This is a genomic window from Chelatococcus sambhunathii, from assembly GCF_001418005.1.
GTDB classification, from domain to species: domain Bacteria; phylum Pseudomonadota; class Alphaproteobacteria; order Rhizobiales; family Beijerinckiaceae; genus Chelatococcus_A; species Chelatococcus_A sambhunathii.
This window is the reverse complement of the sequence record NZ_LIOL01000003.1, coordinates 452,458-509,225: the sequence shown is the minus strand read 5'-3', so window position 1 is coordinate 509,225 and position 56,768 is coordinate 452,458. Positions and strand designations below refer to the sequence as shown.

The 56,768-nt window shown below is 68.2% G+C and carries 48 protein-coding genes and 1 pseudogene (1 of these 49 running past the window's edge); 24 read left to right on the top strand and 25 right to left on the bottom strand.

Annotated elements, in window-relative coordinates:
- Positions 1-16 precede the first annotated feature (16 nt).
- From ASC46_RS21605 to ASC46_RS08885, 4 genes are all read left to right on the top strand, one after another.
- A complete protein-coding gene (locus ASC46_RS21605) occupies positions 17-205 on the top strand; it encodes a hypothetical protein (protein ID WP_186438074.1) in 189 nt (62 codons plus the stop codon).
- Between the two features lie 235 nt (positions 206-440).
- On the top strand, positions 441-845 hold the full coding sequence (locus ASC46_RS08895) for a VOC family protein (RefSeq protein WP_055458919.1): 405 nt from the start codon (positions 441-443) through the stop codon (positions 843-845).
- Positions 846-855: 10 nt separating this feature from the next.
- Positions 856-1,782 (top strand): VOC family protein, encoded by a 927-nt coding sequence (locus ASC46_RS08890; protein ID WP_055458918.1) that lies wholly within the window; start codon positions 856-858, stop codon positions 1,780-1,782.
- A gap of 19 nt (positions 1,783-1,801) precedes the next feature.
- Positions 1,802-2,248, top strand: a complete 447-nt coding sequence (locus ASC46_RS08885) for a hypothetical protein (RefSeq protein WP_055458917.1) — start codon at positions 1,802-1,804, stop codon at positions 2,246-2,248.
- Positions 2,249-2,299: 51 nt separating this feature from the next.
- On the opposite strand, the gene ASC46_RS08880 is transcribed toward ASC46_RS08885, so the two are convergent.
- Positions 2,300-3,277 (bottom strand): omptin family outer membrane protease, encoded by a 978-nt coding sequence (locus ASC46_RS08880; RefSeq protein WP_157672325.1) that lies wholly within the window; start codon positions 3,275-3,277, stop codon positions 2,300-2,302.
- Positions 3,278-3,581: 304 nt separating this feature from the next.
- On the opposite strand from ASC46_RS08880, the gene ASC46_RS08875 reads away from it, so the two are divergent.
- The 5 genes and pseudogenes from ASC46_RS08875 to ASC46_RS20805 all read left to right on the top strand — a co-directional run.
- A complete protein-coding gene (locus ASC46_RS08875) occupies positions 3,582-4,694 on the top strand; it encodes an S-(hydroxymethyl)glutathione dehydrogenase/class III alcohol dehydrogenase (protein ID WP_055458988.1) in 1,113 nt (370 codons plus the stop codon).
- A gap of 10 nt (positions 4,695-4,704) precedes the next feature.
- A complete protein-coding gene (fghA, locus tag ASC46_RS08870) occupies positions 4,705-5,550 on the top strand; it encodes an S-formylglutathione hydrolase (protein ID WP_055458915.1) in 846 nt (281 codons plus the stop codon).
- A gap of 154 nt (positions 5,551-5,704) precedes the next feature.
- A complete protein-coding gene (locus tag ASC46_RS08865) occupies positions 5,705-6,427 on the top strand; it encodes a DUF899 domain-containing protein (RefSeq protein WP_055458914.1) in 723 nt (240 codons plus the stop codon).
- Between the two features lie 37 nt (positions 6,428-6,464).
- Entirely contained in the window at positions 6,465-6,950 is a 486-nt protein-coding gene (locus ASC46_RS08860) for a DUF1579 domain-containing protein (RefSeq protein WP_055458913.1), read from the top strand.
- A 347-nt stretch (positions 6,951-7,297) separates the two neighbouring features.
- A pseudogene (locus ASC46_RS20805) lies at positions 7,298-7,897 on the top strand (biliverdin-producing heme oxygenase); the annotation flags it as partial.
- Positions 7,898-7,921: 24 nt separating this feature from the next.
- On the opposite strand, the gene ASC46_RS08850 reads toward ASC46_RS20805, so the two are convergent.
- Positions 7,922-9,064, bottom strand: a complete 1,143-nt coding sequence (locus ASC46_RS08850; RefSeq protein WP_055458911.1) for an ATP-grasp domain-containing protein — start codon at positions 9,062-9,064, stop codon at positions 7,922-7,924.
- Between the two features lie 135 nt (positions 9,065-9,199).
- Between ASC46_RS08850 and ASC46_RS08845 the strand changes: the two genes are divergently transcribed.
- Both ASC46_RS08845 and fhuF read left to right on the top strand, forming a co-directional pair.
- Complete coding sequence (locus ASC46_RS08845) at positions 9,200-9,424, top strand: WGR domain-containing protein (RefSeq protein ID WP_055458910.1); 225 nt, start codon at positions 9,200-9,202, stop codon at positions 9,422-9,424.
- Positions 9,425-9,560: 136 nt separating this feature from the next.
- Positions 9,561-10,328, top strand: coding sequence for a siderophore-iron reductase FhuF (gene fhuF, locus ASC46_RS08840; protein WP_055458909.1), 768 nt, complete (start codon positions 9,561-9,563; stop codon positions 10,326-10,328).
- Positions 10,329-10,337: 9 nt separating this feature from the next.
- On the opposite strand, the gene ASC46_RS08835 is transcribed toward fhuF, so the two are convergent.
- The 6 genes from ASC46_RS08835 to ASC46_RS08810 all read right to left on the bottom strand — a co-directional run bounded on the left by ASC46_RS08835 (position 10,338) and on the right by ASC46_RS08810 (position 17,982).
- Entirely contained in the window at positions 10,338-12,827 is a 2,490-nt protein-coding gene (locus tag ASC46_RS08835; protein ID WP_055458908.1) for a cation:proton antiporter, read from the bottom strand.
- Positions 12,828-12,948: 121 nt separating this feature from the next.
- Positions 12,949-13,626, bottom strand: a complete 678-nt coding sequence (locus ASC46_RS08830; RefSeq protein WP_055458907.1) for a GntR family transcriptional regulator — start codon at positions 13,624-13,626, stop codon at positions 12,949-12,951.
- Between the two features lie 107 nt (positions 13,627-13,733).
- Positions 13,734-14,753, bottom strand: coding sequence for a TRAP transporter substrate-binding protein (locus ASC46_RS08825; RefSeq protein ID WP_055458906.1), 1,020 nt, complete (start codon positions 14,751-14,753; stop codon positions 13,734-13,736).
- 21 nt (positions 14,754-14,774) lie between these two features.
- Positions 14,775-16,052: a TRAP transporter large permease gene (locus ASC46_RS08820; RefSeq protein WP_055458905.1), complete on the bottom strand. Its 1,278-nt coding sequence runs from the start codon at positions 16,050-16,052 to the stop codon at positions 14,775-14,777.
- Positions 16,049-16,570 (bottom strand): TRAP transporter small permease, encoded by a 522-nt coding sequence (locus tag ASC46_RS08815; RefSeq protein ID WP_019402652.1) that lies wholly within the window; start codon positions 16,568-16,570, stop codon positions 16,049-16,051. The genes ASC46_RS08820 and ASC46_RS08815 overlap by 4 nt, the downstream gene beginning before the upstream one ends.
- Positions 16,570-17,982 (bottom strand): FAD-binding oxidoreductase, encoded by a 1,413-nt coding sequence (locus tag ASC46_RS08810; RefSeq protein WP_055458904.1) that lies wholly within the window; start codon positions 17,980-17,982, stop codon positions 16,570-16,572. Before ASC46_RS08810 ends, ASC46_RS08815 begins: the two co-directional genes overlap by 1 nt.
- 186 nt (positions 17,983-18,168) lie before the next feature.
- Here ASC46_RS08810 and ASC46_RS21600 point away from each other — a divergent pair, with 186 nt between their 5' ends.
- From ASC46_RS21600 to ASC46_RS08800, 3 genes are all read left to right on the top strand, one after another.
- The gene (locus ASC46_RS21600) at positions 18,169-18,336 is read left to right on the top strand and encodes a glutathione S-transferase family protein (protein ID WP_210165982.1); all 168 of its coding nucleotides are present in this window, start codon (positions 18,169-18,171) and stop codon (positions 18,334-18,336) included.
- Positions 18,337-18,471: 135 nt separating this feature from the next.
- The gene (gene hmgA, locus ASC46_RS08805; protein WP_055458903.1) at positions 18,472-19,845 is read left to right on the top strand and encodes a homogentisate 1,2-dioxygenase; all 1,374 of its coding nucleotides are present in this window, start codon (positions 18,472-18,474) and stop codon (positions 19,843-19,845) included.
- Positions 19,846-19,981: 136 nt separating this feature from the next.
- Entirely contained in the window at positions 19,982-20,215 is a 234-nt protein-coding gene (locus ASC46_RS08800) for a glutathione S-transferase C-terminal domain-containing protein (RefSeq protein ID WP_342585598.1), read from the top strand.
- An 85-nt stretch (positions 20,216-20,300) separates the two neighbouring features.
- Here the strand turns inward: ASC46_RS08800 and ASC46_RS08795 are convergent, their stop codons facing one another.
- From ASC46_RS08795 to ASC46_RS08780, 4 genes are all read right to left on the bottom strand, one after another.
- Complete coding sequence (locus ASC46_RS08795; protein WP_055458901.1) at positions 20,301-22,517, bottom strand: TRAP transporter permease; 2,217 nt, start codon at positions 22,515-22,517, stop codon at positions 20,301-20,303.
- A 237-nt stretch (positions 22,518-22,754) separates the two neighbouring features.
- Complete coding sequence (locus ASC46_RS08790; RefSeq protein ID WP_055458900.1) at positions 22,755-23,729, bottom strand: TAXI family TRAP transporter solute-binding subunit; 975 nt, start codon at positions 23,727-23,729, stop codon at positions 22,755-22,757.
- A 206-nt stretch (positions 23,730-23,935) separates the two neighbouring features.
- Positions 23,936-25,282, bottom strand: coding sequence for a sigma-54-dependent transcriptional regulator (locus tag ASC46_RS08785; RefSeq protein WP_055458899.1), 1,347 nt, complete (start codon positions 25,280-25,282; stop codon positions 23,936-23,938).
- Positions 25,279-27,120: a sensor histidine kinase gene (locus ASC46_RS08780; protein WP_055458898.1), complete on the bottom strand. Its 1,842-nt coding sequence runs from the start codon at positions 27,118-27,120 to the stop codon at positions 25,279-25,281. Before ASC46_RS08780 ends, ASC46_RS08785 begins: the two co-directional genes overlap by 4 nt.
- A 435-nt stretch (positions 27,121-27,555) precedes the next feature.
- On the opposite strand from ASC46_RS08780, the gene ASC46_RS08775 reads away from it, so the two are divergent.
- From ASC46_RS08775 to ASC46_RS08765, 3 genes are all read left to right on the top strand, one after another.
- Positions 27,556-28,770, top strand: a complete 1,215-nt coding sequence (locus ASC46_RS08775; RefSeq protein ID WP_055458897.1) for an acyl-CoA dehydrogenase family protein — start codon at positions 27,556-27,558, stop codon at positions 28,768-28,770.
- 86 nt (positions 28,771-28,856) lie between these two features.
- Entirely contained in the window at positions 28,857-30,461 is a 1,605-nt protein-coding gene (locus ASC46_RS08770) for an AMP-binding protein (RefSeq protein WP_055458896.1), read from the top strand.
- Positions 30,462-30,479: 18 nt separating this feature from the next.
- Positions 30,480-31,526, top strand: a complete 1,047-nt coding sequence (locus ASC46_RS08765) for a phosphotransferase family protein (protein ID WP_055458895.1) — start codon at positions 30,480-30,482, stop codon at positions 31,524-31,526.
- Between the two features lie 12 nt (positions 31,527-31,538).
- Here the strand turns inward: ASC46_RS08765 and ASC46_RS08760 are convergent, their stop codons facing one another.
- From ASC46_RS08760 to ASC46_RS08735, 6 genes are all read right to left on the bottom strand, one after another.
- Positions 31,539-32,378, bottom strand: a complete 840-nt coding sequence (locus tag ASC46_RS08760) for a GNAT family N-acetyltransferase (protein WP_055458987.1) — start codon at positions 32,376-32,378, stop codon at positions 31,539-31,541.
- Positions 32,378-33,124, bottom strand: a complete 747-nt coding sequence (locus ASC46_RS08755) for an aspartate/glutamate racemase family protein (protein WP_055458894.1) — start codon at positions 33,122-33,124, stop codon at positions 32,378-32,380. Before ASC46_RS08755 ends, ASC46_RS08760 begins: the two co-directional genes overlap by 1 nt.
- A gap of 27 nt (positions 33,125-33,151) precedes the next feature.
- Positions 33,152-33,970 (bottom strand): ABC transporter permease, encoded by an 819-nt coding sequence (locus tag ASC46_RS08750; RefSeq protein ID WP_055458893.1) that lies wholly within the window; start codon positions 33,968-33,970, stop codon positions 33,152-33,154.
- 1 nt (position 33,971) lies between these two features.
- Positions 33,972-34,886: an ABC transporter permease gene (locus ASC46_RS08745; RefSeq protein ID WP_055458892.1), complete on the bottom strand. Its 915-nt coding sequence runs from the start codon at positions 34,884-34,886 to the stop codon at positions 33,972-33,974.
- Between the two features lie 92 nt (positions 34,887-34,978).
- Positions 34,979-36,280: an ABC transporter substrate-binding protein gene (locus ASC46_RS08740; RefSeq protein ID WP_055458891.1), complete on the bottom strand. Its 1,302-nt coding sequence runs from the start codon at positions 36,278-36,280 to the stop codon at positions 34,979-34,981.
- A gap of 46 nt (positions 36,281-36,326) precedes the next feature.
- Positions 36,327-37,412, bottom strand: coding sequence for an ABC transporter ATP-binding protein (locus ASC46_RS08735; protein WP_055458890.1), 1,086 nt, complete (start codon positions 37,410-37,412; stop codon positions 36,327-36,329).
- A gap of 257 nt (positions 37,413-37,669) precedes the next feature.
- Here ASC46_RS08735 and ASC46_RS08730 point away from each other — a divergent pair, with 257 nt between their 5' ends.
- Positions 37,670-38,383, top strand: coding sequence for a GntR family transcriptional regulator (locus tag ASC46_RS08730; protein WP_055458889.1), 714 nt, complete (start codon positions 37,670-37,672; stop codon positions 38,381-38,383).
- A gap of 18 nt (positions 38,384-38,401) precedes the next feature.
- Here the strand turns inward: ASC46_RS08730 and ASC46_RS08725 are convergent, their stop codons facing one another.
- Entirely contained in the window at positions 38,402-41,269 is a 2,868-nt protein-coding gene (locus ASC46_RS08725) for an MbtH family protein (protein WP_055458888.1), read from the bottom strand.
- 156 nt (positions 41,270-41,425) lie between these two features.
- Here ASC46_RS08725 and ASC46_RS08720 point away from each other — a divergent pair, with 156 nt between their 5' ends.
- From ASC46_RS08720 to ASC46_RS08705, 4 genes are all read left to right on the top strand, one after another.
- On the top strand, positions 41,426-42,544 hold the full coding sequence (locus ASC46_RS08720) for a GNAT family N-acetyltransferase (protein WP_055458887.1): 1,119 nt from the start codon (positions 41,426-41,428) through the stop codon (positions 42,542-42,544).
- Between the two features lie 5 nt (positions 42,545-42,549).
- Positions 42,550-43,890, top strand: a complete 1,341-nt coding sequence (locus tag ASC46_RS08715; RefSeq protein WP_055458886.1) for a lysine N(6)-hydroxylase/L-ornithine N(5)-oxygenase family protein — start codon at positions 42,550-42,552, stop codon at positions 43,888-43,890.
- On the top strand, positions 43,887-44,687 hold the full coding sequence (locus ASC46_RS08710; protein WP_055458885.1) for a GNAT family N-acetyltransferase: 801 nt from the start codon (positions 43,887-43,889) through the stop codon (positions 44,685-44,687). The genes ASC46_RS08715 and ASC46_RS08710 overlap by 4 nt, the downstream gene beginning before the upstream one ends.
- Positions 44,688-44,903: 216 nt before the next feature.
- Positions 44,904-46,310, top strand: a complete 1,407-nt coding sequence (locus ASC46_RS08705; protein ID WP_245280505.1) for an MATE family efflux transporter — start codon at positions 44,904-44,906, stop codon at positions 46,308-46,310.
- Here the strand turns inward: ASC46_RS08705 and fhuB are convergent.
- The 5 genes from fhuB to ASC46_RS08680 form a co-directional block, all read right to left on the bottom strand.
- Positions 46,285-48,222, bottom strand: a complete 1,938-nt coding sequence (gene fhuB, locus ASC46_RS08700; RefSeq protein WP_055458883.1) for a Fe(3+)-hydroxamate ABC transporter permease FhuB — start codon at positions 48,220-48,222, stop codon at positions 46,285-46,287. The two genes, ASC46_RS08705 and fhuB, sit on opposite strands and share 26 nt — an antisense overlap.
- A 289-nt stretch (positions 48,223-48,511) precedes the next feature.
- Positions 48,512-49,384, bottom strand: coding sequence for an ABC transporter substrate-binding protein (locus ASC46_RS08695; protein WP_055458882.1), 873 nt, complete (start codon positions 49,382-49,384; stop codon positions 48,512-48,514).
- Positions 49,381-51,855 (bottom strand): TonB-dependent siderophore receptor, encoded by a 2,475-nt coding sequence (locus tag ASC46_RS08690; RefSeq protein WP_072249461.1) that lies wholly within the window; start codon positions 51,853-51,855, stop codon positions 49,381-49,383. The genes ASC46_RS08695 and ASC46_RS08690 overlap by 4 nt, the downstream gene beginning before the upstream one ends.
- Positions 51,856-51,976: 121 nt before the next feature.
- Entirely contained in the window at positions 51,977-52,990 is a 1,014-nt protein-coding gene (locus tag ASC46_RS08685; protein WP_055458880.1) for a FecR family protein, read from the bottom strand.
- A gap of 99 nt (positions 52,991-53,089) precedes the next feature.
- The gene (locus ASC46_RS08680) at positions 53,090-53,587 is read right to left on the bottom strand and encodes a sigma-70 family RNA polymerase sigma factor (RefSeq protein ID WP_055458879.1); all 498 of its coding nucleotides are present in this window, start codon (positions 53,585-53,587) and stop codon (positions 53,090-53,092) included.
- A gap of 469 nt (positions 53,588-54,056) precedes the next feature.
- Here ASC46_RS08680 and ASC46_RS08675 point away from each other — a divergent pair, with 469 nt between their 5' ends.
- Positions 54,057-55,079, top strand: coding sequence for a M23 family metallopeptidase (locus ASC46_RS08675; protein ID WP_082464774.1), 1,023 nt, complete (start codon positions 54,057-54,059; stop codon positions 55,077-55,079).
- 36 nt (positions 55,080-55,115) lie between these two features.
- Here the strand turns inward: ASC46_RS08675 and ASC46_RS08670 are convergent, their stop codons facing one another.
- Complete coding sequence (locus tag ASC46_RS08670; RefSeq protein WP_055458878.1) at positions 55,116-55,790, bottom strand: TetR/AcrR family transcriptional regulator; 675 nt, start codon at positions 55,788-55,790, stop codon at positions 55,116-55,118.
- A gap of 149 nt (positions 55,791-55,939) precedes the next feature.
- Here ASC46_RS08670 and ASC46_RS08665 point away from each other — a divergent pair, with 149 nt between their 5' ends.
- Positions 55,940-56,768: the 5' portion of a shikimate dehydrogenase gene (locus tag ASC46_RS08665; protein WP_055458877.1), read on the top strand. Its footprint extends 80 nt past the window's final position; only the first 829 of its 909 coding nucleotides appear in the window; its start codon is at positions 55,940-55,942; its stop codon lies off the right edge, out of view.

The following is a 56,768-nucleotide window of genomic DNA, read 5'->3' as shown; positions in this document are numbered from 1 at the left end:
CTTCCGGAGGCAAATCTTGCGTCGAACGTGTACCGTCGTCGCTTTTGAAGTGCCCTATGACGACCGTGGGCACATGGCGGCCTTCTGTCGCTCCGCCTTCAACTGGCACACCGCGATGCTCGATCCGGAAACGGGCTATGAGGTCCTCGCAACGACGACCGAGACGGAGGAGGACATGCGCGCCAGTCAAGTCGGGCGTGATTAACGGCAGCTTCCACGGGCGCAATCCGCAATGGCCGGCGCAATATCCGTATCACCGTGGAGTATATGCGGTCGTCAAGGTGTCCTGCGAGCCGATGAACATTCTCGGGATAGGCGAGTGCGTCGCCCTCTGTGATACGGAAGGAAACCGCATCGGCATGCGCCAGCCCGCGCCCCCCTCCCGGCCAGCAGACCTGAGCCGTTTCGTGAATTCCCTTCAAACGTTATCGGAGCCACCCATGGCCAAGGCGATCTTCGTCAATATGGCGGTCTCGGACCTGAAGCGCTCGATGCGCTTCTTCGAGGCCCTCGGCTATTCCTTCGATCAGCGCTTCACGAACGACGAGGCGGCCGCGCTCGTCATCTCCGACACCATCTTCGCCATGCTGCACACGCCGGGCAGCCTGCGCCGCTTCACCAGGAAGGACATCGCGGATGTGAGCCGCACGACCGAGGTGCTGCTGGCGCTGCAGCTCGACAGCAAGGAGGCCGTCAACGCCATGATGGACAAGGTGCTCGCGGCCGGCGGCAAAGAAGCGCGCGAGCCGGGCGACCACGGCTTCATGTTCGAGCGCAGCTTCGAGGACCCCGACGGACACATCTGGGAGCTGTTCTGGATGGACCCGTCGGCGATGCCCGCGTGAGGAGAAGGACATGACCAACCATCCACCGATCATTCCCTGCCTGTGGTTCGATCATGAAGGCGAGGAGGCGGCAGCCTTCTATACGTCGCTCCTGCCTGGTTCCGCCACGGGCACGGTCACACGCTACGGCAAGGCCGGCCAGGAAGTACACGGTCGGCCGGAGGGCTCCGTGATGACCGTGGAGTTCAGCCTCTCCGGGCGCAGCTTCCTCGCGCTCAACGGCGGCCCGCATTTCAGATTCACGCCGGCCGCGTCGCTCTTTGTCCACTGCGGCTCGGAAGCCGACGTGGACAGGTTGTGGCATCGGCTCGTCGAGGGTGGCAACGTGCTGATGCCGCTCGACCGCTACGACTGGAGCGACAGGTATGGCTGGCTGAGCGACCGCTACGGCCTGTCGTGGCAGATCATGCTCGACCGCGCGCCGCGCGCCAATATCGAGATCACGCCGTCGCTCCTGTTCACGGGGGATGTAGCCGGGAAGGCCGAGGAGGCGATGCGCACCTATACAAGCCTCTTTCCCGCCGCCGCGATCGCGGACCTGCACCGCTACGGGCCGGATGAGAACGACCGCGAGGGCAACGTGAAATACGCGCGCTTCGCGCTGGCCGGCCAGAGTTTCAGCGCGATGGACAGCAGCATGCCGCACGGCTTCGCCTTCAACGAGGCCTTCTCCTTCCAGGTGCTCTGCGACAGCCAGTACGAGGTCGACCATTACTGGGAGGGGCTCGGCGCAGGCGGTGACGCGACGGCACAGCAGTGCGGCTGGCTGAAGGACCGCTTCGGCCTTTCCTGGCAGATTGTGCCGGCCGTGTTGCCCAAACTGCTCTCCGGCCCGGACCGGGAAGGCGCCGAGAGGGTGATGGACGCCCTCTTGAAAATGAAGAAGTTCGACATCGCGGCGCTCGAAGCCGCCCACGCGGGCCGGGCCTCGTCCTGACAGAGGAAAGGAAAAAGAGATGGTTCCGATCTCTGCGACCGGCCGGCCACCGTCCTGGTATTGGCTCGTCTCCGGCCTCGCCCTCCTGTGGATGCTCTTCGGCGCCATGGCCTGGACCGTCGACCTGATGACCGATGAGGCCACCGTTGCCGGGATGCGCGAGGCGCAGCGCCAGCTCTATGCCGCGCGACCGCAGTGGCTCTTTGCCGTCTATGGCCTTGCCATCCTCAGCGGGCTTGCCGGCGCGCTCGGGCTCGTCCTGCGCAAGGGGTGGGCGATGCCGGCTTTCGCCGTGTCACTCGCCGCCATCGTCCTGCAGTTCGGCTACACCTTCCTCGTCATGGACGCGATCGGCCTCCTCGGCTTCATGGCCGTTCCGTTTCCCCTGTTCATCTTCGCCATCGGCGTCTTCCTCCCATGGTTCGCCGCGCAGGCGAGGAAGCGCGGCTGGATCGCACACCGATAAGTCAAGGCCGGCTCCATCCGGGCCGGCCCTGTGGTGTAGCGGAGGCTTCCGTCAGAGGGACGCTTTCAGGCCTACCGAGAGAATTAAGGTGTCCATGCCGGCGCCGGCGCCTGGCTTCGGGATCTTCGTGACGACGCCATCGTCGCCGTCGATCATGAGGGTACTGCCCTTGGCCTCGAAATAGTTCTGGTATTCGGCGCGTCCGGTCAGGGCGAGCATATCTGTGACCGCATATTCGATGCCGAGCGTCGCGCCGACCATCCAGCTCGGACTGAACGTCTCCTTGAAGACGATGTCGCGCATGTTGTGATGGTCCTTGTCGCGGCCCATGACGAGCGGGCTGGTGATGAACTCGGCGATGATCTTGACGGGCCCGCTGGTGTAGCTGCCGCCGAGGCCGATGTAAGGCGTATGCCACCACTGCTGGTAGGCAATGCCCAGTCCGTCGGGAAAGACGCCGGCCTGGTTGCGGAAGCCGTTTTCCGAATAGATGTAGTGACCGCCGCGGTCGTTCATCTTGAAGGTCATGAAGCGGTAGCCGGCGAGGGCATTGATCTCCAGCGGCCCCTCCGCATGGATCCTCACCGCACCGCCGAGGTCGAGCTGGTAGGCGAGCGCGAGGCTGGTGCGCGATGAATGGGACCAGTGCGTCCAGCTGTCGAAGCCCTGGTAGCCGGCCAACCAGTCGAAATCGTCCATGGCGTTGTCCGACGCGACGGCCGACCAGCCGCTCGCGCGCAAGGTGAGCCAGTCCCGCGGCTGAAAGGCGATGCGTGCGCCGACGATTGCCGCATTGTCGATCTGCCAATTGAGCTGGCTGATCTTCCCGCCATCGCCCGGCACGTTATAGACGTACTCGCCGGCCGTCCCCGTCAGGTAACCCCCGAAGACTTCCGCCGAAATACCGCTGCCGGGCCCGCCAGCGGCTACAGGCGCCGCTCGCGTCGCGACATCGGCCGCCAGCCCCGTAGACGGCGCCAGCAATACGCAAAAGGCCACCGTTCCGGCAACGGCAGCGCTCCGGTTCACTCTCGAATGATTCAACGTCTGCCCCCGATATCCCCAGTCCATTCAGGCAGACGCCGCATGATCGGAAATGGCGGCCAAGCCCGAAGGGCCTCCTTATGGCTGATTCGGGCATGCCGCGTTAGTTGTCAGCCTGTCGGCGCCGCCGGTCGCGAGCGCTCGGCCGACGGCCTGCCATGCCTTCGCAGGTGAAATCCGCGTCCGAGATCGCTCCTGCTGTCCCCGACTCGCCATCATCGTGCATAGTGTCTGAGAACCCCCCGGCAGTTCCGGCTGCCGGCTTGGCGAGACTGGAGGACAGGGCATGATCGAGACGCGCGCCGCAGTAGCCTGGGAGGCCGGCAAGCCGCTCACCATCGAGACGGTCAGGCTCGAGGGGCCGAAGGCGGGCGAGGTGCTGGTCGAGGTGATGGCGACGGGGGTCTGCCACACGGACGCCTATACGCTGTCGGGGCTCGATTCCGAGGGCAAGTTCCCGGCCATTCTCGGTCACGAGGGGGCGGGCATCGTGCGCGAGGTCGGTGCCGGCGTCACGGCGCTCAAGCCCGGCGACCATGTCATCCCGCTCTACACGCCCGAGTGCCGCAACTGCAAATCCTGCCTCTCGCGGCGCACGAACCTGTGCACGGCGATCCGCGCCACGCAGGGCCAGGGCGTGATGCCGGACGGCACCAGCCGCTTCCGCTGCGACGGCGAGACCGTTTTCCACTACATGGGCTGTTCGACCTTCGCGAATTTCACGGTGCTGCCGGAGATCGCGCTCGCCAAGGTGCGCGAAGACGCGCCCTTCGACAAGATCTGCTACATCGGCTGCGGCGTCACCACCGGTATCGGCGCTGTCATCTACACCGCCAAGGTGTGGCCGGGGGCCAATGTCGTCGTCTTCGGCCTCGGCGGCATCGGCCTCAATGTCATCCAGGGCGCGCGCATGGTGGGGGCCGACAGGATCATCGGCGTCGACATCAACCCCTCCAAGGCGGCGATGGCGCGCAAGTTCGGCATGACCGACTTCATCAACCCGAAGGAGATCGGTACCGACAAGGTGGTGCAGGCGATCGTCGACCTTACCGACGGCGGGGCGGACTTCTCCTTCGATGCCACCGGCAATGTCGACGTGATGCGCCAGGCGTTGGAGTGCTGCCATCGCGGCTGGGGCGAGTCGATCATCATCGGCGTCGCCGAGGCTGGAAAGGAGATCGCGACGCGCCCCTTCCAGCTCGTCACCGGCCGCGTCTGGAAGGGCACGGCCTTCGGCGGCGCGCGCGGGCGCACGGATGTGCCGACGATCGTAGACTGGTACATGGAGGGCAAGATCAACATCGACGACCTCATCACCCACACCATGCCGCTCGACGAGATCAACACGGCCTTCGACCTGATGCACGAGGGCAAGTCGATCCGCTCCGTCGTCATCTACTGACGAGGCGCCGATGTGCTTCGAGATCCTCAGCCGTGCCCGCGCCTTCGGCGGCACCCAGCTCGTTTGCCGGCATGCCTCGCGCGAGACCGGCACCGCGATGCGCTTTGCCGCCTTCGTGCCGCCGCAGGCCGAGGGTGGGTGCAAGGTGCCCATCGTGTGGTTCCTCTCCGGCCTCACCTGCACGGAGGAGAACTTCACGGTGAAGGCCGGCGCCCAGCGCATCGCCGCCGAACTCGGTCTCATGCTGGTCGCGCCGGACACAAGCCCGCGCGGGCAGGGCGTGCCGGACGATCCCGAAGGCGCCTACGACTTCGGCCTCGGGGCCGGCTTCTATGTCGATGCGACCGAGACGCCATGGGCGCGCCATTACCGGATGAAGAGCTATGTCGAGGTGGAACTGCCCGCGCTCGTCGCGCGGGAACTGCCGGCGGACATGGATCGGCAGGGCATCACGGGCCATTCCATGGGCGGGCACGGGGCGCTTACCATCGCCCTGCGCGCGCCGGAGCGCTTCCGGGCCGTGTCGGCCTTTGCGCCCATCGTCTCGCCCATGAACTGTCCGTGGGGCGAGAAGGCGCTCGCGGGCTATCTCGGACCGGATCGCGTGTCATGGCGCAGCTATGACGCCTGTGCGCTGATCGAGGACGGGGCACGGCTGCCGGAGATCCTCGTCGATCAGGGCACGGCCGACACCTTCCTCACGCGCGAGCTGAAGCCGGAGCTGCTGGAAGAGGCCTGCCGCAAGGCCGGTATCGCGCTGACCCTGCGCCTCCAGGAGGGCTACGACCACTCCTATTTCTTCATCGCCACCTTCATCGAGGACCACCTGCGCTGGCACGCCGCGCGGCTCGGCTGAGCCAGACGTGCGCGCCACGCCGTGACGGCGAATGGCAAGCAGGGGAACCATATGCTTCCCGCTTTGACTCCACTCTATAATGTTGATATCAACCTACCTGACCGGGGGGCCAGCCAAGCGGTGATCGGTTCGCCGCACACCAGCGGAGGATATCATGCAGCACCCGGTTGTCTCGCGGGAGGAGTGGCTCGAGGCACGCCGCGCGCTCCTCGCCAAGGAGAAGGAATTCACGCATCTGCGCGACAAGGTGAACGCCGCCCGTCTCGCGCTGCCGTGGGTGCGGGTCGACAAGCCCTATGTCTTCGACACGCCTCACGGACGCAAGACGCTGGCGGAGCTGTTCGCCGGCCGCAGCCAGCTCGTCGTCTATCATTTCATGCTCGGGCCGGACTGGGAGGCGGGCTGCACCGGTTGTTCTTTCCTCGCCGACCATCTCGATGGCGCGCTGCCGCATCTCGAGAACCACGACGTGACCCTGCTTGCTGTCTCGCGTGCGCCGCTTGATCGGATCGAGGCCTACAAGCGCAGAATGGGCTGGCGCTTCCCGTGGGTGTCGTCGCATGGCAGCGACTTCAACTACGACTTCCACGTCTCCTTCACGCCGGAGGCTCTGGCCAAGGGCAGCGTCTACTACAATTACGAGATGATCCCACGCGCGCAGGCCCATGATGAACTGCCGGGACTCAGCGCCTTCTACAGGGACGAGAAGGGCGAGGTGTTCCACACCTATTCCAGCTATGCCCGCGGCGGCGAGGAACTCATCGGCACCCTCATGATCCTCGATCGGGCGCCGCTCGGTCGCAACGAGCACACGACCATGGACTGGGTGCGCCGTCACGACGAATACGAGGCCGCGGGTCGCGCCTGCTGCGCCTGAAGTCTCCCGTTGCCCCAACCACCACGAAAGCCCGGAGATGACCATGCAGAAAGCAGAACCGACGCAGGAGCACCGCTGGCTCGAACAGCTCGTCGGCGAGTGGGCCGTGCGGAATGAGGTCCCCACGCCCGGCCAGGAGGAGACGGCGGAATGGACGGAGACCGTGCGCGCGCTCGACGGCATCTGGTTCGTCAGCGAAGGCCGTGGCGACATGCCCGGCTGCGGCCCCGTGACGACGCTGCTGACGCTCGGCTATGATCCGCATAAGAAGCGCTACGTCGGCACGTGGATCGGCTCGATGATGACCCACCTGTGGGTCTATGAGGGCACGCTCGACGAGACCGGCAAGGTGCTGACCCTCGACTGCACCGGTCCTGACTTCGAGCGGCCGGGCGAGACGGCGCGCTATCAGGACATCGTGACGATCATCGACAGGGACAATCGCAGGTTCACGGGTCGGGTGCAGAAGCCCGATGGGTCGTGGAGCGACATGATGACCGCCCATTACCGTCGCAGGGTCTGAGCCTGCACGCCCCGCCGACCGCGTCCTTCGAGGCGCCCCGCCATGCGGGGCGCCTTTTCCTTATGGCCAGCGCGACCGTGACGATGCCCAGTGCAATTTTGTATATCCTCACGAGATTATTCATGAGAAGGGCGCCACGACGATCGAAAAGCGCTCCTATGCATAGTTTGAAAAATTATAAACTGCCGATAACAGCTATTTTCCATCTGTCTGGATCACGAATATTCGGATATTCACGTAAAAGGCGCAAACATAACGCGATGCCGTTTGCCGACGACATGTCCGCCATCGGCGGCAAGGCGGACATCCTGATGGGTGTGGACAGCAACGGGGATTTGACCGTGAACATGATGGAACGGCCGGCCGCGGAGGTCATGGCGATGAGCGGACGGGCGAAACGTCTCAAGGCCTGCACGCTCGCGACGCACGAGGCACTGGACAAGCGCATCATGGCCGGTGCGCCCTTTGCCGACCGCGTCAATTACGGTCGCTTCCTTGCGGTGCAACATGCCTTCCACCGCGACATCGACGCGCTCTATTCGAACCCGGCGCTCGATGCCCTTCTGCCCGATCTCGCCGGCCGGCGACGCCTGGCACAGATCGAGCAGGACATCATCGATCTCGGCGGGACAGTGCCAGAGATCGCGGCGGCGCCGGCCTTCGGCGCGAGCGCGGACCTGCCGACGGCGCTCGGCTGGCTCTATATCGCCGAAGGCTCCAACCTCGGTGCCGCCTTCCTCCTCCAGGCGGCGGCGGGGATCGGCCTGTCGGAGACGTTCGGCGCGCGCCATCTCGCCGGCCATCCCGACGGCCGCGGCCTGCACTGGCGCACCTTCACGGCCGCGCTCGACGGCATCGCGCTGACGGAAGCCGAGGAAGGCCGCGTGATCGCAGGGGCGGAAGCCGCCTTCAAGCGCGTGCACGGCCTCGTCGAGGTGCATTTCGGCCGAACGGGCCTCGCGCCAGACGGCTCAGCAGCCGCCCGTAACTCCAAGACGCTCGACGAGGCCGTCCCTCTCGCGCCAGGCACCGGCGAGCATCGCGCCGAGAAGGTCGGCATAGGTCCAGCCGGCCGCCTGCGCCGCGATGGTGCACAGGCTGTCCTGGTCCTCGCGCCCGGGCCTGCCGGCGCCGGTGAGGTTCGGCTTCATGTTGAGGTCGAAGAGCCGGTAGCGGCCGTCGGCTCCCGCCCGGCAGTCGATGCGGATGATGGTGCGCGCCTCGACCACCGCGGCCGCGGCCGCACAGGCGGCCATGACGGCCGCAACGGCGGGCTCCGCGGCCTCGTGCGCCGTCAGCGCGACGCTGTTGCGGGTGACGGCGACGAGGCCATTGTAGGGCGCCACGTCGTCGTGGTGGTCGAACCGGCGTACCGGCGGCGGGCACCAGGCCTCCTGCGCAAGGCGGCCGTCGGGGCCGGGCAGGCCGGCGGGAAGGACGGCGACGGTCAGCTCCTCGCCCGGCAGGAATTCCTCGATCATGACGATGTCGCCGAAGGTCGCCGCGGCGAGGAGGTCGCGGGCGGCGGCGTGCAGCGCGGCGAGGCTGCGCACCACCGTCACGCCCTGGCTGCCACGCCCGCGCACCGGCTTGATGACGAGCGGCAGCGCGAGGCCGGCCCTGGCGAGAAGGGCCGCGTCGATCTCCGCGACGGCCGCGATGCCGTCGCGGGCTTCGTGCGCGGCGAGCATTGATCGCGCGACCGGCAGGCCGGCCTCGCGCAGCCGCAGGTTGGTGAGGAACTTGTCGTCGGCGCGCTGTACGGCGTCGGGGCGATGGCCGACGACGAAGCGTTCGCCCAAGACGAGCTCCAGCGGATGGCCCTCGAACAGAACGGTATTGGCCCACAGCACGGCCGCGCCGCTGCCGGTCGCTTCGGCGATACCCTGCGGCGTGTCGGGAAAGACCCAGTCGAGGTTCCGCGCCGGATCGGGATTGCGGACCGGGGTCACGACCGGCACCCCGACCCCTGCGAGGGCGAAGCCGATATCGGCGCCGCTGTCGGAATAGCCGCCCGGCTTGGCGACCTTGCGCAGGCCACCGATCACCGGCGGCGGCAGCGCCTGGTAGAGAATGGCGACCGGCGCTCCGGCGAGGGCGGCTTGATCGATCATCGGGCAGGAACCTCCGGCTGGACCTCATCAATGGCGTGAATCGCTCGGACCGGATCGATTCATAACTCTCGTTGGACGCCGGATTCCACGCGTGTTTCCTCGGAAAGGGTCGCAAGAACCCGTCCGGGAGCCGTGATGATCGTTCTCCATCGCATCGATCCCCGCCGCAACATGGCGCGTTTCTATGCTTTGTCCGTCGAGCGAAACCTCCTCGGCGAATGGTCGCTCGTCCGCAACTACGGGCGTATCGGTCGCCGTGGGGTCTTCCGGCTCGACATCTGCGGCAGCCGTGCCGATGCCTATGCCGCCGCCCGGCGTCTTGCGCAGCGCAAGGCGCTGAAGGGCTATGTGCCGGCCTGATGCGCCTGAAGACCCGCCGGATGTCCCCTTGCGACGGGATCATAAAACCGGTGATTGTCCTCGCCGGCTTGATCCTGCGCCTTCGGGACGCTATCCGGGCGGCTCCTCGGTCTTCCTGCCGCTGAAAGGGTGACGGATGAGCACAGCGCAGGCCGTCCTCGCGCATCCTGCCCCGCACGACTGGCACGGCGTTCTCGACGGCGACCTCGTCCTCCTGCGCGAGCGCGTCGCGCGGCCGGACGACGAACGGGACTTCCTGCCGGCGGCCGAGCTTATCGCGCCGGACCGCCTCGGACCGCGGCTCGACCGCTATGCCGCCCGCTTCGACCCGGGGCTGCGCGCCGCGGCCGTCTCCTACTGGAGCCTCTACCATCTCTCCGGCGCTATCCTGCCAATCGCCGCCTTGGCGATGCTCTCGGACCGGATGCCCGCGGCGGCATTGTCCGAGGTCTCCTTCACCTTTTCGGCGGAGGGGGAAAGCCGGGCCGCGCGCATCGCGCCGGACGAGACCCTCGGACCTTGCGACGCGATCGCCGTGCTGGAGGCGCTGATCACGGATCACCTGCAGCCGACCGTCGCGGCGCTGGTCGCGGTCAGCGGGCTCGCACCGCGACTCTTCTGGAACAATGCGGCGAGCTATTTCGACTGGGTTGTGCGCGCCGCCGCCACCCATCCGCGCGTGCCGGGCGAGCGCGCAGCAGCGGCGCTCCGTCTCGTCGAGGCGGCCATACTGCCGTGCGGCGCGCCCAATCCCATGCACGGGTCGATCAGGCCGATTGTCGAGGACGGTATCGAGGCGCGCCGTCGCAAGGTCTGCTGCCTGCGCTACAAGCTGCCCGGCGTTCCCGGCTGCGGCGGCCTGTGCCCGCTGCCGGCCGTGCGGCAGGCCGGGACGGAGCACTAGACTCCGAACCTACGCGACCGCTTCCGCGTTCGCGGCCGCGCGTTCGGCCGCCACCTGCTCGATGTTGCGCCTGATGCCGGGGTGCTGGGCGAGGAATCCCTGGAAGGCCCGCACATCGAGTCGCAGGAGGAAGCAATAGCTGATGGCGTGCACGTCCGACTGGCGCGGCCGGCCATGGAGCAGAGCCATCTCTCCCACGACATCGCCGCGCCCGAGGCGGACCTTGCGGCCCGGCAGGCTTACCTCGAGAGCGCCGGAGGCGATGAAATAGACGGCATCGCCCGGCGTCCCCCGGCGGATGACCTGCTCTCCCGGGATGACAAACAGAGGTTGCAACAGCTTCGTCACTTCCGTCAGCTGTTCGCCAGTCAGATCAGCGAACATCGGCAGTTCGCCGACAAGTTCGCGCGCGTTGAGGGCAAGGTCGAGCCGCCGCTGGCGGTCCGCCTCCTTGCGGTCGGCATCGACGGAGCGGCGCAGGTTGTCGTAGAGCTCCGGGCCGATGAGACCGTCCTCGAAGAGGACCATGTATTCGAGCTCCTCCTGCCTCAGCGCGATCTTGCGCAGCAACCGGCGCTCCAGCGATTCCGCATAGAGCGGATATTGCAGCCGGAGAGCATCGAGGCCGGCGGCGACGGCCTCCTGCCGCCGCTCGACAATCTCGTGCAGCACTTCGCCAACGCGCAGCCCGAGGATGGGCACGATCTTGCTGTCAATGAAGGAGCTCAGTTCCTCAAGCACCGTTCGTGTCACGAAGAGCATCTCGAAGCGCCGCGCCAGCAACCGCTCAAGCGGTCCGCTGGCATGGAGGCGGCGATGGAGAAACTGGGCGAAGCCGAACTTCCAGTCGAAGGCAAGCGTCTGCTTGGCGGCACGCTGGTAGTCCGACCAGCCACCCGTACGGGCGCGGTCGAGCAGCGTCTCGGCTTGGGCAAGCAGCGAGGGCAGCAGCGCGGCGGAAACGGTTCGCGCCCTCATGCGCTCGATGATGATGTCACGCTCGCGTCCGGCGAGCGTCAGCAGCCCGAGGGACAGGCGCTCCTTGTCCGTCAGCTCCCGTCCCTGGCCGGCGCTCGCCGCCTCGTCGATCCGCTCGGCGTAGCGGCGGGCCTCCGCAAGCGCTGTGCCGGAGGCGACCTTGTAGGCCTCGGCCGCCCGGGCAACGGCCTCGCGCACGTTCTCAAGCGCGACGGCGAGCACCTGGCCGCGCATGGCAGCATCACGAGGCGACAGGAGATTGAGGCCGAGCGAGGAGATGACCCAGCGCATGGTGGTTCCCTGGATGAGCAGGGTGAAAAGCACGAAGCCGGTGGCAAGGATGGCGACGAAGCGCTGGATGTCGTCGGGGACGATGTCGTTCTCCGTCACGGCGAGCGCCAGCGCCAGCGTGACGGCGCCGCGCAGACCGCCCCAGAGAATGACGACCCGGTAGGGGATGCTGACCGGCGGCGAGAGCTTGAGCAGGCTCAAGAGCGGCAGCAGGGCGAAGAGGATGACGGCACGGGCGGCGAGCGCCGCGGCTGCGACGACGAGAATCAGGAAGAGATCAAACAGCGACAGGCTGGCGAGCAGGCGTGGCACCAGGATGGCGGCGAGCACGAAGACGAGCGAGCTCGCCCAGAATGCAATCTGATCCCAGATGCCGGTGAGGTAGCTCCATCCGTCCGGCGAGGCGCGCGATGGGCCGAGGAGGCTCAGTGTCATGCCCGCGACGACGACGGCGATGACGCCGGACACGCCGAGCAACTGCTCGCAGGCGATGAAGACGAGATAGGCGAGGGCGAAGCTGATCGAGACGGCGGCGGAGCGCTGCTCGGGCAGCCTGCCGATGAGCCAGGCCGCCGCACGCGCGGCCAGATGCCCGACAAGCGCGCCGCCACACAGCGTCCACAGGAAGGAGAGGGCCGCATCAGCGAAACCCGGCGTCTCGCCCGCGACGAGGATGGCGAGGAACGCCGCGAACAGCGTGATCGCGGCGGCGTCGTTGAGCAGGCTCTCGCCCTCGACAAGTCGCCCGAGGCGCGCCGGTGCACCGATGTCGCGGAAGATGCCGACGACGGCGACGGGATCCGTCGTCGCCACGATGGCGCCGAGAAGGAGGCAGACGAGCAGCGGCTGGCCGGCAAGCGGCAGGAGGGCGAGGCCGATGACCGCGGTTGCCACGACGACGGCGAGGACGGCGAGGACGAAAATCGGCACCCAGTCGGGCATCATCTGGCGCACGTCGAGCGTCAGGGCCGTCTGGAAGATGAGAGTCGGCAGGAAGACGTAGAGGAAGACTGTCGAGCCGATGGGAAAATCGAGGATGGCCCGGGCCGGCTCGTTGAAGGCGTCGGTCAGCTCCGTATGCAGCAGAAAGGAGGCTGCCGCCGCGATGAGCATGCCGATGGCAGCGAGCACGACGCTGAACGGCATCCTGAGCGCCCCCGCCAGGGGCTGGACAAGGCTGATGATGAGGAGCAGGACGCCGATGACCGCCAGGATGACCGGTAATGCCAAGATCGTTCCAGCCCCATATTGCTTGCTGCATCAGGCCTTTCTAAGCAGACGGAGCGACGCGGTCGAGGGCCCGCGCCGCAGAAAGTGCATTACGCGAGGAAGACCGGCATCGCGCGCCGCATCACGGCCGCCCGGCGCGCTCCTCGAGCACCTTGACATAGGTGCGGCCGGAGGCGGTGACATGGGCCACCATCAGGCGCTCGAAGGCCGCGAAATCCCCCGCCTCGAAGAACCGCAGGAAGCTGCGGTGCTCCTCGTAGGATGTCGGGTTCTGGACGTCGATGGGCGAGCTGAGATTCGTGCGCAGCGCCGCGATCTTGCCCGCCGCGAGGCGATAGGATTCCTCGATGTAGGAATTTCCGCAATGGGTGAACAGCGCCTCGTGCAGCGCGGTGTCGGCGCGACCATAGGCGACATTGTCCCGCTTCTCGAGGGCCTTTTCCATGTCGGCGATGGCGGCGGCCATGGCCGCAATCGTGCCGTCCCTGTCGTGGCGGAAGGCGAGTTCGGCGGCGCGCGGCTCGATGACGGAGCGGAACTCGCACAGCTCCGCGATGTCCTCCGGGCTCGGCCGGAAGACGAAGCTGCCGACCTGGGGGCGGATGGTGACGAGGCCCTGCAACTGAAGCTGGTTCAAGGCCTCGCGCACCGGCGTACGGCTGACGCCGAAGGATTGCGCCAGCGTCTCCTCGGCGATGATGGCGCCGAGCGCCAGTTCCCCCTCGATGATGGCTTGGCGCAGGCGCAGCATGACCTTGGCGGAGAGCGACTTGGGAGGATCGAGCCTGAACGATTTCATCAGGGGCTGTCTGATTCCGGAGACGGACATTCATTCCGGAATTGCTCCGGCCGTCAATGACGCCAGACCGGCACGGGCCGCCGAGGCCCATGCCGGCCACCTGCCGGTCAGTTGCCACGGACGCGCTTGAGCTCCTCGAAGACGAGGGTCAGCGCCTCGTCGCCAATGGCCTTGCCGTGGCGCTCGTAGATGACCTGCGCCTTCTCGCGGATGCGCGCCATCTCCTCCGGCGTGATCTCGTTCACCTCCATGCCCTGTGCCTTGAGGTTGGCGAGGCTGATCTCGGATTTCTCGCGGTTGACCTTGCGCTGCTCCTTCTGGCCCACGGCCGCGCAGTCCTTCAGCACCGCCTGCTCCTCGGGTGACAGCGTGTCCCAGATCTTCTTCGAGAAGAGCACGAGCGTCGGGCTGTAGGCGTGCTTGGTCAGGGTGAGGTATTTCTGCACCTCGTAGAACTTCATGTTCTCGATGTTGTTGAAGGGGTTCTCCTGCCCATCGACGGTCTTCGTCTCAAGGGCCGAATAGACTTCCGAGAAAGCGAGCGGCACGGCATTGCTGCCGAGCTCCTTGAACGTGTCGATGAAGATGTTGTTCTGCATCACGCGCATCTTCACGCCCTCGAAATCCTCGGCCTTGGTGATCGGGCGGCGCGAATTGGTGGTGTGGCGGAAGCCGTTCTCCCACCAGGCGAGGTTGATGACGCCGGCAGCGGGCAGCTTGGCGGCGAACCACTCGCCCGCCTTGCCGTCGAGCACATGGTCGGCCTCCTGCTCGTTATTGAACAGGAAGGGCAGGTCGAAGACGCCGAGCTCGGGGACGATGGAGGTGAGCGGCGCGGTCGAGGTCAGCACCATCTCGAGCGAGCCGGTGCGCACGCTCTGGGTGGCGGTGAGGTCGTTGCCGAGCGCGCCGTCCCAATAGGCCTGGATCTTCATCTTGCCGCCGGTCTTCTCCAGCGTGCAGGCGCCCATGGCGGCAAGGCCGTTGCCCATGGGATGCTCCTTGCTGACGCCGTTGGAGACGCGGAAGGTGCGCTCCTTGAACTCGGCCTGCGCCGATGCCCCGGTGAACAGCACGGCGGCGGCGAGGCCGGCGCCGGCGAGCTTGTAGCAGAACCTGGTCTTCATCTTCGTTTCCTCCTCCGGTTGTTATGAGAGCCATTTCAGCGGGATGAGCACGAGGTCCGGGAACAGGACGAGCAGGAACAGGACGGCGATCTCCGCCCACAGGAAGGGCCACAGGCCCTTCATCAGGTCGCTCATGGGGATCTTGGCGACGCCGCAGATGACGTTGAGCACGATGCCGACCGGCGGCGTGATGAGGCCGATGGCGTTGTTCATGATGAACAGCACGCCGAAATAGACCGGATCGATGCCGGCCTGCTTGATCACCGGCATCAGCACCGGCGTCAGGATCATCAGCGTCGGCGCGAAATCGAGCGCGGTGCCGACGATGACGACGATCGCCATGATGACGAACATCAGGAGGATCTTGTTGCCCATGAAGGGCTCGAGCATCGCCGAAACCTGGCCCGGCACGTCGGAGAGCGTGATCAGCCAGGCGGAGACGAGTGCCGCCGCGATCAGGAAGACGACCACCGCCGTGCTACGCGCTGCCGACACAAGGAGCGGATAGAGTTGTCTGAGCGGCAGTTCGCGGTAGACGAAGGCGCCGACGACGAAGGCATAGACGCAGGCGGCGACGCCGGCCTCGGTCGGCGTGAAGATGCCGAATTTGAGCCCGCCGATGATGCCGAGCGGCATGACGAGCGCCCAGATGCCGTCGATGCCCGCCTTGAGGCGCAGGCCCCAGCCCTGCTTCGGCAGGATCGCGACCTTGTCCTTGCGCGCCACCCACAGCCAGGTGAGCACGAGCGCGGTGCCCATCATCAGGCCGGGGAAGATGCCGGCGAGGAAGAGCTTGCCGATGGAGACATTGGCGATGACGCCGAAGACGATGAGGCCGATCGACGGCGGGATGACCGGCGCGATGACGCCGCCGGCGGCGATGAGCCCGGCCGAGCGCGGCACGTTGTAGCCGGCCTGGCGCATCATGGGGATGAGCAATGTGCCGATGGCCGCGGCATCGGCCGCGGCGCTGCCCGAGATCGCCGCCATGACCACCGCGGCGAAGATCGCAACGAGCCCGAGCCCGCCGCGGACATGGCCGACCCAGGTGAGGGCGAAGGCGACGATGCGCTTGGAGATGCCGCCGGCGTTCATCAGTTCGCCGGCCAGCATGAAGAAGGGGATGGCGAGCAGGGGGAAGCTGTCGGCGCCCTCGATGAGCTTCTGGGACAGGATGGTGGCGTCGATCTGGCCCTGCATCACCATCAGCGCGACGGCGCAGACGAGGAGCGCGAAGGCGATCGGCATGCCGAGCGCCATGGCGCCGAGGAGCGAGATGGTGAAGACGGCGACGGTCATGGCCGCACCTCGCGGGGCACGGTCTCTTCGCTCTCGTGCACCTCGATCAGTTCGTCGTCGCGGATGCGGCCGGTGGCGATGCGCCAGAGCTTGTGCACCGCATGGGCGCCGATGCCGACCGCCGTGACGTAGGCGATGCCGAAGATCCAGATCATGGAGAGCCCGGTGACGGGCGCCCCCGTCGTCGCGTTGACCTCGTGCTGCTGCCATGCGCCCCAGAACAGCATGACGCAGCAGGCGAGGATGAGGGCCTGGCTGAGCGCGAGGCAGACGATGCGGCCGCGGCGCGGCAGCATCAGGAGGACCGTCTCCATGCCGAGGTGCGAGCCGTCGCGCATGGCGACGACGGCGCCGATGAAGGTCAGCCAGACGAAGAAGAAGCGGGAGAGCTCCTCGGAGACGACGATGCCGGAGTTGAAGACGTAGCGCAGCACGACATTGCCGAAGACCATCACCACCATGCCGAGCAGCAGCACCGCGAGCAGGGCGTCGACCAGCTTGAAGGCGCGCTCGATCATCACACCACCTTGCCGGGATTGAGCAGGCCGGAGGGGTCGAGCGCCGCCTTCAGCGTGCGCATCAGCGCGATCTCCGCCTCGCTGCGGGCATGGCCGAGCCACTGCTTCTTCAGGGTGCCGATGCCGTGCTCGGCCGAGATGCTGCCGCCGAGTTCCTTCACGAGCCCGTAGATGATCGCGTCCATGGCCGGTTTCGGCTGGGCGGCGGCGGCGAGGCCCGGCACCCAGGTGACGAGATGCAGGTTGCCGTCGCCGATATGGCCGTAATAGACGCTGTCGCAGCCGGGGATCGCCGCCTCGAGCGCGGCCTTGCAGCGGCGCGCGAAGTCGTCCATCCGCCCGACGGCGAGGCCGATGTCGTAGGAGATGTGTGGCCCGAGCACGGCCGGGAATTCGGCGCAGGCATCACGCGGGGCCCAGAAGGCATCGATGTCGGCCAGCGATTGCGCCACGGCCGCATCGACGAGCAATTCCTGCTCCATGAGGCCCTCGAGCCAGCTCTCGAAACGGGGCCGGTCGATGGCCTCGTCGGTGCCCTGCGCCTCGACGAGGACGTGGAGTCCGTCGCCGGGCGCAACCGGGCTGCGCACGCCGGCGCGCTCCGTCACCACCTGCCAATAGTCCGGCCACATCACCTCGAAAGCCGACAGCAGCGGCCCGAGGCCGCGGCGGGCGGCAGCGAGCAGGGCGACCACCCGGTCGTAGTCGGCGAGCTTGCACAGGGCCGCCATCGTGCACTGCGGCTTCGGAAACAGGCGCAGCACGACGCGGGTGACGATGCCGAGCGTGCCTTCCGAGCCGATGAAGAGGTGCTTCAGGTCGTAGCCGGCGTTGTTCTTCAGGAGCTTGTTGAGATTGGTGATGATGGTGCCGTCGGGCAGCACCACCTCGAGGCCGAGCACCAGCTCGCGCATCATGCCGTAGCGAATGACGCGATTGCCGCCGGCATTGGTGGAGAGATTGCCGCCGATGGCGCAGGAGCCGCGCGAGCCGAGGTCGAGCGGGAAGAGGAAGCCGGCGGCGTCGGCCGCATCCTGCACACGCTCCAGCGGCGTGCCGGCCTTCACCGTCATGGTGGCGCTCGCGGCGTCGACCTCCTCGATGCCGCTCATCCGCTCCAGCGACAAGGCAACCCAGCCCTCCTCCGGCGTGGCGCCGCCGCACAGGCCAGTAAGGCCGCCTTGCGGAACGACGGGAAAACCGACGGAACGGCAGACCTTCAGGGTCATGGCGACGCCGGCAGCGTCGAGCGGTCGTACCACCGCGAGCGGCCGGCGCGGCGCCTGCGGGCTCCAGTCGTTGCAATTGCGCGCGGGGACGTCGTCGCCGACGAGAACGGCACCGGGGCCGAGCTGCCGGCGCAAATCATCGAGAACCTGCTGCCGCAGCGCAGGCGTGGTGATGACGTTCATGATCCTCCCCGACGATATCTTATATGTAAGGTACTAGAATATATGGCGCGACGAGGCCGTCAATGGCGGACTTGCCGGCCTCTCTCTATGTACGCGAGGTGCTCGTCAGCGCTCACGAGAAGGGCGTCGCCAACGCGATCGCGCTGCTGCCTCCGTGGCCGGGCCGGCGAAGCGTGAGGCCAGATCGTGGCGCGCAACCTCTCCGGCAAGGTGCCGACGGCTCTCCTCGACGGCTCCGCGCTCTACGACTTCCGCTTCGCCGACAAGGACTGGCATCGCCCGCATCCCACGCTTGCCAGATGGTATGCGACCTTCGCCGAGCGCCCTTCGATGCAGGCGTCTCGGCCGCACTGACGAGCGGGTGGGGCACGATCTCGCGACCGGCCTTCCGGCGAGGGGCGGTCGGGCTCAGAATCGGCCCCATCAGCGTCCGCCCTGCGGCCGCCGGAGACGACGGCCGCGGACGTGACCAGACAGGAGGTTCCGCTCATGAATGACCAGCATTCATCCCCTGATGCCGGCCGTGCGGGGCGGCCCGAGAGTGCCATCCAGCGGGGCTACATGTCGGGCTTCGGCAACGGCTTCGAGACCGAGGCGCTGCCCGGGGCGCTGCCGCTCGGCCGCAACTCGCCGCAGAAATGCGCCTATGGCCTCTATGCCGAGCAGCTCAGCGGCTCTCCCTTCACGGCGCCACGCACGACGAACGAGCGATCCTGGCTCTACCGCATCCGCCCGACGGTGGCCCATTGGGGCGAGTTTCGGCAAGTGGACATCGGGCTGTGGCGCACGGCGCCGGCGGTAGAGGCCGAGGTGCCGATCGCGCCGATGCGTTGGGATCCGCTTCCGATCCCGGATAAAGAGATGTCCTTTGTCGAAGGAATCCACACCATCACAACGGCGGGCGATGCCGGTGCGCAGGCCGGCATGGGCGCGCATGTCTATCTCGTCACCCGCTCGATGGCGGACGAGTATTTCTACAACGCCGATGGCGAGATGCTGTTCGTGCCGCAGCAAGGCAACCTGCGCCTGTGGACCGAGTTCGGCATCATCGACATCGGACCGGGCGAGATCGCCGTCATCCCGCGCGGCGTGAAGATCCGCGTCGAGTTGCGGGGCGGGCCGGCGCGCGGCTATCTGTGCGAGAACTACGGCGGGGCCTTCACCCTGCCCGAGCGTGGACCGATCGGCGCCAACTGCCTCGCCAATCCACGCGACTTCCTGACGCCGGTCGCCGCCTATGAGGACCGCGAGGCGGCCTCGACGATGTATGTAAAATGGGGTGGCTCCCTCTGGGCGGCGGACATCGACCGCTCGCCGCTCGATGTCGTGGCCTGGCACGGCAATTACGCGCCCTACAAATATGACCTGCGCCGCTATTCGCCGGTGGGACCAGTCCTCTACGATCATGCCGACCCGTCGATCTTCACCGTGCTGACCTCTCCATCGGAGACGCCGGGTACGGCCAATGTCGACTTCGTCATCTTCCCGGATCGCTGGCTCGTCGCCGAGAACACCTTCCGCCCGCCCTGGTACCACATGAACGTGATGAGCGAGTTCATGGGGCTCGTCTACGGCGTCTATGACGCCAAGACCGGCGGCGGCTTCGTGCCCGGCGGCATCTCGCTGCACAACACGATGCTGCCGCACGGGCCCGACGTGGACGCCTTCGAGAGGGCGAGCAACGTCGAGCTGAAGCCGCACAGGCTCGAGGGCACGCTCGCCTTCATGTTCGAGACGCGCTTCCCGCAGAAGGTGAGCGCCTTCGCCGCCGGGACCGAGGCGCTGCAGAAAGACTACCGGGCCTACGGACGCAAGCTGAAGATCCATTTCGATCCACAGAGGCCATGCGCGGCGCCATCATGAGTGGCGCCATGACGGGGGTTCGGCGAGCCCCTTGTTGGAAAGCCGGGAGACCGCGGCCGGTGGCCTCCCGGTCGGCAATAGCTTCGGCGCGTGCCGTGCCACAATCCCGCCCACGCTGGACTGTTCGGAAATGCAGGTGAGTAACTCGATCGCGACATGGATGGGCAATGGGCACGCGGCGGTCGAGGCTCCCATCGGGGACGACGGCTTCTGCTTCGGGTCCGAGCCGTCGCTCGCCGACGTCTGCCTCATTCCCCAGCTCTACGCCGCCCGGCGATTCGAGGTACCGCTCGATGCCTGCCCGCGCATCCTGCATGTCGAGGAACGCGGCCTGCCGGACGTCGCCCGGCAAGAACCACTCCGGGACTGATATCGCGGCCTCGTCGCGCGTCCGGCGGTGCAGGCGACGGCCTGGACCGCCGGACGCACGAGCAAGGCGGCCGGGGCGAGCGGCCTCAGTCGAGCCCGTGCGCGAGGTCGCGCGGGCTCACCACTTTCTTCTGGTAGAGGAGAACGCCGGCCCCGATCGCGAGGCCGACGAGGTCCGAGATAAGGCCGCCCTTGATCATGGCGAGTGCGCCGATGAGCAGGACGACCCGCACGAGTGGATTCAGCAGCCCGAAGAACCAGCCCTGCACGGCGGCAGCCAGCAGAAAGATTCCGACGGACGCCGTGACGAAGACATGCGCGATCTCGAGCCAGTCGCCCTGCATGAGCAGCGCTTGAGAATAGAAGAACATGAATGGCACCACGAAGGCGGCCAGGCCGATCTTGAAACTCTCCACCGAGGTGCGCATGGGGTCCGCGCCCGACAGTGCCGCACCCGCATAGGCGGCGAGCGCGACCGGCGGCGTGATGGCTGACATGACGGCGAAATAGAAGACGAAGAAATGCGCCGTCAGGACCGGAATGCCCAGGCTGATGAGACCCGGCGCCACCACCGCCGCCGCCACGGCATAGGCGGCCGTCGTCGGCATGCCCATGCCGAGCACGATGGCGATGCACATGGCGAAGAACAGGGCGAGCAGCTGGTTCTGCGCCGCGAGCGCCAAGAGCAGGGCAGAGAAGCGGGCGCCGACGCCGGTAAGGGCGATGACGCCGACGATGATGCCGGCACAGGCACAGACCGCCACGAGCTGGATCGACATCTTCGCTGCCAGCTCGAAGGCGCGCAGCACGGCCGCGACCCCCATGCGGTAAGGCGTCAGCCAGCTGACCACGGCCGCCGCCACCATGGCGAGGGTGCCGGCGCGAATGACCGAATAACCCGAGAACAGCGCGTAGATGAGGATGATGACCGGGATGAACAGGTAGACCTGCCTCACCAGCTTGGCGAAGACCGGCAACTCCTCGCGCGGCAGGCCCTTCATGCCGAGCTTCAACGCCTGCAGGTCGACCATGAAGTAGACCGAGGCGAAGTAGAGCACGGAGGGGATGATCGCCGCGACGACGATCTCGGTATAGGGAATGCCGGTGACCTCGGCCATGATGAAGGCGCCGGCGCCCATGATGGGCGGCATGATCTGCCCGCCCGAGGACGCGGCCGCCTCGATGGCGCCCGACGACCGCGCCGGATAGCCGACCCGTTTCATGAGCGGGATGGTGAGCGAGCCGGTGGCGACGACGTTGCCGGCCGACGTGCCGTTGATCATGCCCATGAGGCCGGAGGCGAAGACGGCGACCTTGGCCGGGCCGCCACGGGCGTGGCCGGCGGCGGCGAAGGCGAAGTTGACGAAATAGTCGCCGACCTTCGAGGCCTGCAGGAAGGCCGCAAAGGTGATGAACAGGATGATGTAGGTCGAGGAGACGGCCGTCGTATCGCCGAGGATGCCCTGGTCCGTGTAGATGTAGGTGAAGAAGCGCGTGGGCGTGTAGCCACGATGCGCGAGAAAGCCCGGCAGATAGGGCCCCGCGAAGGAATAGAGGATGAAGATGGCGGCGATGACGACGAGAGCGAGGCCGGCAAGGCGCCGTGTAGCCTCCAGGATGAGGATGACGCCGACGAGCGCGGCATAGAAGTCCGCCGTCTGGGCAAGGGCCGTGCCGGCGCGCAGTCGCAGCGCCCCGACATTGAACAGGATGTAGCCGAGCACCGTGACGGCCGCCACGGCGAGCAGCAGATCGGCCCAGTGCACGCGCCCCCGCGCCCGCTCTGGAAAGAGCCAGGCGCCGGCAAGCGCCGCCACCATGCCGGCGGTGAGGGGCACGCCGTAGGTCTCGAAGACGAAGGCCGGCGGGCGCGCCGCGCCGGTCAGCCACCAGGCGCCCCAGGCGAAAGCGATCATGGCCGCGGCATAGCCGATGCCAGCGGCCGCGGCGATGAGGAGTGGCCATTCCAGGGGCGCCACGCGCAGTGGCCGGCCGGCATCGGCGGGCGCAGCCGAGATGCTGGCCGCCGAGAACAGAAGAAAGCCGAGGACGAGGCCACCCGCGACGTGGATCAGGCGATAGGTCCACGTTTCCAGCGGGTAGAAATTCATCACCCCGATATGGAATGCGGTGTAGAGGATGCACAGCACGATCATCAGCCCGGCGCCTAGGCCGCCTGTGAAATCGCGCTGGTTGCCGGCAAGCGGCTCTTCGTCGACGCCCTGTGCCAGGACGGGACCTTGTCGAGACGTGTCAGCCGGAGAAGTCGTTGCGGAAAGGGGCGTCTGTGGGGTGCCGGTCATAGCAGGCCCTCACCTCGAACATGCGTTGGGTCATCGTCCGGCCGCCGGGCGGCCGGCATATGGTAGCGGAGCCGGCCTGCCATTGCAGGCGGTTCGTCACGTTTTGCCTTGGTGCGCTGTGTGCAGCGGCGGAGCGGCCGGCGGACAGTATCGGGCCGCTTGTAACACACGTCTGCGGTCAGCCGGTGCGCGGCCGGCTAGGGCGGGGGCGGGGCGTACCGCCCCCGCGCGTCCGGCTCAGCCCTTGAGGTTGTCCGGGATCGTGATGCCCTTTTCCTCGAAATAGCGCACGGCGCCAGGATGATAGGGCAGGAAGCTGTTGCGGTCGACGTGGCCCGGCACGGTCTCGGACGCCGTCGAGTGGATCTGCTTCATGCGATCGTTGTTCTCCATCACGAGCTTCACGATCTCATAGGCGAGGCTCTCGGGCATGTCCTTGTGGGCCACGGCAAAGTTCCACAGGCTCACCGTGTCCTGCGGGTCGGGAAAGCCCTGGTAGAGGCCGCCGGGGATCTGGAACTCGGCGAGTTCGGGCATCTTGTCGAGGATGGCCTTCTGCTGCTCCTTGGTGAAGGCGAAGATGTTGACCGGGTTCTCCGCCGCGATCTGGGCGAAGGCCGAGATCGGCACGCCAGCGGCGAAGGCGAAGGCGTCGATCAGTCCGTCCTTGACCTGGCTCGTGGCGTCGTTGGCGCCAGCATAGCTGATGACCGGCTTGACCTCGAGAACCTCGAAGAAGCGCGGCCAGTAGGTGGCGGCGGTGCCGCCGGCCGGACCAACAGCCACACGCTTGCCGGCGAGATCCTTGACGTCCTTAATACCCGACGACTTCAGCGCCACGACCTGAAACGGCGTCTGGTACATGGGGAAGAGGGCGCGCAAGTCCTTGTGTTCGACGCCTGGGGCAAGCTCGCTTTTGCCAGTCCAGGCCTCGTAGGCCGGGCCCATGGTGACGAGACCGATCTGGTGATCGCCCGTCTGCACGAGCGTTGCGTTCTGCACCGGGCCGCCGGTCACCTCGGCCGAGGCGTTGACTCCCAGCTTCTCGCTGATGAAGTTGGCGAGACCGTTGCCGTAGATGAAATAGGTGCCGCCCTGGCTGGCGGTGCCGATGGTCAGGCTCTGCGGCCAGCCGGTCTTGTCCTGCGCCACAGCCGGAGCTGCCAGGAAAAGCGCGGCGGCGCCGAGCGCCGCAAGCGTGATCTTGCGCATCGTTTCCTCCCTTGCTTAGCGAATGCGGGTTGCCGGTGCGGGTTCCCATCCACACTTCGGCTCCGGCCGCATCAACGCGCAGCCACGCCCGTGAGACAATCATTCAAGGGTGGCAAATGCATCTTTTTGCGCCAAGACGCCGACGATGGGTGGAAACCGTAACATTTGGCCGATGCCCGTGGGTGGATTTCCACCCGAAACCGGCATTACTCCAGCTCTGCGGCGGTCCGACGGGTGAGCCCATACTTCTGCATCTTCTCGTAGAGAGTCTTCCGCGAGATGCCGAAGCCCTCGTAGACGGGCTTGAGCGCGCCGCCGCTCGCCGCGAGCGCCGAGGCGATGAGCCGCTTTTCGTAATCCGCGACACGGCTGGCGAGGCTCGCCGGTTCGCCAGACTCATCGGCGCCCTCCTCGTCGGCACAGCCGAGGCCGAGGACAAAACGGTCGGCCGCGTTGCGCAGTTCACGCACGTTTCCGGGCCATGCCCTCTGGCTGACGGCGGCGATGACGTGGGCCGGGACCTCGATGTCATCCCGGCGGTAGCGTGCCCGGGCTTCCGCCACGAGTTGCAGGAACAGCAGCGGTATGTCCTCCGGCCGGGCGGCGAGGGCAGGCATGCGCAGGCTGACGACGTTGAGGCAGTAGTAGAGGTCGGCCCGGAAGCGCCCGGCCGCCACCTCCTTGTCGAGATCCGACTTGCTAAGTGCGATGAAGCGCACGTCGAGCGGCACGGGTTCGTTGGAGCCGAGGCGGGTGATGACCCGCTCCTGGATGACGCGCAGCAGCTTGGCCTGCAATTCGAGCGGCATCGAGCCGATCTCGTCGAGCAGGATGGTGCCGCCGCGCGCGTGCTCGAACTTGCCATAGCGCGGCCGCAAGGCGCCGGGGAAAGCGCCCGCCTCGTGGCCGAAGAGCTCGCTCTCCATCAGCGCCGCCGGCATCGCGGCGCAGTTGATGGCGACGACCGGCCGCCCCGCGCGGGCGCTGATGTCGTGCAGGGCACGGGCGGCAACCTCCTTGCCCGTGCCGGTGTCGCCGACGATCAGCACGTCGGCGTCGGTCGCGGCGATGGCCCGCAACCGGTAGCGAAGATCGACCATCAGCGCGCTGCGGCCGGGCAAGCGCGTCTCGATGTCGTCCCGTTTACCCGCCAGCGCCCGAAGGCGGCGGTTCTCGAGAACGAGGGCGCGCCGGTCGAGCGCGCGCCGGGCGATGTCGCCGAGGTTCTGCACGGTAAAGGGCTTCTCGACGAAATCGTAGGCGCCCTCGCGCATGGCGCGGACAGCGAGTTGCACATCCGCATGGCCGGTGAGCAGGACGACGGGAATGTCCGGGTCGATCTCGTGGATGCGGTTCATCAGCGACATGCCGTCCATGCCGGGCATGCGGATGTCCGTCATCACGAGGCCGTCGAAGTCGTAGCCGACGCGACTCAACACCTCCTCGGCGCTGGCGAAGCCGCGCACGGCAAAGCCGGCGAGTTCCAGCCCCTGCACCGAAGCGATGCGCAGGTCGTCTTCGTCGTCGGCAAGCAGGATCTGCGCCCCGCTCATTCGGCCGCCTCCCGGGGCGCGCCGAGGTCCAGCGCCGCGAGTTGGATGGTGAAGACAGCGCCGCCCTCCGGCGCATTGGCGACGAGCAGATTGCCGCCGAAATCCTGGATGATGTTGTAGGAGATCGACAGGCCGAGGCCGAGGCCCTTGCCGACACCCTTGGTCGTGAAGAAGGGATCGAAGATCCGTCCGGCGATGGCGTCCGGCACGCCGGGGCCCGGGTCGCTCACGCTGATGAGCACTTGGCCGCCCTGTCGCGACGCCCGCAGGGTGATCGTGCGCTCGGGCCGCCCCTCCACGGCATCGGCGGCATTGGTAATGAGATTGACGAGCACCTGCTGCAGGCGCACAGCGCCGCCGCGCACCATGAGCGGGCCTTCGCCAATGTCGGTCACGAGTTCGGCCTGAGCAGCCCTGAGCCGCCAGGCGACGATCTCGAGCGTGTCGCGCACCACGTCGCGCACGTCGACGGGGCCCAGCTTCTGGTTGGGCTTGCGGGCGAAGTTGCGCAGGTGGCGGCTGATGGAGGCCAGCCGGTCCGTAAGAGCGGCGATGCGCCTGATATTCTCGCGCGCATCCGCGATGCGGTCATGGTCGATGAGCACGGCCGCGTTGTCGGCATAGGTGCGCAGCGCCGCGAGCGGCTGGTTGAACTCGTGTGACAGCGCCGCAGACATCTGGCCGAGAGCGGCGAGCTTGCCGGCCTGGATGAGGTCGTCCTGCGTCTGGCGCAGACGCTGCTCCGTGGCGCGGCGCTCGGCCACCTCCGTCTCGAGCCGGCTGTTCACCGCGGCGAGGTCGCGCGTGCGCTCGGCGACCCGCCGCTCCAGCGTCTCGCGGGCCTCCTGCTGCAGTGCCATGCGCTCGGCCATGCGCGCCCGCCGCTGCAGGACGACCGCGGCGACCATGCCGGCAAGCGCAAGGCACAGGAAGATGGCGACGAGCGCGGTGAAAGCCTGGGCTCTGGCCGAAGCTGTGTCGAGCAGCACTTTCACCGTCCAGCCGGCCTCCGGCATCGGCTCGCTCAGGACGAGATATTCGCGCGGCTCGCCATTGGCCTCGCCGATCGTCATCAAGGCGTGTCCGGCCTCGCTGCCATGGCTCTCGATGGGCAGCGGATACAACCGGGCATCGGCATAGCGGCGCGAGGCGTGGGTGCGCGCCAACCGTTCCGGTGTCAGCGGCTCGAGCCCGGCATAGCGCCACTCGTCGCGGCCGGTAAGGAAGACAATGCCCTCCGGATCGGTGACGATGATGACATGGTCGCTGCCGCGCCAGGACAATTCGATGACGTCGACATCGACCTTGAAGACGACGACGCCGCGGATCGCCTCGCCGTCGCGGATGGGCGCCGAATAATAGTAGCCGCGCTTCAGCGAAGTGGTACCGAGCGCGAAGAAGCGACCGCGCTCGCCTTTCATGGCATCCTGGAAATAGGGCCGGTAGCTGAAGTTCTCGCCGACGAAGCTCAGCGGCTCGTCGTAGTTGCTGGCCGCTATGGTGACGCCATCGGGGGCCATGACGTAGATATCGGACGATTCGAGCAGGCCGTTGATTTCCTTGAGATAACGGTTGGCCGTGGCCCTGAGGCCCGGATTCTCCGGCCGCCGCGCCAGCTCGCGGATGTCGTCATGATCGGCGATGAGCGAAGGCAGCGGCTCGTAGCGGCGCATGTGGCCATGGAGGGCAGCGACGGCAAGGCGCAGCGTCGTCTGCCCGCGCGCAGCCGTCTCGGCGAGGTAGATGCGCGTCGCCGCCGTGCCGCCCCAGATGGCAGCGGCACATGCAAGAACGACGAGCACCCCGAGGCGGGCCCATGTGAGCCAGATTTTCCGCAAGTCGCCGCCTGTCGCAGCCCTTTTTCGAGCGCAGCTCCGCGCTCCTTCCTGTCCCCCACATCTACCACAGGCCAGACGGCGATGGCCACCGCCAGGCTGAGTAAGTGCGCAAGCTCAGGTCCACAGATCAGACGAGACGACCCGTAAATGGCGCCCGGCAACGTCCTGACTGATGGTGACTCGGTGGCCCTCATCAAGGACATCAAGACAATATCGAGGCGATCGACTGCCGCCACCACGACTCAAGGGCCTCGTCCTGCGCACCGAATTCGTCCGCAAGCGCGGCTGAGCGCAAGCGGGCGCTGCACGATCGCCCGCCCCACCTTCGCAAAATCCCGATTGGCCCCGGCATAAGCCTTGAATACCGTGGGCGGAGCCCGCTGCTCTGCCCGGCAGCCGGCGGCAGCGATCTGGTTTCGGCGTCGTGGGGCTGGCATGAACTTCGAAATTTCCCCAAGAATCGAGGACTATCGCGCGCGTATCGCCGATTTCGTGGCGCGCGAGATCCTGCCGTTGGAGGCCGACCCCCGGTCCTTCGACGACCATGGCAACATCACGCTCGATCTGCTCGGGCCCTTGCGCGAAAAGGCGAGGGCCGCCGGGCTCTGGTGCCTGCAGCTCAAGGAGGAGACGGGGGGCGCCGGGCTCGGCAAGGTCGGCATGGCGGTCTGCTACGAGGAGATGAACCGCTCCATCTTCGGCCCCGTCGTCTTCAACGCGGCGGCGCCGGACGACGGCAACATGATGCTGCTGGAGGCGGTGGGAACGCCGCAGCAGCAGGAGCGGTGGCTTGCCCCGATCGTCGCGGGCAAGGTCCGCTCCGCCTTCGCCATGACCGAGCCCCATCCGGGCGGCGGCTCCGACCCGTCGATGATGCTCACGCGCGCCGAAAAACGCGGCGACACCTATGTCGTCACCGGCCGCAAATGGTTCATCACCGGGGCCGGGGAGGCGAGCCATTTCATCCTCGTCGCGCGCACGTCCGACGATCCCCGCCACGGCCTTACCGCCTTTCTCTTCCACAAGGACCAGCCGGGATGGCGCATCGAGCGGCGCATTCCCATCATGGGGCCGGAGGAGCACGGCGGGCATTGCGAGCTCGTGTTCGACGGCCTCGAGATCCCGGCAAGTGACATTCTTCTCGATGAGGGGCGGGGCATGAAGGTGACGCAGGTGCGGCTCGGCCCCGCGCGCCTCACCCATTGCATGCGCTGGCTCGGCCTCGCCAAGCGCTCGGTCGAGATCGCGCGGGCCTATGCGGGCGAGCGCCACGGCTTCGGCCAACGGCTGGCGGACCGGGAGAGCATCCAGCTCATGCTGGGCGGGCTCGCCATGCGCATCGAGATCGGCCGGCTCCTCGTCATGCGCGCGGCGTGGGAGCTCGACCGCGGCGGCTTCGCCCGGAAGGAAGTCTCGATGGCCAAGATCCACGTGGCGAACCTCCTGCACGAGGCCGCCGACGTCGCCATCCAGATCAACGGCGCGCGCGGCTATTCCAAGGATACGGTGCTGGAGTGGATCTACCGCTACGCCCGGCAGGCGCGGCTGGTCGACGGCGCCGACGAGGTCCACAAGATGGTTCTGAACCGGTTCCTGAACGAGGAGGGAACGGGTTTCTGGCGCTGGGACGTCGCAGCCCCGCCGATGTGAGGTGAACGCCCGAGACGATCAGGCAGCAAGGGGCCCATCCAAGAAAGCCTCGGCCAGGAAAACGAACGGAGGGAGGACAGCAATTCATGCGTCTTGATGCCCATCTCGCGCCACGGCCGGCCAACCACGTTCCCCTGACGCCGCTCGACCTGCTCGACCGCACGGTCGAGGCCCATCCCGAGCGCCCGGCCGTGATCTGGCGGGAGCGGACGCTGACCTATCGCGCCTTCGGGCGGATGGTCGCGCGCTTCGCGGCCTTCCTCCTCGGCCGGGGCATCGAACCCGGCGACGTGGTCTCCCTCATCGCCCCGAACCGGCCGGAGATGCTCGCAGCCCATTATGCCGTGCCGATGATCGGCGCGGTGCTCAACACCATCAACACGCGGCTGGAGCCGGACACGGTCAGCTACATCCTCGACCATGCGCAGTCGCGCCTCCTGGTCACGGACCCCTCCTGTCTCGGCATCGCGCAGGCAGCGGCAACAGCGGCGCACACGCCTGTCGTCGTCCTCGGCACCGATGGAGAGCATATGGGTCCCGATGCCCTCGACCTCTTCGGCGGTGGCAATGGGTCCAGCGATATCGATTACCGGCACTTCGTGAGGGACGAGTGGCAGCCGATCTGCCTCAACTACACCTCGGGCACGACAGGACGGCCGAAGGGCGTCGTCTATCACCACCGCGGCGCCTATCTCAATGCGCTCGGCAACGTGCTGGCGCTCGGGCTCGACCGGCGCAGCGTCTATCTCTGGACCCTGCCGATGTTCCACTGCAACGGCTGGTGCCACACTTGGGCCGTGACGGCGGCGGGTGGCCTCCACGTCTGCCTCGATCGCGTCGATCCGGCCCTCATCTTCGCGGCCATCGAGCAGCACGGCGTCACGCATCTCAGCTGCGCGCCGGTGGTGCTCTACATGCTGCTGAACCATCCGGACCGGGAGAAGAAGGACGTCTCCCGCATGGTGCGGGTCGCAACGGGCGGCGCGGCGCCGACGAGCGCGCTCATCGCGCAGATGGAGGCACTCGGCTTCGACCTGATCCATCTCTACGGACTGACGGAATCCTACGGGCCCGCCACCTTGTGCGAGCTCGACGAGGCGGCGGACCTCGCTGTGGAGGCGAAGGCGCAGCTCCTGGCGCGGCAGGGTTTTCGGCACGTCACCGGCAGCAGGGTGCGCGTCGTGGACGGTGGGGGAGGGGATGTCGCCCGCGACGGCACGACGACGGGCGAGATCGTGCTCGCCGGCAACACGCTGATGGCCGGCTATTACCGCGACGAGGCGGCGACCGCGAGCGCCTTTGCGGGCGACGTCTTCCACACGGGCGACCTCGCAGTCGTACACGGCGACGGCCGCATCGAGATCAGGGACCGCGCCAAGGACGTCATCATCTCGGGCGGCGAGAATATCTCGAGCCTCGAGGTCGAGAACGTGCTGCACCAGCACCCCGCCGTCCTTATCGCCGCCGTGGTGGCGGCCCCCGATCCCAAGTGGGGCGAGGTGCCCTGCGCCTTCATCGAGCTCAAGGGTACAGGCACGGCGACGGCCGAAGAGCTCACGGCCTTCTGCCGGGAGCGGCTCGCAGGCTTCAAGGTGCCGAAGCGCTTCGTCTTCGGCGAAGTCCCGAAGACGGCGACGGGCAAGATCCAGAAGTTCCGGCTCCGCGCCGCGGCGGCGGTCGGCGCCGCCTGACACCGGGAGGTCTCGGCAATGACCACGACGGGTCCGGCCCGCACGCCCGATATCGATTTCGATCCCGCCGCCCTCCAGCGCTTCCTTGCGCAGCGCTTCGGCGGAAGCGCCGATCCCTTCCGCATGAGCAGGATCGGCGGCGGGCAGTCGAACCCGACCTATTTCGTCGATTTCGGCGACCGCCGCATGGTCCTGCGCAAGCAGCCGAACGGAGAGATTCTGCGCGGGGCGCATGCGATCGACCGGGAATACCGGGTGCTTGAGGCGCTCATCGCGACCGACGTGCCGGTGCCGCGCCCGATCCTCTACCATGCCGATGCGGACCTCCTCGGCACGCCCTTCTACCTGATGGAGCGGCTCGAAGGCCGCGTCTTCCACGATTGCGCGCTGCCGGAACTCGCACCCGCAGAAAGGCGCGGCATCTATCTCGGCATGGTCGAGGCGCTGGCGAAGCTGCACGCCATCCGCCCGCAGGATGTCGGCCTTGCCGACTTCGGCCGACCCGGCAGCTATTTCGAGCGGCAGATCGCGCGCTGGTCGAAACAGCTCGCCGCCTCACCGGGCGATCCCGTTCCTGCCCTCGCCCGCGTCGAAGCCTGGCTCAGGGAGAACCTGCCTGCGGATGACGGGATGGTCGCGATCGCGCACGGGGATTTCCGCCTCGGCAACCTGCTCTTCCACCCTGAGGAACCGCTCGTCATCGGCATTCTCGACTGGGAGCTGTCGACCCTCGGCCATCCCCTTGCCGATCTCGGCTTCTGCTGCATGCCGTGGCACACGGCGCCGGACGAATACGGCGGCATTCTCGGCCTCGACCATGCCGGGCTCGGCATCCCCTCCCGGCGCGAGTTCGTCGCCCATTATCAGGCCCATGCAGTGCCGACCGCTCCGCTCGCGCGGTTCCATGTCGCCTTCGCGCTCTTCCGCTTCGCGGTCATCTTCGTCGGCATCGCCGACCGGGCACGGGCAGGCAATGCCGCATCGGCCGATGCGGCAAGGCTCGGGCCCCTCGCGGGCCGCTTCGCCGGGAGAGCGCTCGAGGTCATCGAGACGACGGACTGGTGAGGGCGCGGATGTTCAGCCCAGCTCCAGCGTCGTGATGCCGAAGACGCCGCCAAGGTCGATCGCCGGCGCGGCGCCGCGGTACATGCGCGCGGTCTCGAAGCCCGGCGACAGCCCCGCCGCGGCGAGGAAGGCCGGGAAGCTCCCGGCCGTCTCCGGCACGTCGATATGGACGGGGCCGCCGCAGACGCCGGCGAGGGCCGAGAGCAGGACCTCGGCGGTTCCGCCGTCCCGTGCGAAGAGCGGGCCGATCTTGAAACCCTCGCGACAGGGCCGGGCGACGCCGTAGCCGGCGATGCCGTCCTGCCCCATCGCCACGAGGGCGACATGCGGCGGGCGCAGCCATTGCTTCAGGAAAGCCCGGCGCGGTGCCGGGAAGAAGCCGCCATCGAAGGCGGCGACGGCCTCGACGAAATCGGACGTCACCGGCCGGACCGCGCCGGACGAGGCGGCCGCCGGCGCGAAGCGACCGCTGTAGCGGATGGTGCGATAGGCCGGGACGAAGCCCATGCTGCGGTAGTTGGCCTGCTGTGCGGGCACGCCGTCGAGACCGATGGTACGGCCCGCGAGCCGCGCCATGCCGGCATCCCACACGGCCTTCCCGTGGCCCCTGCCGCGCCGATCCGGCCGGCAGATGTAGAGCCCGATGAAGCCGAACGTCTCCCCGTAGGCGACGGCCGAGATGCCGGCGACCATCTCGCCATCCATGAAGGCGCCGAGGAAGCCGCCCGAATCCGCGGCATGGAAGGCGGCAGCATCGGCGAGGCCGGGATTCCAGCCTTCGCCCGCCGCCCAGTCGACCAGCGTCTCGATCTCAGCGAGCGTCAGCGGGCGTATCGTCGGCGCTTGCGGCATCATGCGACGGCCTTGTCCTCGATCCCGAAGCCGGCGAGGAGGCCGGTGTAGGGCTTCGGGGCAGGCCGAGCATAGGCCCCGCGCTTGCCGGTGGACAAGCCGAGCGTCACGAGCGCCTCGGCCTGCTTGACCGCCGCCCCCACGCCATCGACGACGGGAATGCCGAACTCGCCTTGCAGCGCGGCGGCAAGGTCCGCCATGCCGGCGCAGCCGAGCACGATCGCTTCGGCATGGTCCTCCTTGAGGGCGCGGGTAATCTCGCCGCGCAGCGCGGCAACGGCATCGGATGACCGGTCTTCAAGATCGAGCACGGGAACGCCGAGCGCCCGCACGCGGGCGCGCGGCTCCATGCCGTAGCGGCGGACGAGCTCGGTGATCGGCACGAGCGAACGCTCCGACATCGTCACCACGCTGAAGCGTCGGGCGAGGAAAGAGGCGAGGCTCAGCGCAGCCTCGCAGATGCCGATCACCGGGATGGCCGCCATGGCGCGGGCCGCGTCGAGCCCTGTGTCGTCGAAACAGGCGATGACCGCCGCCGCGGCGCCCGCGCGCTCGCCCCGCGCGATCTCGGCGAGGAGGCCCGGCACCGCCAGCGCCTCGTCGTAATAGCCCTCGATGGAGGCGGGGCCCATGGCGGAGGTCACGGCCTCGATGACGGTCGAGGGATCGGCGGCCGCGCGCGCGGCTGCCGCGATCGTCTTGGTCATCGAGGCGGTGGTGTTGGGATTGACGACGAGGATATGCATGGGGACGTTCCGTGCGCGGGCCTTCGGTCAGCCCCGCGCCCTGCGCCGGCCGAGCCAGACGATGATGCCGAGCGTGAGCGAGATGACGAGGAAGGAGAAGAGCGTCGTCACCGTGCCGAGCGCGTAGAGCACCGGCGTGGTGACATTGGTCGTCATGCCGTAAATCTCCAGCGGCAGGGTGTTGTAGGTGCCGGCCGTCATCAGCGAGCGGGCGAATTCGTCATAGGACAGCGTGAAGCCGAAGAGGCCGACGCCGACCAGCATCGGCGCGATCATCGGCAGGAGGACGTGGCGGAAGGTCTGCCACGGCGAGGCGCCGAGATCGCGCGCCGCCTCCTCGTAGGCCGGCGAGAAGCGGTTGAAGACGGCGAACATGATGAGTACGCCGAAGGGCAGCGTCCAGGTGAGGTGCGCGCCGAAGGCCGAGCCGTACCAGGACGGGCGGATGCCGACCTGCTGGAACATCACGCCGATGCCGAGCGAGATGATGATCGACGGCACCACGAGGCTGGCGACAGCGAGGTAGAACAGCGGCGTCGCCCCGACGAACCGGCGCCGGAAGGCGAGGCCGGCGAGCAGCGAAACGACGACGGTCACCACCATCACCATGAGGCCGAGCGTGAAGGAGCGGCGGAAGGAGCCGCCGAAATCGCCCACCGCCTGCTGCTCGGTGAGGTTGCGGAACCAGTGCAGCGAGACCCCGTTGAGCGGGAAGGTGAGGCCGCCGCTCGGCCCCTGGAACGACAGGATCAGGATGGCCGACAGCGGCCCGTAGAGGAAGACGAGGAACAGGCCGAAGAAGACCGCGAGGATCCAGAAGGTGACGGAGCGTCTTTCGCCGGCCATGTCAGAGCTCCTTGCGGATGTCGACGACGCGCAGGATGCCCGCCACCATCAGGAGGACAAGGACAAGGAGCACGACCGCATTGGCGGCCGCCGCCGGATATTGCAGCAGCGACATCTGGTTGCGCATCATCAGCGCGACCGACGCGCTCTGGCCTCCGGACATGACCTGCACGGTGATGAAATCGGCCATCACCAGCGTAACAACGAAGATGGTGCCGATCGCCATCCCCGGCTTGGCGAGCGGCAGGACGACGTTCCACAGCACTTGACAGCCGTTCGCCCCCGCGTCGCGCGCCGCTTCGATGAGCGCGCGGTCGATGCGCATCAGCGTGTTGAAGATCGGCGTCACCATGAACAGCGTGTAGAGATGCACCATGGCGAGCACGACCGCGAAGTCGGAATAAAGCAGCCATTCGACCGGCGCCGAGACGAGCCCCATCTCGATAAGCGTGGCGTTGACGAGCCCGTTCCGCCCCAGCACCGGGATCCAGGAGATCATGCGGATGATGTTGGAGGTCAGGAAAGGCACCGTGCAGACGAGGAACAGCACCGTCTGCATGGTCGCGGTGCGGACGTGGAAGGCAATGAAATAGGCGACCCAGAAGCCGATGAAGAGCGTCAGCGCCCAGACGATGGCGGCATATTTCAGCGTGTTGAGATAGGTGCGCCACGTCACCCATGAGCCAAGCGTCTCGGCATAGTTGGTAAGGACGAAATCGGGGTAGAGCCGCGCGAAGTCGTAGTCCCAGAAGCTGACCGCCACGATCATGAGGATCGGCGCGAGCAGGAAGACGCCGAGGATGAGCGCGAGCGGCGCCGCCTGCAGATAGGCGGCGAGGCGACCGAGCACCGAGACAAGGCGCGCGCCGGCCGGGCGGGCCGGGGAAGCGGCAGGTTGTTCGACGGCGATGGCCATGCGGCCTTTCCTCGGGTGAAACACTTCTCTGACGAAGCCCCGCGTGGCGGACCGCCCCCTCCCGGCGAGGGAGAGGGCGGAAAGGCGTAGGCTCAGGCGGCGATGAACTCGTTCCAACGGCGGACCATGTAGCGGTCCTCGTCCATCACCGAGTTCCAGCAGGCGACCTTGCCCATGCGCTCCTCGAAGGAGCCGCCATCGCGCACGGCGCCCGCCTTCTCCATCACCTTGCCGTCGGGCGCGAGGATGTCGCCCTTGGCCGGCTTGCCTTCGACCCAGAAGCCCCATTCGTCGTCGGACATGTGCTTCTTCGCCGTCTCCATGGCAGCGGAATAATAGCCCTGGCGGTTGAGATAGGCGCCGACCCAGCCCGACAGGTACCAGTTGATATATTCGTAGGCCGCGTCGAGCTTGGCGCCGCTGAGGTGCTTGGCGAGGCCGATGCCGCCGCCCCAGGCGCGATAGCCTTCCTTGAGGGGCTGGTAGACGCAGGGGATGCCGCGCGAGCGCACGGCCGCCACGGCGGGCGACCACATGGACTGGATGATGACCTCGCCCGAGGCCATGAGGTTGACGCTCTCGTCGAAGGACTTCCAGAAGGCGCGGAACTGGCCGGCGCGCTTGGCGGCGATGAGGAAATCGATGGTCTTGTCGATCTCGGCCCGCGTCATGTTGCCCTTGTCGGCATAGGTGAGCTCGCCCGAGGCCTCCATGATCATGGCCGCGTCCATGATGCCGATGGAGGGGATGTTGAGGATCGAGGTCTTGCCGCGGAAGGCCGGGTCCATGATGTCGGCCCAGGTGGTGATCGGGCGGCCGACGAGATCGGGCCGGATGCCAAGGGTGTCGGCGTTGTAGATGGTCGGCACCATCGTCAGCCAGCCGGTCGGCGCCTTGGCGAAGGTGGTCGAATCCGGTCCCTCGACGAAGCCGACCGTGTGCGGCGCGGTGCCCTGGGCGATGACGCTGTCCGGCGTCAGCTTGCCGGTGATGAAGAGCGGCACGATCTTGTCGAAATAGGTGAGCCGCGACACGTCCATCGGCTGCAGGACGCCGGCCGGGAAGACCTTCTTGGCGATCCAGTATTCGATATCGGCGATATCGTAGGAATCGGGCTGGGTGACGGCGCGCTGCGCGGCAGCGTCCGAATCCGTCGCCGTCATCTCCAGGGTGATGCCGAGGTCCTCCTTGCACTTCTCGGCGATGGCGTTGAGGTTCGACACGCCGGTGCCGAACTGGCGCAGGGTGATCGGGTTCTGCGCCCAGATGGTCGGAAAGCCCGTGATCGCGCCCGAGCCGGCGGCAAGGCCGGCGGCCGCAGCGCCGGTCTTGAGGAGCGAGCGGCGCGAGATGCCGCCCGATATGCCGCGCTTGTCCTTCGTTGTCCTGGTCATGGCCTCATCCCCTCTTGTGATTGTTGCTGCTTGATCGTCGCTCGGCTCAGGAACCGAGCCGGCCGAGTACAATCGCGTCCTCAGCACGCCAGGCGAACGGAACCGCCTCGCCCACCGTGACCGGCCTGGCGAAGAAAGGGCCATCGCCGACGATTGCCGTGAAATCCTCGATGCCGGCGCCGCTCGCCGTCAGCTTCACCGATGCGCCGCGATATTCGACATTGGTGACGATGCCGGTGAAGCCGAGCCCGGGCACCGGCGCCTCGCCGAGGCGCACGCGGTCGGTGCGCACGGCGATGTCCGCCTGCCCGCCCTCGGGTGGCCGGCCGAGCGCATCGAAGCGTCCGCCACCGGCGACCTCGACCGTGACGGCGCCGTCGCGCACATCGGCCACCCGGCCGGAGATGACGTTATGGTCGCCCATGAAGCGGGCGACGAAAGCGGTGGCCGGCCGCTCGAAGATCGTGCGCGGATGGGCCGCCTGCTCGATGCGACCTTCGTTCATCACCACGATGAGGTCGGCGAGCGCCATCGCCTCCTCCTGGCTGTGGGTGACGTGGACGAAGGTGATACCGAGCTCGTTCTGCAGCTTCTTGAGCTCCGCCCGCACCCTCACCTTGAGGAAGGGATCGAGCGCGGAGAGTGGCTCGTCGAGCAGCAGCGCTTCCGGATCCGTGATCAGTGCGCGCGCCAGCGCCACCCGCTGCTGCTGGCCGCCGGAGAGCTGCGCCGGCCGGCGGTCGGCATAGGTGTCCATCTGCACCAGCTTCAGTAGATCGAGCGCCCGCGCACGGCGCTCCTCCTTCGCCACGCCTTTCATCTTCAGGCTGAAGGCGACGTTGTCGACGACGTCGAGATGGGGAAAGAGCGCGTAGGACTGGAACATCATCGCCGTGCCGCGCCGTGCCGGCGGCAGGTCGGTGACGACGGTGTTGCCGAGCCGGATGTCGCCCGAGGAGATACGTTCATGGCCGGCGATCATCCTGAGCGTCGTCGACTTGCCGCAGCCCGACGGTCCGAGCAAGCAGCAATAGCTGCCCGCCGGGATCTTGAGACTGATGGCGTGGACGGCGGTCATCGTCCCGTAGATCTTGGATACGGCGGCGATGTCGATCGCGGCGGCCTTGCTCATGCGGCATTCCCCTGTCTGCCGGGAACGAAGCATCCGGCGTGCCAGTTGCCGGGAGCGGATCCAAGGCGCTGGTATGGCTCAGGTTTTCTGCCGAGCGTGGCGAGCAGGGGAAGTCAACGAACTGCACAAAATCCGGGCAGTTGTCGCCGATCTGACGGCAAAATTGTATGCAATTTCAGCTTCTATTGCCGGCAATCTCGGCTTTCCTCCGCCGCTTTTCCCGCTAGAAGGAAAGACCCTATGCGGGTGAGACGGGCATGAACCGCATCGATTCGACATCTGCCGATGGGCAGCATGCAGCCGAGGACCGCACGCAGGCGATTCATGACCGGCTGCGCGACGCCATCGTCGACCGCCGGCTGGCGCCCGGCACAAAGCTCTCGGAGGGCGAGGTCGGCGCGCTGTTCGACGTGAGCCGCACCGTAGCGCGCGCGGCGCTGCAGATGCTCGCCTTCGAGGGACTGGTGCGCATCGAGCGCAACCGCGGCGCTTTCGTCGCCAATCCCTCGCCGGAGGAGGCGCGCCAGGTCTTCGCCTCCCGCCGGCTGATCGAGCCCGGCATCGTCGCCGCCGCGGCGGAGCGGGTGACGACCGACGACCTCGCCCGCCTGCGGGCCCATCTCGCCGCCGAGCGCCGGCACATGCACGAGCGCGGGCCGGACGCGCGGCGCGCCGAGATCAAGGCTTCGGGCGAATTCCACCTGCTGCTCGCCGCCATGGGCGGCAATGCCATCCTGCAGCGCTTCATGGAGGAGTTGATCGCCCGCTCCTTTCTCGTCATCGCGCTCTATGGCCGCTCCGGCGCATCGAGCTGCGGCCACGACGAGCACGACGCCATCGTCGATGCGCTCGAAAGGCGCGATGCGGCGGTCGCGGTCGCGCTCGTCGTCAGCCACATCGACCATATCGAGGCCGATCTCGACCTGCGCGCCCGCACCGGCCCCACGCTGAAGGCGGCACTGGCGCCGTAGGTCGGGCGGCCCCCGGCCTCACCGCGTCGCAGCAAGAAGGCGGGGCGCTGGGAGACGGCTCCGGAGGCTCGCGTCAAGCTGTTCGGCGAAGCTCGCGTGAAAGGCCGTGGCCGTGACGATGTCGAGATGGTCGGTGTCCGGCACCCGCGTCACAGCCTCGACACGGCTGGAATAGTGCCGCCAGTCGACGAGCCTGAAGCCCCGCTCGATGGACTTTTCCGCAATCCAGGCGCGGATGGGCAGGTCGCTCCGCTCGAGGCGATAGTTGCGGAAGATCATCGCATTCTCGATGAGCGTCCAGAAGATGTGCTCGCGGCTGCCGATCTCCGGGCCGTCGAGCGGCAGGTCCTCGGGGCTGTTCAGCACATAGGCGAGGAAGCGGGTGTAGACCTCCGCGTCCATGCGGGCGATGAGACCCTCCCAGTCGGCGCGCATGCGCGTGCGCGGCAACCAGGCCGCGATGCGCCGCTCGATTCCAGCCCTCTCGTCTTCCGTGAGACTCACCTCGGCATCGATGGCGAATTCCGCGTCGAGGGCGCAGACGTCGAGCATGCCGACGAAGGTGATGTCGACCTCGCCCGCGAGCCGCCGCGCCGTCTCGTAGGCGAGGATACCACCCCACGACCAGCCGAGCAGCGTGCAGGCCCCGCCGCTGGTGCGGCGGATATAGTCAGCATAGCGGCCGGCAAGTTCCTCGACACTGACGGTGCGCGTCTTGTCCTCGGTCAGCGAGTAGCAGATGAAGGCGGTCGCCGGCTGGTCCGGTCCCAGATGCTCGACGAGCCCGGCATATTCGCGCGTGCTGACGAGGAGGCCCGGGAAGCAATAAAGCATCGGCCGGCTGCCAGTGCGCCGCATGTGCACGACCGCATGCTCCTCAACCGTTCCACTCGCGAGCGCGACGGCAAGCGTCGCCACGGTCTGGTGGTTGAAGAGCTGTGCGATGGTGACGGACCGGCCGGGCAGGAGCCGCGACAGGCGCGCGAGCACCCTGAGCGCCGAGAGCGAATTGCCCCCGAGCTCGAAGAAGTTCTCGTCGATGCCGACGTCGGCGAGCCCCAGCACCTCGCGCCAGATGCCGGCGATGTCCACCTCGAGCGGCGTGCGCGGCGGACGGATCGGCGCGACATGCGCCTGCGGCGCCGGCAGGGCGTCGCGGTCGAGCTTGCCGTTGGGCGTGAACGGCAACCGGTCGATGACGAGGATGCGTGAAGGCACCATGTAGCCAGGCAGGCGCGCGGCGAGCGTCGCCCGCAGGACCGCCGCGTCGACCGCAGCGCCGGCCGCCGGCACGACATAGCCGACGAGCATGGTGCCGCCCGGCGCCTCGCGCAAAGCCGCGGCGGCGGCGCTGACGCCGTCGAGTTCGGCAAGCTGCGCCTCCACCTCGCCGAGCTCGATGCGGAAGCCGCGCAGCTTCACCTGCTGGTCGCGGCGGCCGAGATAGTCGATGACACCGTCGGCACGACGGCGCACCACGTCGCCCGTGCGGTACATGCGTCCGCCGGCGCCCGCGAAGGGATCGGGCAGGAAGCGCTCGGCCGTGTCGCCCGGCCTGCCGTGATAGCCACGGGCGAGGCCCTCGCCACCGATGAACAGCTCGCCCGCCTCGCCGTCGGCCATGGGCATAAGATCATCGTCGAGCACATAGGTTTGGCGCGGACCGACGCCTTTACCGATGGGCGCGTAGGCCCCCGAAAAGGTCGCGCTCGCCGGCACCTTCCAGGCGAGCGGCGAGATCACCGCTTCCGTTGGGCCGTAGCCGTTGATGAGCCATTGCGGCTTCAGCGCTCGCTTGACGAGCTCGAAGGTCGCCGGCGACATGCCCTCGCCGCCGAAGGAATAGAGGCGGACCGGCGGGGCCTCGCCCGTCTCCAGCGCCCATTCCGCCACCTGGTGTAGATAGCGCGGCGGAAAGCCGGCATTCGTGACGCCGTGGCGCGCCATGGCATCGAGCGTCTCGACCGCGCTCCACAGCGCCTGGTCGCGCAGCACGATGGCACCGCCGAAGGCGAGCGGCACCATCCAGCGCTCGTGCGCGCCGTCGAAGCTGACGGACAGGAAATGCAATTCGCGCGATTGCGAGGTCATGTCGTAGAGCTCGCCCGTGGCGAGGCAATGGGCGGCGAGCGGCCCGTGCGCCACGGCGACGCCCTTCGGCCGCCCGGTGGAGCCGGAGGTGTAGACGAGATAGGCGAGCTGGTCGGGATGGACGGCAATCCCCGGATCGCTGTCGTCGAGCCCCGACAGGGGAAGCCCGTCGCAGGCGACAACTCTTGCGCCGGCCAGGGACGGCAGCCGCGCGGAGAGGTTGCGGGTCGTCAGCACGATGCCGACGCCCGCATCGCTCAGCACATGGGCGATGCGCTTGGCCGGATGGTCGGGATCGACCGGCACGAAGGCTCCGCCGGCCTTGAGCACGGCGAGGAAGGCGGCGATCATCTCGGCCGAACGGGGCAGCGCGACCCCGACGCGCTCCTCCGCGGCGAGGCCGAGGGCGAGGAGATGGCGCGCGAGCCGGTTCGCCCGGCTCTCGAGGGCGGCGAAACTCGTCTCGCCGCTGTTCTGGATGACAGCGGGTGCGTCCGGCCGGGCGCGGGCATGGCCGGCAATGAGGCTGTGTACCGGCGCGCCGGCGCCGTGGCACCCACCCCAGGCGAGTGTTGCCCGTGCCTCGTCCCGGCCCGTGGCGAGGAAGGCGGCGAGCCGGGCGGGGCGCATGTCGCGCCAGACGGTGCCGACATGAGCGAGGCATGCGGCGCGAGGTCCGGAGAAGCCTGCGGTGCGCCAGCCGTCCGGCAGTCCGCGGCCGACGGGCCAGAGCGAGAACTGCCCCTCGCCGTTCACCACGACGTCGAAAATGGTGCCCTCGTCGTCGATCGCCATGCGCCCGATCCGTCCATTGTTGTCGATGCCCTCAAGACGGACGGGGAGGGGAAAAATTTCGCGTCTTGCCCGTTTCGGCATCGGCTGCAGGCCGGGACGCTGAAAAAAACGCCCTGCGCATTCGTCGTTTCATCGACATGTCGGCAGGAGAGGGCCATGGACGCCGAGATGAGACCAGGCGAGACCGTCTACACCTCCTTCAATGCCGGGGAACAACCAAGACTTGCGGTGCGGGCGGCCGGCCGCGGCCTCGCTGTCGAGCGTGACGGCACGGTGCTCGCCACCTTGCTGTGCGAGGACGAGAGCCGCCGCCTGGCATTTCGGCCGGGCGCGGCGGAGCCCGTGACGCTGGTGCACGCCGCCCTCGCCGGACTCGAGGCCTTCTTTGCCCTGCATCCGGATCGGGCCACGGTCGGGCTTGCTTCGATGGACTGGGCGCCCGTCGCCGATACGCTCCTCGGGCGCGGGGCCGCGCTTGCCGGCCCCGGCGGCATGCTGACGGCCCGCGCCTCCCTGCTGTGGCAACTGCCCGAGCTGTGGCTGCCGTCCCCAACCGCGCCCTATCCGCAGCATCTCGTGATGACGGGCGAGCGCCGCCATCCGCTGCGGCCGATGAAGCCGACGGGCATGGTCTATGCCCGCTTCATCCCCTGGCTCGGCGGCGTTCTGTCCCTGCGCGCCGCGACGGTGGAGGCCGACGCCGCGCGCCTCAACCGCTGGATGAACGACCCGCGCGTCGCCGCCGTCTGGGCGGAGGAGGGCGACCTCGACAAGCACCGGGCCTATCTCGGCGGGCTCATCGCCGATCCCCACATGCTGCCGCTCATCGTCTCCTTCAACGGGGAGCCCTTCGGCTATTTCGAGGTCTATTGGGCGAAGGAGAACCGCCTCGGCCCCTTCTACGACGCGCAGGACTACGACCGCGGCTGGCACGTGCTCATCGGCGAGGACAGCTTCCGCGGCCGACCTTGGGTCACCGCCTGGCTGCCGTCGCTGATGCACTACATCTTCCTCGACGACTGCCGCACCGAGCGCATCGTCGGCGAGCCAAGGGCCGACCACCAGCAACAGATCCGCAATCTCGACAAGGCCGGCTTCGCCAAGATCAAGGAATTCGACTTCCCGCACAAACGGGCCTTGCTCGTGATGCTGCTGCGCGAGCGCTTCTTCGGCGACCGGCTCTGGCAGCCGGCAGTGGCGCCGGCGGCAGCACGGCAGGGCGTCCGCAGCCCGAGCCCGCCGAGGCATGACCGTCACACGACCAGCGGCAGGTGATCCCCATGACCCTACATGACCGGACCTTCGACGTGATCGGCGTCGGCTTCGGCCCCTCGAACCTCGCCCTCGCCATCGCGCTCGACGAGGCGGCCCGCCGCGAGCGGCCGGGCCTCGCCTTCCATTTCGTCGAGAAGCAGCCGCATTTCACCTGGCACGGCGGCATGCTGCTGCCGGACAGCGACATGCAGATCTCCTTCCTCAAGGATCTCGTCTCGCTGCGCGACCCGACGAGCCCTTTCACCTTCGTCAACTACCTGCACGAGAAGGGACGTCTCACCGCCTTCATCAACCGCAAGACGTTCTTCCCGAGCCGTATCGAATTCAACGACTACCTGCGCTGGGCGGCATCCTGCTTCGCCGAGCGCTGCAGCTATGGCGAGGAGGTCGTCGCCCTCGAGCCGGCGGCGGAGCGCGACAGCACGGTAACCGCCTTCGTCGTGCGCTCGCGCGCAGCCGACGGCACCGAGCGCCTGCGCCGGGCGCGCAATGTCGTCATCGCCGCCGGCGGTGCGCCGCAGCTGCCCGAATGCTTCGCCGCGCTCGCCGGCGACACGCGCATCATGCATTCCTCGCGCTATCTCGACGGCATCGCTGGGCTCGGGCTTACCGACGCCCCCGCCACCCGCATCGCCGTCGTCGGCGGCGGCCAGAGCGCGGCCGAGATCTTCTGCGATCTCGCCGGCCGCTTCGGCAGGGCGGCGATCGATCTTCTCGTGCGCGGGCGGGCGCTGAAGCCGGCCGACGACAGCCCCTTCGTCAACGAGATCTTCGATCCGGAGGGCACCGGCGCCTTCTTCGGCCAATCGCAGGCGGCGCGCCACGCCTTCCTCGACGAGTTCCGCAACACCAACTATGCGGTCGTCGATCACGACCTGATCCAGCGCATCTACGACATGCTCTACGAGCAGCGGGTGGCTGGCGGAAACCGGCTCGCGCTGCGGAGCGGGCGCGCAGTGGTGGCCGCTGCGGCCGACCGCGACGGCATTACGCTGACGCTCGCCGGCAGTGAACCCGGGGCAGCCGAGGAACGGCGCTATGATGCCGTCGTGCTCGCCACCGGCTATCGCCGTGGCCTCGACCGTCGGCTTCTCGCCCCGCTCGCGCCCTATCTCGCCGGCGGGACGGTGGACCGGGACTATCGCCTGCCGATGGCGGAAGCCTGCGAGGCAGGGCTCTTCGTGCAGGGCCAGTCGGAGACGACGCACGGGCTGAGCGACACCCTGCTCTCCGTCGTCGCCGTGCGATCCCGCGAGATCGCGACGGCGATCGTCGAGCGGCTGCCACCTCCGCCTCTCCCGGCGGAGCATTTCATGCGGCCCGTGCGCCTGGCGGCTTCCTCGTGACGGCCGCGGCGACAAGAACAGCGGCCGAGCCGGATGCCGAGGCGCTCGTCTCGGCGCATCTTGCCATGCTCGCCGGCAGCTATCTCACCGAGGTCATCGCAGGGCCGGGCCGCGCCCGCTACGCCTTTTCGGCCGGCATCCCGGACGTGACCATGAACTTCGCCGTCGGCATCGGCACCGGCGGCATCGGCTGGCTTGAGGAGACGGCCCGAGCGCGTGGGCGCGCCCCGGCCTTCCTGGCCGAGGACGAGGCGGCGCCCGGCTGGCTCCACGGCGCCCGCGCCTATGCGGCGCGCTGGATGGTGGCCGAAGCCGCTCCCGTCGCACAGGACGACCTCGCCCTCGCCGGGCTTGGCTTGCGCCTGACCGACGGCCCTGCGCCGGATGAGTCCTTCCTCGCCGTCTTCGGCGCCTGTCACGACGGCGGGCCGATCGATGCGCATGTCGCGCGCCATTATGTGCCGGTGCTCGCCGCCGCGCAGCCGGTGGCCGGTGTCACGACCCGCCATGCGGTCGTGTTCGACGGTCAGGATCCGGTCGCCTGCGCCACCCTGCATATCACCGGTCCGCTCGCCGGCCTCTACAACGTCGGCACGTGGCACACGCGCCAGCGCGGCGGCATCGGTCTCAAGCTCACGCGGCGCCTCGTCGCCGAGGCGGCCCGGCTCGGCGCAAGCCACGTTTTCCTGCAATGCGCGGCGGGCACGCATCTCGAGCGGCTCTACGGGCGGGCGGGCTTCCGCACCACGTTCTCGCCTCTGCTCGTTTGCCGGGAAGGCGCGCGGGATGACCATTGATGAACCGTCCGCCATTGGCCCGGCCTCTTCCGCCGTCATGGCCGGGCTTGTCCCGGCCATCCACGCCTCTAGCGTTGCCTCGAGCTGCAAGGCGTGGATGCCCGCGACGAGCGCGGGCATGACGGAGGGGGGCGTTGCGCTTCACCACCATGCGGGCGCGTTGCCCGGGCAGGGCGACCGAAAGACGGGCGCGGCAGAACGGACAGGACGCAACCGATGAGGCCGCGCATGCGCCTCTTCCTCTCCGCGCCGCTCGATCTCGGCGCGCCTGACCTGCGGCGCCTCATCGTGCGCCTGGCGCTGCCGGCGGTGGCGGGGCTGTCGATCAATGCCCTGCATCACCTCGCCAATGCCGCCTTCCTCGGCATGCTGGGGGCCGAGGCGGTGGCGGCGGTGAGCTTCGTCTTCCCGCTCGCCATCCTGCTCGCGGCGCTCGGCGAAGGCATCGGCGTCGGTACCGCGGCGCTCGTCTCGCGCCTTCTCGGCGCCGGGCGGGAGGAAGCGGCCGGCCGTGCGGCGACAGCGGCCATGGTGATGGCGCTCGCGACCGGCGTCGGCGCCGGCGGGCTCGTGCTCCTCTTTCTGGACCCGATCCTCCATGCCTTCGGCACGACGCCGGGTGCCTTCGGCGCGGCGCGGGCCTATGCGCTCATCCTCGCCCTCGGCACGGTGCTGACGCTGACGCAGATCCTCGCCGACTTCATCGCCATCGGCGAGGGCAACACGCGCTTCAGCATGTGGACGCTCGTCGGCTGCTTTGCCGTCAACATCGTGCTCGATCCCCTCTTCATCTTCGTTTTCGGCTGGGGCGTGTCCGGCGCCGCGGCGGCGACGCTCGTGGCGCAGCTCCTCGTCATGGCCGTCTGGGCCGTTTATTTCACCGGCGGCTACGGGCGGGTGCGGCTGCGCCTTAGCCTGTTGCGCAGCCGGCTCGGCGCGCTCTGGCGGGAGGTGCTGCGCCCTGTCCTCGCCGTCGGCGCGCCGGCGGGGCTCGCCAGCGTCGTCTCGGCCGCCGCCTTCACGCTCGTCTATCGCACGGCCGGGCCCTATGGCGAAGCGAGCGTCGCCGGCCTCGGCATCGCCCTCAGGCTGCTCGCGGCGGGGGTACTGCCCGTCGCCGGCTTCTGCATTGGCGCCCAGGCCGTGCTCGGCTACGCGCTCGGCAACGGCGACACGGCGCGCGTGCGCGCGGCGCTCGGCTTCATGATGCGCGTCACCGGCGTCTTCGCGCTCGTCCACGCCGCGCTCATGATCGGCTGCGCCGATGCCGTCGTATCGGTGTTCTCGGCGGATGCGGCGGTGCGCGCGGTGGCGGCGCGGGCGCTCGTCGCCGTCCATCTCTTCTTCGCCCTCTTCGGCCTGCAGATGGTGCTCGTCGTGCTGCTGCGGGCGAGCGGGCGGGCGCGGCTCGCGGCCCTCGTGACGCTGGCGCCGCAGGGCTATCTGCTGGTGCCGCTTGTTCTCGTGCTGCCGCGCGTCTGGGGGCTCGACGGGCTCATCGCCGCGCCGGCCATCGCCGCAGGCCTTGCCGGTTTCGCGGCCGCCGCCCTGCTGGCGCGCGAGATGCACGCATTGGCGCGGGCCGCGCGGCCGGCGCTCAGCGCCTTCGCAGCAGCCAGATGAGGCAGGGGGTGCCGACGAGCGTCGCCATCAGCCCGGCGGGAATGGCGCTCGTCGGTGACACGAGCCGGCCGAGCCAGTCGGCCAGGGCCATGACCGTGCCGCCGAGAAGCGCGGCGCCGAGCGCCTGCGGCAGACCTTGCGCCAGCCCCGCGAGCCGCGCCAGATGCGGCGCCATGAGCCCGACGAAGCTGAGCGGGCCGACGACGAGCGTCGCGGTAGCCGTCGCGACCGCCGAAAAAAGAAGAACGGCGAGGCGGCTTGCGCCGAGCGGCAGCCCGAGCGTGCGGATTGTGGCCGTGCCGAGGGGCAGGATGTCGAGCCAGCGCGCCATCGGCGGCAACAGGGCGATGAGCGCCACGGCGACGCCCGCGGTGACGAGCGCATCGCCCGCGCCCACTCGATAGGTCGAGCCGACGAGCCAGGCGAGCAGCATCTGGGCGCGCGGGTCGCCCGCCGCCATCAGCGCGACGACGAGGGCATCGAAGAAGGCACCGAGGGCGATGCCGGCGATCAGCACCCGCTCAGGCGAGAAGCTGCTGCCGCGTGCGAGCGACAGGATGGCGAGAAGGGCGAGGAAGGCGCCGGCCGCACCCGCCGCGAGGCTCTCGGACCGGCCGGCCGCCGGCACGAGGATGAGCAGGAGCACGAGGCCGAGCGCCGCGCCGGTCGAGATGCCGAGCACCTCCGGGCTCGCCATCGGGTTGCCGGTGAGTCGCTGCATCAGCACGCCGGCCGCCGCCAGCATGGCGCCGGCGGCGAAGGCGGCTGCGATGCGCGGTAGACGCCACGGCAGCAGGGCCGACAGGGCGTCCGGCCCGGCGACGGCGATCCCGTCCGGCCCGCGGCCGATGACGAGCGTTGCGACGATGACGACGAGCGCGAGGAGAGCGAAGAGACCGACGTTGCGCCACGGCCGCCGGCTGCAGCGGGCTGCGGGCAGAGCGGCGCTGCGCGGCGGCGTGGCCGTCACCGCGAGACGCCGCAGCAGGACGAGGAGGAGCGGCGCCCCGAGGAGGGCCGTCACGGCCCCCGTCGGCACCATCTCGCCCAAGGGCCCGGCCCAGCGCTGCAGGAGCTGGTCGGTCAGCCACAGGAGGGCGGCGCCGGTGAGCGGCGCCCACAGGAGGCGCTGGCGCAGGGTGCGCGCGCCCATGAGGCCGGCGAGCGTCGGAGCGGCGAGATCGACGAAGCCGATGACGCCGACGGCGCTGACGACCGAGGCCGCGAGCGCCACGGCCAGCCCCAACAGGACAAGGCGGGCGCCGCCGAGCGCGAGCCCCAGGCTGCGCGCCTGCCCGTCATCGAGGCCGGCGAGCGTCAGCGGCCGCGCCATCAGCGCGACGAGCGGCGCAACGATGGCGAGCCGCGGCGCGAGGAACCACACGGTGTCCCAGCCCTGCTGGCTGAGCGAGCCGCCGCCCCAGAGGAAAAGGGCGGTGAGATAATGCTCGTTGAACAGGACGAGTGCCGCCGCCGCCGTGCCGGCGGCAAGGCTCACCGCCATGCCGGCGATGACGACCGCGAGCGGCGACAGCGCCCGGCCCCAAGCGATGGAGAGGACGAGTAGGAGCGCGGCCGCGGCGCCGCCGAAGGCGACGATCTCGCTTCCTTCCGTCAGCACTCCCGGCAGCCACAGCCCGGCAACGGCGAGGGCAAGGCGCGCGCCGGCCGCGACACCGAGCGTCGTCGAGGAGGCGAGGGGATTGCGCAGCACCTGCTGGAACACGGCGCCCGCGAGCCCCAGCGCCGCTCCGGCGAGGATGCTGACGACGAGCCGGGGCAGGAAACTCTCGCGCGCCACGAGCTGGCGCATGTCGGTGAGGTCCGGAGCGGTGAGGGCCGTAAACCACAGCTCCGGCGGCAGCCGTGCCACGAGCGCATCGATGCTGAGGAGCAATGCGACGGCGACCATGGCCGCCACGCACCAGGCGGGATGGAGGAGGGACCGCGATAGCCCGCTCTCGCCGCAACGGAGCTCGGGCTTGCTCGAGCTCCGATTCGTCTCGCGCAAGTCGGGTGAACCCGACTTGCTTTCGGGGAGAGGCTTGCGGTGAGCGGCAACACGCATCCGCCGACGCAGCGCCGTCGCCTCCGGTCCAGGCCCTTGCCCTTCATCCTGCCCTCTCTCCGCAGGCGGGGAGCGGGTTCCTGCGGCCGGCGTCGCTCGTTCCGGCTCGGCGGCCGCATGCTCACGAGCGTGCTCAGCCATGGCCACCCTCTCCCGTGAGCGCATCGGTAAGGAGGGTGCAGAAGCGCATGGCGGCGGGCAGGGTGCCGAACATCAGGACGGGCGGCAGGCGCAGCACACGGCCGTCCCGCACCATGGGCAGGTTGTTCCACAGGGGGCTGTCGCGGAAGGTGCGCGCCGTCTCGCGCGGCAGCGGCTCCAGGAGCACAAGGCGCGCCTCGGGCATGCCGGCGAGGGCCTCGAGGCCGACCGTGGCAAAGCCCCAGGCGTTCGTCGGGCCGTGCCAGGCATTGGCAAGACCGATGCGTTGAAGCACGGCATCGAACAGGCCGTGACGGGCATAGATGCGCACATGCCGCCCGTCGAGGAAGGAGGCGATGACGACAGGTCGCGCGTTGCCCGAAGCGGCGAGCCGCGCCCGGGCCGACACCATCGTTTCCTCGGCGCGGAAGACGAGCGCTTCGGCCTCGGCCGTCCGGCCCGTGACGGCGCCGAGGCGACGCGTGGCCGCCTGCGCGACGGTATAGGGCGTGCCTTGCGGGCCGTAGATGGGCAGGGACAGCACGGGAGCGATGCGCTCGAGCAGGGGGCGGATCGTCTCGTGCTCGGCGATGGCGAGGATGAGATCGGGCGCGAGCTGCTGCAGGATTTCGAGATTGGGCTCGACCCTGAGGCCGACGTCCGCCGTCCCCGGCGGCAGCGCCGGGGAAACGACCCAGTCGGCATAGGTGCGCGTCTCGGGCACGCCGACGGGCGGCGCGCCGATCGCGATCAGCGTCTCGGCCAGCCCCCAGTCGAGCGCGACGATGCGCCGGGCGGGAACTGGCGCCGCCGCCGGCAGGAGCGCAAGGCCGGCGAGCGCCGCGAGGACCTGCCGACGCCTCACCAGCGATAGCGCAGCGAGGCGACGACGCTGCGGCCCGGACCGTAGACGCACGAGAGGTCGCCGCCGTTGCAGATGACGTAGGTTTTGTCGAAGAGGTTCTTGGCGTTGACCGCGAAGCGCCAGTTGTCCCGCTCGTAATGCACGGCGGCGTCGACGAGCGTGAAGGCCTGATTCTGGAAGGTATTGGCGTTGTCGGCGTAGCTAGCGCCGACATAGCGCACGCCGCCGCCGAGCCCGAGGCCCTTCAGCACGCCCTCCTGCAGCGTGTAGTCGAGCCACAGCGAGGCCATGTGACGCGGGGTGACCGCCGGCGTGTTGCCGACGAGGGCCGCGTCGGTGTCCTTGCTGATCTCGGCGTCCGTATAGGTGTAGCTGGCGACGAGATCGAGCCCGTCCATGAGGCTCGCCAGCGCCTCCACCTCGAGGCCGCGCGTGTGGATCTCGCCGGTCTGCACGCTGAAGAAGGGATTGAGCGGGTCCGTCGTCAGCACGTTCTGCTGCTTGAGGTCGAAGAGCGCGAGGGTGACCATCGAGCGCATGCCGGGCGGCTGGTACTTCAGGCCGACCTCGAACTGCTCGCCGGTCGTCGGCTTGTAGGCGGCGCCGAGCCGGTCGGTCCCGACGACGGGCTCGAAGGAGGTGGCATAGGCGGCATAGGGCACGAGGCCGAAGTCGAACTCGTAGCCAAGGCCGACGCGCCAGGTGAGCTCGTTGTCGTCCTGCGTGCGGGAGGAATTGGCGATGTAGTTCTTCAGCTTGCTGGTGGCCCAGTCCTGCCGCAGGCCGGCCGTGAGGATGAAGCCGCCGGACTTGATCTGGTCCTGGGCATAGAGGCCGAGCTGCGACAGCGTCTGCTCGTTGTTCTGGTAGATCGGCGGCAGCGCCACCGCCTGGCCGTAGATGGGCTGGAACAGGTCGATCGGCGGCACGCCCGGATCATAGGTGCTGTCGGAATAGCCCTGCAGCGAGCGCGCGGAGAGGTTGAGGTAGTCGAGGCCGAAGAGCAGCGTGTGCTGCAGGGGCCCGGTCTCGAACTTGCCCTCGACCTGGTTGTCGACCGTGAAGGAGCGCAGCTTGCCGTCGACGGTGAAGGCGGCGCGGTCGAGCGTGCGCAGGTCGGCGCGCAGCCCGGCGCCGTAGAGCACCTTCTGGTCCGCCTCGAGATGACCCCAGCGCAGGTTCTGTCGCACCGTCCAGGCGCCGTTGAAACGATGCTCGAAGGCGTAGCCCAGCGAATAGGCGGTGCGGTCGACCCGGTCGAAGTTCGGGTCGCCGATGAAGAAGCTGCGCGCGATGCGGCCGTTGGGATTGGCAAAGCGCGTGCCGAGCGCCGGCAAGGTGCCGTAGGCGGATGCCTCGTCGTGCTGGTAGCTGCCGAAGAGGGTGAGCGAGGTGTCGGCGCTCGGCCGCCAGGTCAGCGCCGGGGCGATGAAGTGCCGATCGTTGCGCGTGTAGTCGACCTGCGTCTCGGAATCGCGCAGGAGGCCGGTGATCCGGTAGGACCAGATGCCGTCCTTGTCGATGGGGCCGCCGAGGTCGGCGTTGATCTGCTTGTTGGCGTCGCTGCCGCCCGAGATCTCGACCTCGTGGAAGGGGCTCGCCGGCGGGCGCTTGGTCACGAGATTGACGATACCCCCGGGGGATGCCGCGCCGTAGAGCACGGAGGAGGGCCCCCGCAGCACATCGATGCGCTCGACACCGTAAGGATCGTAGGCCCAACTCATCATGCCCACCGTCGGCATGCGCATGCCGTCGCGGTAGACGCCGACGGAGGTGATCTCGAAGCCGCGCACCTTGAACTGGTCGAAACGCGGGTCGAGACCCCACGGCTGGGCGAGGACGCCGGGCGTGTAGCGCAGGGCTTCCGGCAGCGTCTGCGCCTTCTGCGCCTCAATGCGGTCGCGGGTGATGACGGAGATGGACTGCGGCACCTCGATGACGGGCGTATCAGTCTTGGCGCCCGTGCCGGTGCGCGTGGCGACATAGCCGTCGACCGGGCCGTAGGCCGTCTCGGCGGTGCCTTCGATATTGATGGTGTCGAGCAGGATGGAACCGTCGGCGGCCGGCGCCGCGGCACCGGCGGCGCCGCGCGACACCGTCACCGTGCCACCGGCAATGCGGAAGCTCGCGCCCGTGTTGGCGAGCAGGCGGCGCAACGCGGCCTCGGCGCTCATGGTGCCGCGCACGGCGGGTGAATCGAAGTCGGCCACAGCATCAGCCGCCGCGCTCACCTGCAGGCCCGCCTGGCGGCCGAAGGCGGCGAGGGCGCGTGACAGCGGCTGTGCCGGTATGTCGAAGGCGCGCGCGGAGCCGGCCTGGCGCGCGTTGCTCGCTTGGCCCGTGGACTGAATCGTCTGCGCCATGGCCGGGCCGGCGATGATCAGCGCCATCGCCGTCGCAGTAAGCCATGCCGCCCGTCCGCACAGCCGCTGAACGTCCCGCGCCTCGGCACCCGATACCCTACGCCCCATCGCTCGTCTTCCTTCGCTCGCGGCCGCGCCGCCGTGACTCCGCCGGCGATCGCGCCAGCCCCGTGGGACATGACGAACGGGAGCGCAGGATTTTTCAGAAGACATGCTTTTTCGTGAGCTTTCAGCGGCCGCCGACGAACACGAGATAGGGCGTGATCCGGTGCACGGAGCCGCCATAGGGCCGCACGACTGCGCCGAGCGCCTCGACGGGCCGCGACAGGTCGTAGATGCCGGTGACTCGCTGCTCGGCGAGCGTGCCGTCGAGCGTCAGGATCAGCCCGCGGTGGTGATCGGCGAGCCTCGCCACAACATCGGCGATCGTCTCGTTGTCGGCGACGAGGCGCCGCTCGCGCCAGCCGGCGACATCCCCCGGCGCGCGCTGGCGCCGCCGCTCGCTGCCGGAGGTGCGGTCGACGGCGACCTCCTCGCCCGCCGCGATTTCGCTCGCGCCACCCGGTCGATCGAGGCGCACGCGGCCTTCGGCAACGGCGGCGCTCAGCCAGCGCGGGCCGATCTCCACCGAGAAGGCGGTGCCGACGGCCGTCACCTGCACGTCCTCGGCCGCCACGACGAAGGGCCGGGCGGCATCCGGGCGCACGTCGAAGAAGGCGGCGCCGGCCAAGAGGCGGATGTGTCGCTCCTGCCCCGAGAAATCGACGTCGACGGCGCTGCGGGCGTCGAGGATGAGGCGGGAGCCGTCCGGCAGCGCGACATCGCGGATCTCGGCCGTGCCGGTCGCATGGTCCGCAGCGCTCCGGCTCAGAAGTTCATGGCCGGCGGCGAGGAGGAAACCGACGACGATCGCGGCTGCGACTGCGGCCGCCCAGCGCGGAACAGCGCGGCGGCGCGGCGGCGGGCACTGACCCGCCGGAGCGGCGGCGACGGGCCCCTGTCGCGGGTCCGGTTTCGGGACCGTACTGTCGAGCGGCGCCTCACGCAAACCGGCGAGCGCGCCGGTGAGCTGCCAGGTGCGCTCGGCGCGGCGCCAGGCGCGGGCGTTCTCGTCGCTCTCGGCGATCCACGCGTCGCGCGCCCGGCGCAGCGCCTGATCGGCGGGGGCATTCTCGATGGCGAGGAGCCAGTCGAGCGCCTCATCGAGAACCGGGTCTTCCCCCTTGTCGCGCGCTCCCGCCATGTCCCGTCGCTTCCTGCGGCGTCCGGTCGTCCCGGCCCTGCTTATCTCCTTAGAGACGTTCCGAGGAGGGGATTTTTTCAGTTCGGAACCGGATTTCGCTCAATCGTCGCCGAGCCGGCGAGCACAATGGGCGAGCGCGTCGCGTACGAGGCGGTGGGCTCCCGCGACGGAAAGGCCGAGCCTGTCGGCGATGACCTGCAGCGTCAGGCCGTCGAAGCGGTGCATGGTGAAGGCACGTTGCGTCGTCTCGGGCAGTTCCGCCAGTGCTTCGGCGAGCCGGCGCAGTTCGTCACGGTAGAGCACCTCGTCCTCGGGCGAGGGCGTGTCGGCAGCGAGCGGCTCGGCCGTGCCGGCGTCCTCCCGCACCTCGGCGCCGAGGCGCCGCACCCAGTCCACGGCGAGATTGCGCACGATGCGATAGAGATAGGCCACGGGCTGCAACACCTTTTCGTCCCGTGCGACCTGGACGAAGCGCAAATAGGCCTCCTGCACCACATCCTCCGCCCGCGCCCGGCAGCCAACGATCGGCGCGGCATAGTTGATAAGCGCCGGGCGGTGCATGAGATAGAGGACGAGTGTGTCGGAATCGGGCCGCATGCCGCTTTTCGCCACATCTTGCAAGTAGTGAATCGTGTATAAACACGGTGCGCAGCGCCATCAATGGAAATTTATTGGAAGTCCTCTATGAAACGATGACGTATATTTGGTTTATAATAGTTATAAACTGAAATATGAATTCTCTCACGACGCTATCGGGTCCGGTAACGTCTTGGTCGCCCTCAGGCCGATCGAGCGGCGGGCGCCCAGCGCATCGATCCCAAATGGGCGAAGAGAGGATCGTGGCCTGCGTCCTGTGCGGCCAGCCGCCGTCTCGGATGGGCGGCGTCCTCGACCTCACCGAGGCGGCGCAACAACCTGCACGAAACGCATCATTCTCAAGCTCGGCATCAATCGACAAGCCGGTCTCGTCCTGCTCTACATGCTCACCGTGCCGCCCTTCAGGCGGGGAGGCGGAGAGCCGACCGCCTTCCCCAAGGGGCCCGCTGCACGACAGGAGATGCAGGCGATGAGCAACCGCACGATGCCTCATCCGCGGACGGTCATCGCGGCGGCGCTCGCGATGCTCGGCGGGGCGGCCGGTGCCGTCGCTGCGGGCGCCCCCGTCCTGCAACTGCCGCTCGCCTGCGATATCGGCCGCAACTGCTTCATCCAAACCTATGTCGATGCCGATCCATCCCCTTTAGCCCGGGACTACATGTGCGGGGCCCGCGCGCAGGACGGTCACAACGGCACCGATTTCCGCCTGCCGAGCATGGCCGCGCAGCGCGACGGCGTCGACGTCCTCGCCGCTGCCGACGGGCGCGTCCTGCGGCAGCGCGACGGCATGGCCGACGTGCCGGTCGCGGGCAGCGACCATTCGGCCGTGCAGAACACGGAATGCGGCAACGGCCTCGTCATCGACCACGGCGGGGGGTGGGAGACGCAATATTGCCACCTCGCCAAGGGGAGCCTGCGGCTGAAGCCGGGCGAGATGGTGAAGGCGGGGCATCCGGTCGGGCGCGTCGGCCTTTCCGGCCTCAGCCAGTATCCGCACGTCCATTTCACGGTGCGCCATGGCGGCCGGATCATCGATCCCTTCGCCCACGATGCCCCGCCCGGTTCCTGCGGCGCGGGCGCGAGCCTGTGGGCGCCGGCACTGCAGCCGGGCCTCGCCTATCGACCGCGCGCGATCATCAACCACGGATTTGCCTCGGGCCCGGTGACGATGCAGATGGTCGAGGAAGCCGGCGCCGGGCAGGCCCCGGACGGCGCCGATGCCGCCGCGCTCGTGGCCTATATCCGCGCGATCGGCCTTCAGGCCGGCGACATCCAGCTTCTGACCGTCAAGGACCCATCGGGGCATGTCATCGCCGAGAACCGGGCCAAGCCGATGGAGCGCAACCAGGCGCAGACACTGCTGTATGCGGGCAGGAAGCGGCCCCAGGACGGCTGGCGGCCAGGGCTCTATCAGGCGAGCTACCGCGTGATGCGCGACGGCATCGTGGTGCTGGAGCAGGATTTTTCTGTGGGGCTGGGCAAGCAGCCCTGAAACATGCCGGCGATGCCCAGCCGCGGCGGGCGAGCGTCAGGACCTCTTGTCCTTGAGCATGAAGCGCAGGATCAGTTCGACCACGTGCCGGCGCATCGTCTCCTGGCCTTCGGTACTGTAGAGCCGGCCGCCGAAGATCCGCGAGAAAGTCGCGCGATTGGACACGTTGAAGAAGCTGAGCGCGCTGATCTGCCAGTGCAGTTCGAGCGGCTCGACATCATCGCGGAACAGTCCGGCCTCGCGCCCGCGACGGCAGATCAATTCCAGCTTCTCGATGGCGCCCGCATTCAGCCGCCCGATCAGGTCCGAGCGCTCGAGATAGGCGCCGTGATGGATGTTCTCGATCATTACTAGCCGGATGAAATCGGGGTTCTGGCTGTGATGGTCGAAGGTAAATTCGACGAGCCGCGTGAGCGCCTCGACCGGTGGCAGGTGGTCGAGATCGAGCTTGCGCTCCCCTTCGCGGACCTTTCGGTAGGCCTCCTCGAGCACACGGCGGTAGAGACCTTCCTTGTCGCCGAAGTAGTAGTAGATCATGCGCTTGGACGTTCGGGTCTTGGCGGCGATCTCGTCGATGCGCGCGCCTGACAGGCCGTTGTCGGCAAACTCCGACATGGCGACCGCGAGGATGTTCGATTGCACGCCGGCTGGGTCCTGCTTCCAGCCACCGCGACCGGTGGCCTTCCCGGTATCCGATCCTGCCTCGTCCATCGCCTGAATCGCCCTGCATCCACTCAGTCTTTCTATATGAATTATCCGGATCGTTCAAAACGCTTGCCAGAATTAACCAGATGGTTCAAAGTTGGCTTCGGGGGCGAACGAGAAACGAGACAACGGGGCCCCGCGGAGGAGGCGATCTCTTGGATGGGACGACAACCACGGCCGAAACGGGACGGGAAGGGGAGCGGTCCCAGCGGGCCGTGTTGGTCGGCCTGCTCGGCCGCGGCATCCAGCTGTCCCGCACGCCGGCCATGCACGAAGCCGAGGGGCGTGCGCAGGGCCTCGCCTATGTCTATCGTCTGTTCGACACGGAACTGATGGGCAACCGCGCCCCGCCGATCGCCGAGATCATCCGCTTCGCCGAATTCTTCGGCTTCTCCGGCTTCAATGTCACGTTTCCCTACAAGCAGGAGATTCTGCCGCTGCTCGACGGGCTGTCGCAGGCGGCGCGCCGGATCGGCGCTGTCAATACCGTCGTGCTCAAGGCCGGAAAGCGCTTCGGACACAACACGGACGTCTGGGGCTTTCGCGAGAGCTTTCGCGCGGGGATGGCGGGTGCCACCTGCGACCGCGTACTTCTGCTCGGGGCCGGGGGCGCCGGCGCGGCCGTGGCGCATGCGCTGCTCGACTGCGGCGTCGAACGGCTCGCCATTGCCGACGTCGAGCCCGAGAGGGCCGGGACACTCGTCCAGAACCTGGAGGCCGGCTTCGGCGCCGGCCGGGCGGTGGTCGTCCATGACCTGCCCAAGGCCGCGAAGGCGGCGCAGGGGATCGTCAACGCCACCCCGGTCGGCATGGCGAAACTGCCCGGTATGCCCATCCCGGCCGACTGCATCGAGGCGCGCCACTGGGTCGCCGACATCGTCTATTTCCCGCTCGAGACGGAACTGCTGCGCGCGGCCCGCCGCAAGGGCTGCCGCACCCTCTCGGGCGAAGGCATGGCGGTCTTCCAGGCCGTCCGCGCCTTCG

What these genes read in the sequence shown, in the direction of transcription:
- ASC46_RS08895 (WP_055458919.1), top strand. Translation starts at nt 441, where the DNA reads ATGGCCAAGGCGATCTTCGTCAATATGGCGGTCTCGGACCTGAAGCGC.
- ASC46_RS08890 (WP_055458918.1), top strand. Translation starts at nt 856, where the DNA reads ATGACCAACCATCCACCGATCATTCCCTGCCTGTGGTTCGATCATGAA.
- ASC46_RS08885 (WP_055458917.1), top strand. Translation starts at nt 1,802, where the DNA reads ATGGTTCCGATCTCTGCGACCGGCCGGCCACCGTCCTGGTATTGGCTC.
- fghA (WP_055458915.1), top strand. Translation starts at nt 4,705, where the DNA reads ATGTGCTTCGAGATCCTCAGCCGTGCCCGCGCCTTCGGCGGCACCCAG.
- ASC46_RS08865 (WP_055458914.1), top strand. Translation starts at nt 5,705, where the DNA reads ATGCAGCACCCGGTTGTCTCGCGGGAGGAGTGGCTCGAGGCACGCCGC.
- ASC46_RS08860 (WP_055458913.1), top strand. Translation starts at nt 6,465, where the DNA reads ATGACCATGCAGAAAGCAGAACCGACGCAGGAGCACCGCTGGCTCGAA.
- ASC46_RS08850 (WP_055458911.1), bottom strand. Translation starts at nt 9,064, where the DNA reads ATGATCGATCAAGCCGCCCTCGCCGGAGCGCCGGTCGCCATTCTCTAC.
- ASC46_RS08845 (WP_055458910.1), top strand. Translation starts at nt 9,200, where the DNA reads ATGATCGTTCTCCATCGCATCGATCCCCGCCGCAACATGGCGCGTTTC.
- fhuF (WP_055458909.1), top strand. Translation starts at nt 9,561, where the DNA reads ATGAGCACAGCGCAGGCCGTCCTCGCGCATCCTGCCCCGCACGACTGG.
- ASC46_RS08830 (WP_055458907.1), bottom strand. Translation starts at nt 13,626, where the DNA reads ATGAAATCGTTCAGGCTCGATCCTCCCAAGTCGCTCTCCGCCAAGGTC.
- ASC46_RS08825 (WP_055458906.1), bottom strand. Translation starts at nt 14,753, where the DNA reads ATGAAGACCAGGTTCTGCTACAAGCTCGCCGGCGCCGGCCTCGCCGCC.
- ASC46_RS08820 (WP_055458905.1), bottom strand. Translation starts at nt 16,052, where the DNA reads ATGACCGTCGCCGTCTTCACCATCTCGCTCCTCGGCGCCATGGCGCTC.
- ASC46_RS08815 (WP_019402652.1), bottom strand. Translation starts at nt 16,570, where the DNA reads ATGATCGAGCGCGCCTTCAAGCTGGTCGACGCCCTGCTCGCGGTGCTG.
- ASC46_RS08810 (WP_055458904.1), bottom strand. Translation starts at nt 17,982, where the DNA reads ATGAACGTCATCACCACGCCTGCGCTGCGGCAGCAGGTTCTCGATGAT.
- hmgA (WP_055458903.1), top strand. Translation starts at nt 18,472, where the DNA reads ATGAATGACCAGCATTCATCCCCTGATGCCGGCCGTGCGGGGCGGCCC.
- ASC46_RS08795 (WP_055458901.1), bottom strand. Translation starts at nt 22,517, where the DNA reads ATGACCGGCACCCCACAGACGCCCCTTTCCGCAACGACTTCTCCGGCT.
- ASC46_RS08790 (WP_055458900.1), bottom strand. Translation starts at nt 23,729, where the DNA reads ATGCGCAAGATCACGCTTGCGGCGCTCGGCGCCGCCGCGCTTTTCCTG.
- ASC46_RS08785 (WP_055458899.1), bottom strand. Translation starts at nt 25,282, where the DNA reads ATGAGCGGGGCGCAGATCCTGCTTGCCGACGACGAAGACGACCTGCGC.
- ASC46_RS08775 (WP_055458897.1), top strand. Translation starts at nt 27,556, where the DNA reads ATGAACTTCGAAATTTCCCCAAGAATCGAGGACTATCGCGCGCGTATC.
- ASC46_RS08770 (WP_055458896.1), top strand. Translation starts at nt 28,857, where the DNA reads ATGCGTCTTGATGCCCATCTCGCGCCACGGCCGGCCAACCACGTTCCC.
- ASC46_RS08765 (WP_055458895.1), top strand. Translation starts at nt 30,480, where the DNA reads ATGACCACGACGGGTCCGGCCCGCACGCCCGATATCGATTTCGATCCC.
- ASC46_RS08760 (WP_055458987.1), bottom strand. Translation starts at nt 32,378, where the DNA reads ATGCCGCAAGCGCCGACGATACGCCCGCTGACGCTCGCTGAGATCGAG.
- ASC46_RS08755 (WP_055458894.1), bottom strand. Translation starts at nt 33,124, where the DNA reads ATGCATATCCTCGTCGTCAATCCCAACACCACCGCCTCGATGACCAAG.
- ASC46_RS08750 (WP_055458893.1), bottom strand. Translation starts at nt 33,970, where the DNA reads ATGGCCGGCGAAAGACGCTCCGTCACCTTCTGGATCCTCGCGGTCTTC.
- ASC46_RS08745 (WP_055458892.1), bottom strand. Translation starts at nt 34,886, where the DNA reads ATGGCCATCGCCGTCGAACAACCTGCCGCTTCCCCGGCCCGCCCGGCC.
- ASC46_RS08740 (WP_055458891.1), bottom strand. Translation starts at nt 36,280, where the DNA reads ATGACCAGGACAACGAAGGACAAGCGCGGCATATCGGGCGGCATCTCG.
- ASC46_RS08735 (WP_055458890.1), bottom strand. Translation starts at nt 37,412, where the DNA reads ATGAGCAAGGCCGCCGCGATCGACATCGCCGCCGTATCCAAGATCTAC.
- ASC46_RS08730 (WP_055458889.1), top strand. Translation starts at nt 37,670, where the DNA reads ATGAACCGCATCGATTCGACATCTGCCGATGGGCAGCATGCAGCCGAG.
- ASC46_RS08725 (WP_055458888.1), bottom strand. Translation starts at nt 41,269, where the DNA reads ATGGCGATCGACGACGAGGGCACCATTTTCGACGTCGTGGTGAACGGC.
- ASC46_RS08720 (WP_055458887.1), top strand. Translation starts at nt 41,426, where the DNA reads ATGGACGCCGAGATGAGACCAGGCGAGACCGTCTACACCTCCTTCAAT.
- ASC46_RS08715 (WP_055458886.1), top strand. Translation starts at nt 42,550, where the DNA reads ATGACCCTACATGACCGGACCTTCGACGTGATCGGCGTCGGCTTCGGC.
- ASC46_RS08705 (WP_245280505.1), top strand. Translation starts at nt 44,904, where the DNA reads ATGAGGCCGCGCATGCGCCTCTTCCTCTCCGCGCCGCTCGATCTCGGC.
- fhuB (WP_055458883.1), bottom strand. Translation starts at nt 48,222, where the DNA reads ATGGTCGCCGTCGCATTGCTCCTCAGCATCGATGCGCTCGTGGCACGG.
- ASC46_RS08690 (WP_072249461.1), bottom strand. Translation starts at nt 51,855, where the DNA reads ATGGGGCGTAGGGTATCGGGTGCCGAGGCGCGGGACGTTCAGCGGCTG.
- ASC46_RS08685 (WP_055458880.1), bottom strand. Translation starts at nt 52,990, where the DNA reads ATGGCGGGAGCGCGCGACAAGGGGGAAGACCCGGTTCTCGATGAGGCG.
- ASC46_RS08680 (WP_055458879.1), bottom strand. Translation starts at nt 53,587, where the DNA reads ATGCGGCCCGATTCCGACACACTCGTCCTCTATCTCATGCACCGCCCG.
- ASC46_RS08675 (WP_082464774.1), top strand. Translation starts at nt 54,057, where the DNA reads ATGAGCAACCGCACGATGCCTCATCCGCGGACGGTCATCGCGGCGGCG.
- ASC46_RS08670 (WP_055458878.1), bottom strand. Translation starts at nt 55,790, where the DNA reads ATGGACGAGGCAGGATCGGATACCGGGAAGGCCACCGGTCGCGGTGGC.